The organism is Kitasatospora sp. NPDC054939 (genome assembly GCF_053610105.1).
This window is the reverse complement of the sequence record NZ_JBSGXP010000058.1, coordinates 1-46,894: the sequence shown is the minus strand read 5'-3', so window position 1 is coordinate 46,894 and position 46,894 is coordinate 1. Positions and strand designations below refer to the sequence as shown.

The 46,894-nt window shown below is 72.0% G+C and carries 42 protein-coding genes; 30 read left to right on the top strand and 12 right to left on the bottom strand.

All coding sequences use genetic code 11. The features are described 5' to 3' along the window. Positions 1-105 precede the first annotated feature (105 nt). The 17 genes from ACWGB8_RS18565 (at position 106) to ACWGB8_RS18485 (ending at position 20,987) form a co-directional block, all read left to right on the top strand. Positions 106-552 carry a hypothetical protein gene (locus ACWGB8_RS18565; protein WP_452214568.1) on the top strand — a complete coding sequence of 149 codons (447 nt, stop codon included), beginning with the start codon at positions 106-108 and terminating at the stop codon, positions 550-552. 210 nt (positions 553-762) lie between these two features. After that, positions 763-2,667: a translational GTPase TypA gene (gene typA, locus ACWGB8_RS18560; protein WP_452214567.1), complete on the top strand. Its 1,905-nt coding sequence runs from the start codon at positions 763-765 to the stop codon at positions 2,665-2,667. Between the two features lie 433 nt (positions 2,668-3,100). Then, positions 3,101-4,735, top strand: a complete 1,635-nt coding sequence (locus ACWGB8_RS18555; RefSeq protein WP_452214566.1) for a peptide ABC transporter substrate-binding protein — start codon at positions 3,101-3,103, stop codon at positions 4,733-4,735. 89 nt (positions 4,736-4,824) lie between these two features. Further along, a complete protein-coding gene (locus ACWGB8_RS18550; protein WP_452214565.1) occupies positions 4,825-5,769 on the top strand; it encodes an ABC transporter permease in 945 nt (314 codons plus the stop codon). Continuing rightward, complete coding sequence (locus tag ACWGB8_RS18545) at positions 5,762-6,700, top strand: ABC transporter permease (protein WP_452214564.1); 939 nt, start codon at positions 5,762-5,764, stop codon at positions 6,698-6,700. The genes ACWGB8_RS18550 and ACWGB8_RS18545 overlap by 8 nt, the downstream gene beginning before the upstream one ends. A 19-nt stretch (positions 6,701-6,719) precedes the next feature. Continuing rightward, complete coding sequence (locus ACWGB8_RS18540; RefSeq protein ID WP_452214563.1) at positions 6,720-7,769, top strand: ABC transporter ATP-binding protein; 1,050 nt, start codon at positions 6,720-6,722, stop codon at positions 7,767-7,769. Then, positions 7,762-8,784 carry an ABC transporter ATP-binding protein gene (locus tag ACWGB8_RS18535; protein WP_452214562.1) on the top strand — a complete coding sequence of 341 codons (1,023 nt, stop codon included), beginning with the start codon at positions 7,762-7,764 and terminating at the stop codon, positions 8,782-8,784. The genes ACWGB8_RS18540 and ACWGB8_RS18535 overlap by 8 nt, the downstream gene beginning before the upstream one ends. A 200-nt stretch (positions 8,785-8,984) precedes the next feature. Next, positions 8,985-10,607 (top strand): peptide ABC transporter substrate-binding protein, encoded by a 1,623-nt coding sequence (locus ACWGB8_RS18530; protein WP_452214561.1) that lies wholly within the window; start codon positions 8,985-8,987, stop codon positions 10,605-10,607. Between the two features lie 87 nt (positions 10,608-10,694). Then, positions 10,695-11,621, top strand: a complete 927-nt coding sequence (locus ACWGB8_RS18525; protein WP_452214560.1) for an ABC transporter permease — start codon at positions 10,695-10,697, stop codon at positions 11,619-11,621. A 76-nt stretch (positions 11,622-11,697) separates the two neighbouring features. Continuing rightward, positions 11,698-12,612 carry an ABC transporter permease gene (locus tag ACWGB8_RS18520; RefSeq protein ID WP_452214572.1) on the top strand — a complete coding sequence of 305 codons (915 nt, stop codon included), beginning with the start codon at positions 11,698-11,700 and terminating at the stop codon, positions 12,610-12,612. 16 nt (positions 12,613-12,628) lie between these two features. After that, positions 12,629-13,678 carry an ABC transporter ATP-binding protein gene (locus ACWGB8_RS18515; protein WP_452214559.1) on the top strand — a complete coding sequence of 350 codons (1,050 nt, stop codon included), beginning with the start codon at positions 12,629-12,631 and terminating at the stop codon, positions 13,676-13,678. Next, positions 13,671-14,792 carry an ABC transporter ATP-binding protein gene (locus tag ACWGB8_RS18510; RefSeq protein ID WP_452214558.1) on the top strand — a complete coding sequence of 374 codons (1,122 nt, stop codon included), beginning with the start codon at positions 13,671-13,673 and terminating at the stop codon, positions 14,790-14,792. The genes ACWGB8_RS18515 and ACWGB8_RS18510 overlap by 8 nt, the downstream gene beginning before the upstream one ends. A 453-nt stretch (positions 14,793-15,245) precedes the next feature. Then, positions 15,246-16,898, top strand: coding sequence for a peptide ABC transporter substrate-binding protein (locus ACWGB8_RS18505; RefSeq protein WP_452214557.1), 1,653 nt, complete (start codon positions 15,246-15,248; stop codon positions 16,896-16,898). Positions 16,899-16,988: 90 nt separating this feature from the next. Continuing rightward, positions 16,989-17,933 (top strand): ABC transporter permease, encoded by a 945-nt coding sequence (locus ACWGB8_RS18500; RefSeq protein WP_452214556.1) that lies wholly within the window; start codon positions 16,989-16,991, stop codon positions 17,931-17,933. Next, a complete protein-coding gene (locus ACWGB8_RS18495) occupies positions 17,926-18,891 on the top strand; it encodes an ABC transporter permease (protein WP_452214555.1) in 966 nt (321 codons plus the stop codon). Before ACWGB8_RS18500 ends, ACWGB8_RS18495 begins: the two co-directional genes overlap by 8 nt. Positions 18,892-18,904: 13 nt before the next feature. Beyond that, positions 18,905-19,975, top strand: coding sequence for an ABC transporter ATP-binding protein (locus ACWGB8_RS18490; RefSeq protein WP_452214554.1), 1,071 nt, complete (start codon positions 18,905-18,907; stop codon positions 19,973-19,975). Further along, entirely contained in the window at positions 19,968-20,987 is a 1,020-nt protein-coding gene (locus ACWGB8_RS18485; RefSeq protein WP_452214553.1) for an ABC transporter ATP-binding protein, read from the top strand. The genes ACWGB8_RS18490 and ACWGB8_RS18485 overlap by 8 nt, the downstream gene beginning before the upstream one ends. 60 nt (positions 20,988-21,047) lie before the next feature. On the opposite strand, the gene ACWGB8_RS18480 is transcribed toward ACWGB8_RS18485, so the two are convergent. The 5 genes from ACWGB8_RS18480 to ACWGB8_RS18460 form a co-directional block, all read right to left on the bottom strand. Next, positions 21,048-22,754 carry an ABC transporter family substrate-binding protein gene (locus tag ACWGB8_RS18480; protein WP_452214552.1) on the bottom strand — a complete coding sequence of 569 codons (1,707 nt, stop codon included), beginning with the start codon at positions 22,752-22,754 and terminating at the stop codon, positions 21,048-21,050. Between the two features lie 163 nt (positions 22,755-22,917). Continuing rightward, positions 22,918-25,110: a peptidoglycan binding domain-containing protein gene (locus ACWGB8_RS18475; protein WP_452214551.1), complete on the bottom strand. Its 2,193-nt coding sequence runs from the start codon at positions 25,108-25,110 to the stop codon at positions 22,918-22,920. 224 nt (positions 25,111-25,334) lie between these two features. Next, positions 25,335-25,799, bottom strand: a complete 465-nt coding sequence (locus ACWGB8_RS18470; protein WP_452214550.1) for a DUF6113 family protein — start codon at positions 25,797-25,799, stop codon at positions 25,335-25,337. Next, the gene (gene mshB, locus ACWGB8_RS18465) at positions 25,796-26,731 is read right to left on the bottom strand and encodes an N-acetyl-1-D-myo-inositol-2-amino-2-deoxy-alpha-D-glucopyranoside deacetylase (protein WP_452214549.1); all 936 of its coding nucleotides are present in this window, start codon (positions 26,729-26,731) and stop codon (positions 25,796-25,798) included. The genes ACWGB8_RS18470 and mshB overlap by 4 nt, the downstream gene beginning before the upstream one ends. Before the next feature lie 31 nt (positions 26,732-26,762). Beyond that, positions 26,763-26,957, bottom strand: coding sequence for a DUF2304 family protein (locus ACWGB8_RS18460; RefSeq protein ID WP_452214548.1), 195 nt, complete (start codon positions 26,955-26,957; stop codon positions 26,763-26,765). A gap of 310 nt (positions 26,958-27,267) precedes the next feature. Here ACWGB8_RS18460 and ACWGB8_RS18455 point away from each other — a divergent pair, with 310 nt between their 5' ends. Further along, on the top strand, positions 27,268-29,424 hold the full coding sequence (locus tag ACWGB8_RS18455) for a prolyl oligopeptidase family serine peptidase (protein WP_452214547.1): 2,157 nt from the start codon (positions 27,268-27,270) through the stop codon (positions 29,422-29,424). A 154-nt stretch (positions 29,425-29,578) separates the two neighbouring features. Continuing rightward, complete coding sequence (gene murJ / locus ACWGB8_RS18450; protein WP_452214546.1) at positions 29,579-31,153, top strand: murein biosynthesis integral membrane protein MurJ; 1,575 nt, start codon at positions 29,579-29,581, stop codon at positions 31,151-31,153. Here murJ and ACWGB8_RS18445 read toward each other — a convergent pair. Together ACWGB8_RS18445 and ACWGB8_RS18440 are read right to left on the bottom strand one after the other, a co-directional pair. Next, positions 31,146-32,009 (bottom strand): transglutaminase family protein, encoded by an 864-nt coding sequence (locus ACWGB8_RS18445; protein WP_452214545.1) that lies wholly within the window; start codon positions 32,007-32,009, stop codon positions 31,146-31,148. The two genes, murJ and ACWGB8_RS18445, sit on opposite strands and share 8 nt — an antisense overlap. A 141-nt stretch (positions 32,010-32,150) precedes the next feature. Then, the gene (locus tag ACWGB8_RS18440; RefSeq protein WP_452214544.1) at positions 32,151-33,161 is read right to left on the bottom strand and encodes a GNAT family N-acetyltransferase; all 1,011 of its coding nucleotides are present in this window, start codon (positions 33,159-33,161) and stop codon (positions 32,151-32,153) included. Positions 33,162-33,291: 130 nt separating this feature from the next. Between ACWGB8_RS18440 and fdxA the strand changes: the two genes are divergently transcribed. Both fdxA and dapC read left to right on the top strand, forming a co-directional pair. Further along, positions 33,292-33,618, top strand: coding sequence for a ferredoxin (gene fdxA / locus ACWGB8_RS18435; protein WP_452214543.1), 327 nt, complete (start codon positions 33,292-33,294; stop codon positions 33,616-33,618). A gap of 22 nt (positions 33,619-33,640) precedes the next feature. Then, on the top strand, positions 33,641-34,795 hold the full coding sequence (gene dapC, locus ACWGB8_RS18430) for a succinyldiaminopimelate transaminase (RefSeq protein WP_452214542.1): 1,155 nt from the start codon (positions 33,641-33,643) through the stop codon (positions 34,793-34,795). Positions 34,796-34,896: 101 nt separating this feature from the next. Here the strand turns inward: dapC and ACWGB8_RS18425 are convergent, their stop codons facing one another. Both ACWGB8_RS18425 and ACWGB8_RS18420 read right to left on the bottom strand, forming a co-directional pair. Then, complete coding sequence (locus ACWGB8_RS18425) at positions 34,897-35,739, bottom strand: hypothetical protein (RefSeq protein WP_452214541.1); 843 nt, start codon at positions 35,737-35,739, stop codon at positions 34,897-34,899. Positions 35,740-36,101: 362 nt separating this feature from the next. Continuing rightward, positions 36,102-37,109: a hypothetical protein gene (locus ACWGB8_RS18420; protein WP_452214540.1), complete on the bottom strand. Its 1,008-nt coding sequence runs from the start codon at positions 37,107-37,109 to the stop codon at positions 36,102-36,104. A gap of 117 nt (positions 37,110-37,226) precedes the next feature. On the opposite strand from ACWGB8_RS18420, the gene dapE reads away from it, so the two are divergent. Beyond that, positions 37,227-38,303: a succinyl-diaminopimelate desuccinylase gene (gene dapE / locus ACWGB8_RS18415; protein ID WP_452214539.1), complete on the top strand. Its 1,077-nt coding sequence runs from the start codon at positions 37,227-37,229 to the stop codon at positions 38,301-38,303. Positions 38,304-38,424: 121 nt separating this feature from the next. After that, entirely contained in the window at positions 38,425-39,234 is an 810-nt protein-coding gene (locus tag ACWGB8_RS18410) for an LOG family protein (RefSeq protein WP_452214538.1), read from the top strand. 33 nt (positions 39,235-39,267) lie between these two features. Here ACWGB8_RS18410 and folP read toward each other — a convergent pair whose 3' ends face one another. After that, the gene (gene folP / locus ACWGB8_RS18405) at positions 39,268-40,080 is read right to left on the bottom strand and encodes a dihydropteroate synthase (protein WP_452214571.1); all 813 of its coding nucleotides are present in this window, start codon (positions 40,078-40,080) and stop codon (positions 39,268-39,270) included. 110 nt (positions 40,081-40,190) lie between these two features. Between folP and ACWGB8_RS18400 the strand changes: the two genes are divergently transcribed. After that, positions 40,191-40,700 (top strand): DivIVA domain-containing protein, encoded by a 510-nt coding sequence (locus ACWGB8_RS18400; protein ID WP_452214537.1) that lies wholly within the window; start codon positions 40,191-40,193, stop codon positions 40,698-40,700. Beyond that, a complete protein-coding gene (locus ACWGB8_RS18395; RefSeq protein ID WP_452214536.1) occupies positions 40,697-41,296 on the top strand; it encodes a DNA-3-methyladenine glycosylase I in 600 nt (199 codons plus the stop codon). Before ACWGB8_RS18400 ends, ACWGB8_RS18395 begins: the two co-directional genes overlap by 4 nt. Positions 41,297-41,319: 23 nt before the next feature. On the opposite strand, the gene ACWGB8_RS18390 is transcribed toward ACWGB8_RS18395, so the two are convergent. Beyond that, positions 41,320-42,120: an enoyl-CoA hydratase-related protein gene (locus ACWGB8_RS18390; RefSeq protein ID WP_452214535.1), complete on the bottom strand. Its 801-nt coding sequence runs from the start codon at positions 42,118-42,120 to the stop codon at positions 41,320-41,322. Between the two features lie 296 nt (positions 42,121-42,416). Between ACWGB8_RS18390 and ACWGB8_RS18385 the strand changes: the two genes are divergently transcribed. Beyond that, positions 42,417-42,584 (top strand): DUF3117 domain-containing protein, encoded by a 168-nt coding sequence (locus ACWGB8_RS18385; RefSeq protein WP_014137929.1) that lies wholly within the window; start codon positions 42,417-42,419, stop codon positions 42,582-42,584. Between the two features lie 137 nt (positions 42,585-42,721). Here ACWGB8_RS18385 and ACWGB8_RS18380 read toward each other — a convergent pair whose 3' ends face one another. Continuing rightward, positions 42,722-43,357 (bottom strand): O-methyltransferase, encoded by a 636-nt coding sequence (locus ACWGB8_RS18380; protein ID WP_452214570.1) that lies wholly within the window; start codon positions 43,355-43,357, stop codon positions 42,722-42,724. A 292-nt stretch (positions 43,358-43,649) separates the two neighbouring features. Between ACWGB8_RS18380 and sigE the strand changes: the two genes are divergently transcribed. From sigE to ACWGB8_RS18360, 4 genes are all read left to right on the top strand, one after another. Further along, positions 43,650-44,375, top strand: coding sequence for an RNA polymerase sigma factor SigE (gene sigE / locus ACWGB8_RS18375; RefSeq protein WP_452214569.1), 726 nt, complete (start codon positions 43,650-43,652; stop codon positions 44,373-44,375). Next, the gene (locus ACWGB8_RS18370) at positions 44,372-45,355 is read left to right on the top strand and encodes an anti-sigma factor family protein (RefSeq protein WP_452214534.1); all 984 of its coding nucleotides are present in this window, start codon (positions 44,372-44,374) and stop codon (positions 45,353-45,355) included. Before sigE ends, ACWGB8_RS18370 begins: the two co-directional genes overlap by 4 nt. A 97-nt stretch (positions 45,356-45,452) precedes the next feature. Then, positions 45,453-45,905, top strand: a complete 453-nt coding sequence (locus ACWGB8_RS18365; RefSeq protein ID WP_452214533.1) for a sec-independent translocase — start codon at positions 45,453-45,455, stop codon at positions 45,903-45,905. 206 nt (positions 45,906-46,111) lie between these two features. Then, the gene (locus tag ACWGB8_RS18360) at positions 46,112-46,807 is read left to right on the top strand and encodes a hypothetical protein (protein WP_452214532.1); all 696 of its coding nucleotides are present in this window, start codon (positions 46,112-46,114) and stop codon (positions 46,805-46,807) included. The last annotated feature ends 87 nt before the right edge of the window (positions 46,808-46,894 follow it).

The window sequence follows — 46,894 nt, the reverse complement described above, 5'->3', positions numbered from 1 at the left end:
GCACCTGCTGTCCGGGGCCGCGCCGCCCCGCCGGGGGGGGGCCGCGGGGGCGCGGCGGCCCCCGCCGCCGGGGGGGCGGGGGGGGCAACCCCGGGCGGGCCGGGGGTGGGCCCCGCCGCGGTTTCGGGCGGCGCCCACCCCCCCCGCGGCGACTGGGACCTCGCGCTGTTCTCCTGGCCGACCGGCCCCGATCCCGTCGCGGCGTTGCGCGCCGTCTACGCCAAGCCCGTCCCCGGGCCCGACGGCACCCCGCAGACCGGCTCCAACTTCGGCCGCAGCGGCACCGACGAGATCGACCGCCTCTTCGACCGGGCCGCCGCCGAGCTCGACCCGGCCGCCCGCGGCCGCCTCCTCGACCTGGCCGACGCCCGGCTCTGGCAGCTCGCCCACTCCGTCCCGCTGCACCAGCACCCCGAACTGGTCGCCGTGCGCGACGGCGTCGCGGCCGACGGCCTCTGGGGCCTCGCCCACCCCCGCTACCAGGACCTCGGCTTCCTCGGCGCCCCGCCGGGCGCCCCGCCGGGGGCCGCGCCGACGGGGCCCGCGGCGTGACCCAGCTGTGATCTTGGTCCCGCTCGACCTGGGCGTTTCGGCCCACCTGGGCGCTTCCCCGTACGATAGGAGGAAGCCGCGGCATGTCCTGCCCCGGCGGGTGGACCGGTAGTAGCAGGCGGAACGGGCGGCGGCGATCGACAGGGATCGCCGGTCGGCGTCACGCAAGCCGGGCGCCGAAACCCACGATTCCGGGAGAATCTGCTAGGCATGCCCACGCGCAACGACATCCGTAACGTCGCCATCGTCGCCCACGTCGACCACGGCAAGACCACCCTGGTCGACGCCATGCTGAAGCAGGCCGGCGCCTTCGCCGCCCACCAGCAGCTCGACGACCGCATGATGGACTCGAACGACCTGGAGCGCGAGAAGGGCATCACCATTCTCGCGAAGAACACCGCGGTCAAGTACCACCCCAAGGACGGTGGCGCACCGATCACCATCAACATCATCGACACCCCGGGCCACGCCGACTTCGGTGGCGAGGTCGAGCGCGGTCTGTCGATGGTGGACGCGGTCGTGCTGCTCGTCGACGCCTCCGAGGGTCCGCTGCCGCAGACCCGCTTCGTGCTGCGCAAGGCGCTGACCGCCCGCCTCCCCGTCATCCTCTGCATCAACAAGACGGACCGCCCGGACGCCCGGATCGACGAGGTCATCAACGAGACCTACGACCTGTTCCTGGACCTGGACGCGGACGAGGACCAGATCGAGTTCCCGATCGTCTACGCCTGTGCCCGCGACGGCGTCGCCTCGCTGACCAAGCCGGAGAACGGCACCGTCCCGGCCGACAGCACCAGCCTGGAGCCGTTCTTCTCCACCATCCTGGAGCACGTCCCGGCCCCGACCTTCGACGAGGACGCGCCGCTCCAGGCCCACGTCACCAACCTGGACGCCGACAACTTCCTCGGCCGCATCGCGCTGCTCCGCGTCGAGCAGGGTGAGCTGCGCAAGGGCCAGACGGTGGCCTGGATCAAGCGCGACGGCACCATCTCCAACGTCCGCATCAGCGAGCTGCTGATGACCGAGGCGCTGACCCGCAAGCCGGCCGAGGTGGCGGGCCCGGGTGACATCTGCGCCGTCGCCGGAATCTCCGACATCATGATCGGCGAGACCCTGGCCGACACCGAGAACCCGATCGCGCTGCCGCTCATCACGGTGGACGAGCCGGCCATCTCGATGACCATCGGCACCAACACCTCGCCGCTGGTCGGCCGGGGCGGCAGCGGCAAGGGCGCGGACGCCAAGTCCAGCGGCAAGGTCGACCGCAAGGTCACCGCCCGCCAGGTGAAGGACCGCCTGGACCGCGAGCTGATCGGTAACGTCTCGCTGCGCGTCCTGGACACCGAGCGCCCGGACGCCTGGGAGGTGCAGGGCCGCGGTGAGCTGGCGCTGGCCATCCTGATCGAGACCATGCGCCGCGAGGGCTTCGAGCTGACCGTCGGCAAGCCGCAGGTGGTCACCAAGGAGGTCAACGGCAAGACCCACGAGCCGGTCGAGCGCCTCACGGTGGACGTGCCCGAGGAGCACATGGGTGCCGTCACCCAGCTCATGGGCATCCGCAAGGGCCGGATGGACAACATGTCCAACCACGGCTCGGGCTGGGTCCGGATGGAGTTCGTGGTGCCGTCCCGCGGCCTGATCGGCTTCCGTACCGAGTTCCTCACCAACACCCGCGGCACCGGTATCGCGCACTCGATCCACGAGGGCCACGAGCCGTGGTTCGGCGCCCTGACCACCCGCAACAACGGCTCGCTGGTGGCCGACCGGGCCGGCGTGGTCACCGCCTTCGCGATGACCAACCTGCAGGAGCGCGGCGTGCTCTTCTGCGAGCCGGGCACCGAGGTGTACGAGGGCATGATCGTCGGCGAGAACTCGCGCTCCGACGACATGGACGTGAACATCACCAAGGAGAAGAAGCTCACCAACATGCGGTCCTCGACCGCCGACGTGGCCGAGTCGATCGTCCCGCCGCGCAAGCTCTCGCTGGAGCAGTCGCTGGAGTTCTGCCGCGAGGACGAGTGCATCGAGGTGACCCCGGAGACTGTTCGCATCCGTAAGGTCGTCCTGGACCAGAAGGACCGTGGTCGTACGGCCTCGCGCGCGAAGAAGGCCTGACACAAGGCTTGAGGCCCACTGGCCGAAAACGTTCGCCCCCCTTTCCGATGGAGAGGGGGGCGAACTTTTTCAACTACTCAACGCGTTTGGCGCGGGTATAAACGGAATAGCGCTTACCACGCCCGGGTGTCCGCTGAGCGAACGTGACAGTCCGTCATTCATGACGACTGTCCGTTTAATGCCTGTCTGAGTATGTCTCATATGTCCGATTTTCGAAACTTACCGACCGTTCATGTGACCTAATTGAGATCGGCATTGGTCACTTTCGTGTCCGTGCGTGACACATAGTGGGTCCAGTCAGGCTCGGGTCAAGGGTGAACGCGCAGGGGTGCGCGCCGAAACCACGAGCGCGGACGGCACAACGGTCGCGGCGGCCCCCCGCCGGCCCGGTGTGCTCTCCTCGTCGAAAAGTCGAATTCAGGAGGCATCCCCCATGCGTGGTGCAACCCAGACCAAGTGGATCGTCGCGGCGACCGCGATCGCCCTTGCGGCGACCGCCTGCAGCACCAGCTCCAAGAGCAGCGACAACAAGGCCGCTTCGGGTGGTGGCACGATCGCCGTTCAGCTCGGTGAGCCGCAGCACGGTCTGGTCCCGCAGAACACGGCGGAGTCGGAGGGCACCGAGGTCCTCAACGCCGTCTTCGCCGGCCTGGTCGACTACGACCGCAAGACCAACGCTCCGGTCCTGCGCGTGGCCGAGTCCATCGAGTCTGCCGACAGCAAGCTCTGGACGATCAAGCTGAAGGACGGCTACACCTTCCACAACGGTGAGAAGGTCACCGCCCAGTCCTTCGTGGACGCCTGGAACTGGGGCGCCAACCAGGACAACGCCGCCGAGGGCCTGCCCTTCTTCGACAAGATCGAGGGCTCCGAGGAGCTGGCTCCGGGCAAGGACAAGAAGCCCACCGTCAAGGAGCTCAAGGGCCTGAAGGTCGTCGACGAGAAGACCTTCACCGTCAGCCTCAAGGCGCCGTTCTCGCAGTTCAAGACCATGCTCGGGTACAACCCGTTCTACCCGCTGCCGAAGGCGTTCTTCACCGACCCGAAGGCGTTCGGCGAGAAGCCGATCGGCAACGGCCCGTTCGAGATGGACGGCGCCTGGGAGCACAACAAGCAGATCAAGGTCAAGCGCTACGAGAACTTCCCGGCCTCGGACGGCAAGGCGAAGCTCCAGGGCGTGACCTTCAAGGTCTACGACAACCTGGACACCGCGTACAACGACCTGCGCGCCGACAACATCCAGGCCACCGACAAGCTCCCGATCTCGGCCATGGGCACCGTCAAGGGCGAGTTCGGCGACCGCTACATCTACAAGGCGGAGTCGGGCGTCGGCTACATCGGCTTCCCGATCTCGACCAACCCGGCCGCCTACGGCAAGGCCGAGATCCGCAAGGCCATCTCGATGGCGATCGACCGCGAGGCGATCACCAAGACCATCTTCTCGGGCACCCGCGTCCCGGCCGACGACTTCATCAACCCGCTCATCCCGGGTTACCGCAAGGGCGCCATGGGCGACGCGGCGAAGTACGACCCGGCGAAGGCCAAGGAGCTCTTCACCACCGCCGGCGGTGTCCCGAACAACACCATCGAGCTCGGCTACAACGCCGACGGTGGCCACAAGGACTGGATCGAGGCGGTCGGCAACCAGCTGAAGAAGAACCTCGGCGTCGAGGTCACCTTCAAGCCGTTCGAGAAGTTCGGCAAGATCCTGGACGCGCTGGGCGACAAGCAGTACTCCGGCGCCTTCCGCATGGCGTGGTCGATGGACTACCCGTCCGCCGAGAACTACCTGCGCCCGATCTTCTCCAAGGTCGCCATCGAGAACGGCTCGAACTACGGCGGCTACGTCAACGAGGAGTTCGAGTCCCTGCTGAACCAGGCCGACCAGGCGAAGACGGTCGAGGAGGGCACCAAGCTCTACCAGCAGGCCGACGACATCCTGATCAAGGAACTGCCGTACATCCCGGTCTACACCTACATGTCGTCCGCGGCGTACAGCAAGAAGATCAAGAACTTCGACACCGACGCCCAGGGCCGCATGAACCTGGCCGAGGTCGAGCTGGCCTGATCTGGTAATCAGACGATCGGGGGCGGGCGGACCGGACCACAGTCCGAGTCCTCCCGCCTCCCTTCCTTGTCCGAAAGTATGGAGGTCTGATGGGCCGCTATGTCATCCGCCGACTGATACAGGCGATCCCTGTGCTGATCGGTGCGACGTTCCTGATCTACGCCGTGGTCTTCGCGCTGCCCGGTGACCCGGTGCAGGCGCTCGCCGGCGAGAAGCGCGCCGATCCCGTCGTCGCGGCGATGCTCCGCGAGAAGTACCACCTGGACGACCCGTTCCTCGTCCAGTACTGGAACTACATCACCGGGGTCTTCCAGGGCGACCTGGGCGAGAGCCTGACCGGTCGCGCCGTCAGCGACATGATCGGGGAAGCCTTCCCCTACACCGTGAACCTCGCCCTGGTGGCCTTCGTCTTCGAGGCGGTCATCGGTGTCCTGGCGGGCGTCATGGCGGCCCTGCGCAAGGGCAAGTTCCTGGACCAGCTGGTCCTCATCAGCACCCTGCTGGTCATCTCGATCCCGGTCTTCGTCACCGGTTTCGTGCTCCAGCTCGTGCTGGGCGTCAAGCTGAAGAACGACTACGGCATCGAAATCTTCACGGTCTCCTTCAACGAGGAGGACGGGATCCGGGCGTACCTGCTGCCGGCCTTCGTGCTGGCCTCGATGTCGCTCGCGTACGTCGCCCGCCTGACCCGCACCAGCCTGATGGAGACCATGCGCGCGGACTACGTCCGCACCGCGGTCGCCAAGGGCCTGAAGCGCCGTCGGGTGATCGGCCGCCACGCGCTGCGCAACGCGCTGATCCCGATCGTCACCTTCCTCGGCGCCGACCTCGGCGGCCTGATGGGCGGCGCGGTCATCACCGAGAGGATCTTCAACATCCACGGAATCGGCGGTCTGCTCGCCCAGTCCGTGTACCAGAAGCAGGGCACGATCATCGTCGGCGTCGTCACGCTGCTGGTGTTGATCTACCTGGTCACCACCCTGCTCGTGGACCTGCTGTACGCCGTGCTCGACCCGAGGATTCGCTATGAGTGACACCATCACCAAGGACGCCCCGGCCCCCTCCGAGGACAACAAGCCGAAGGCGGAGCCTGCCAAGAAGCAGGAGCGCGTCGCCAGCCTCTGGTCGGACGCGGTGCGCGACCTGCGCCGCAACCCGGTCTTCATCATCGGCGCGGTCCTGGTGTCCTGCCTGCTGGTGATCTCCGCGGTCCCGCAGTGGTTCACCGACGGCAGCCCGTTCGCGGGCGGTGCCTGCGACCTGGCCAACTCGCTGCAGCGGCCGAGCGCCGAGCACTGGTTCGGCTACGACGTCCAGGGCTGCGACATCTACACCCGGGCCGTCTGGGGTGCGCGCAACTCGATCATCGTCGGTGTGCTGACCACCCTGGTGGTCACCGTGACGGGCTCCCTCCTCGGCCTGCTGGCCGGCTGGAAGGGCGGCCTCCTGGACAGCGTCCTGTCGCGCTTCACCGAGATCTTCTTCGCCATCCCGCTGCTGCTCGGCGGCATGCTGATCATGTCGATGCTGCCGTGGGCGGGCAACGCCTACAGCGTCTCGCTCGTGATGGCCGTCCTCGGCTGGCCGCAGATCTTCCGCATCATGCGCGCCTCGGTGCTGGCGAACAAGAACAACGACTACGTGATGGCCGCCCGCGCCCTCGGCGCCGGCTCCGGCCGGATCACCTTCCGGCACATCCTGCCGAACGCCGTCGCGCCGGTCATCGTCGTCGCGGCGATCAGCCTGGGTGTCTACATCGGTGCCGAGGCCGCGCTGTCCTACCTGGGCATCGGCGTCCAGTCGCCGGAGATCTCCTGGGGTCTGATGATCTCGGACGCCCAGCCCCGCTTCCTGACCGCCCCGCACGTCCTGCTCTTCCCCGCCGCGGTTCTGAGCGTCACCGTGCTGGCCTTCATCATGCTCGGCGACGCGGTGCGCGACGCCCTCGACCCGAAGCTCCGCTGAGAGAAGAGGTGACGACCCGATGACCACCGTGATCGAGAAGAACAGCAAGAGCGGACGCCTCGAAGTGGGCACCCCGCTGCTGGAGGTCCGTGACCTCCACGTGGAGTTCCACACCCGGGACGGCGTGGCCAAGGCCGTCAACGGCGTCAACTACTCCGTTGCCGCCGGTGAGACCCTGGCCGTGCTGGGTGAGTCCGGCTCCGGCAAGTCGGTGACCGCCCAGACCATCATGGGCATCCTCGACATGCCGCCCGGCAAGATCTCCCAGGGCCAGATCCTCTTCCGCGGCGAGGACATGCTCGCCATGAAGGAGGAGCAGCGCCGGCAGATCCGCGGCCAGAAGATCGCCATGATCTTCCAGGACGCGCTCTCCTCGCTGAACCCCGTGATGACCGTCGGCGCCCAGCTCGGCGAGATGTTCCGGGTGCACCGCGGCCTGTCCAAGAAGGAAGCCCGCGAGAAGTCCATCGAGCTGATGGAGCGGGTGCGCATCCCCGCCGCCCGGCAGCGGGTGAACGACTACCCGCACCAGTTCTCCGGCGGTATGCGCCAGCGCATCATGATCGCCATGGCGATCTCGATGGAGCCGGACCTCATCATCGCCGACGAGCCCACCACCGCCCTGGACGTCACCGTCCAGGCCCAGGTGATGGACCTGCTCGCGGAGCTGCAGGCCGAGTACAACATGGGCCTGATCCTGATCACCCACGACCTCGGCGTGGTCGCCGACGTCGCGGACAAGATCGCCGTGATGTACGCCGGCCGGATCGTCGAGACCGCGCCGGTGCGCGAGCTGTACGCCAACCCGGCGCACCCGTACACCAAGGGCCTGCTCCGCTCCATCCCGCGCCTGGACCAGAAGGGCCAGGAGCTGTACGCGATCAAGGGCCTGCCCCCGAACCTGCTCAAGGTCCCGGCCGGCTGCGCGTTCAACCCCCGCTGTGACGTCGCCACCGACCTGTGCCGCACGGAGATCCCGACGCTGCACCAGGTGACCGACAAGGACGGCAAGGAGCTCACCGGCCGCCGCAGCGCGTGCCACCTCTGGAAGGAGACCCTCCATGGCTGAGCCCATCCTGGAGGTCAAGGACCTGGTCAAGCACTACCCGCTGACCCAGGGCATCCTCTTCAAGAAGCAGGTCGGCGCGGTCAAGGCGGTCGACGGCATCTCGTTCGACCTGATGAAGGGCGAGACGCTCGGCATCGTCGGCGAGTCCGGCTGTGGCAAGTCCACGCTGGCCAAGGTGCTGATGAACCTGGAGCGGGCCACCTCCGGCCAGGTGCTGTTCAAGGGCGAGGACATCTCGAAGCTGTCCGGCGCGGCCCTCAAGGCCGTCCGCCGGAACATCCAGATGGTGTTCCAGGACCCGTACACCTCGCTCAACCCGCGCATGACCGTCGGTGACATCATCGGCGAGCCGTTCGAGATCCACCCCGAGGTGGCCCCGAAGGGCGACCGGCGCAAGGCCGTCCAGGACCTCCTGGACGTCGTCGGCCTGAACCCGGAGTACATCAACCGGTACCCGCACCAGTTCTCCGGCGGCCAGCGCCAGCGCATCGGCATCGCCCGCGGTCTCGCGCTCAAGCCCGAGATCATCATCTGCGACGAGCCGGTCTCCGCCCTGGACGTCTCCGTCCAGGCGCAGGTCATCAACCTGCTGGAGCAGCTGCAGAGCGAGTTCGAGCTGTCGTACATGTTCATCGCGCACGACCTCTCGATCGTCCGGCACATCTCCGACCGCGTCGGCGTGATGTACCTGGGCAAGATGGTCGAGATCGGCACCGACGAGGCGATCTACGACAACGCGACGCACCCGTACACCCAGGCGCTGCTCTCCGCGGTGCCGGTGCCGGACCCGACGGCGCGCGAGTCCCGCGACCGCATCATCCTGACCGGCGACATCCCCTCGCCGGCCAACCCGCCGTCCGGCTGCCGCTTCCGCACCCGCTGCTGGAAGGCGGAGGAGCGCTGCTCCACCGAGCAGCCGCTGCTGGCGGTTCCGACGACGCTGAAGGGCGCGGCGGCGCACGAGTCCGCCTGCCACTTCCCGAGCGTCCGCGAGACGGCCGCCGCGGCGGTCTGATCCCGCAGCAGTCCCCGGAAGGGCCCGCAGCCTTGGCGCTACGGGCCCTTCCGCGTCCCCGAACGCCCGCGCGGAGCCCGACGGCCCGTCAACCCGGACCGTACGGGACGGCACCCGTCCGGGGGTATCCGGCTCGCGCCGCCACCGGGCCGCGCTTCTCATGGGGTGTGATGCGACACACACCTTGAGGAGGGACTTCCATGCCCGCAGCCCCCCGCGCCCGCTGGCTCCTCGCCGCTGCGACATCCGTGGTCCTGGTGGCCAGCGGGTGCGGCGACGACGGCGGAGGAAGCAGCGGTTCGTCGGACACCGCCGCGACGTTCAGCTACCAGAGCAGCGAACCGCAGAACCCCCTCCAGCCCGCCAACGCCAACGAGACGGGCGGCGGTCGCATTCTGCAGAACCTGTTCAAGGGGCTGGTCGACTACAACCCGAGCGACGCCACGCTGCGGATGCAGGTCGCGGACACCATCGAGACCAGCGACGCGCAGAACTTCACCATCACCCTCAAGGGCGGCTGGACCTTCCACGACGGCACCCCGGTGAAGGCGAAGAACTTCGTCGACGCCTGGAACTGGGGCGCGACCAGCACCAACAACCAGCTGAACAGCAGCTGGTTCGCCGACATCGAGGGCTACCAGGACGTCCACCCGGCGAGCGGCCAGCCGACGGCCACCACGATGTCCGGCCTCGTGGTGGTCGACGACACGCACTTCACCGTCAAGCTGCGGACCAAGGTCTCGTACTTCGAGTACAAGCTCGGCTACATCGCCTTCTCCCCGCTGCCGGACGCCTTCTTCTCCGACCCGACGGGCTACGGCCAGAAGCCGGTGGGCAACGGCCCCTACCAGTTCGTCAGCTGGGACCACAACAAGGAGGTGGTGACCAAGAGCTACCCGAACTACCAGGGCGTGGACAAGCCGAAGAACGGCGGCATCGTCTTCAAGATCTACACCACCGCCGAGGCCGCCTACGCCGACCTGCAGTCCAACAACCTGGACGTGATCGACCAGGTCCCGCCGTCCGCGCTCGCGACGTACAAGAGCGACCTGGGTGACCGGGCGATCGACGCCCCGCAGGGCGCCATCCAGAACATCGGCTTCACGCTCTACCAGCCGGACTGGCAGGGGGCCGACAAGGCGAAGGTCCGGCAGGGCCTGTCGATGGCGATCGACCGGGACACCATCACCAAGACGGTGCTGCAGAACTCCCGCAAGCCGGCCAGCGCCTGGGTCGCCGAGGGCGTCGAGGGCTACAAGCAGGGCACCTGCGGCAACAACTGCACCTTCAACCCGGACCAGGCGAAGCAGCTGATCACCGAGGGCGGCGGGGTGCCGGGCAACCGGGTGTCGATCACCTACAACGCGGACGGCGGCCACAAGGAGTGGGTCGACGCGGTCTGCAACAGCATCCGCCAGAACACCGGCGTGGAGTGCGTGGGCGACCCCAAGCCGGACTTCCGCGGCGCCCGCGAGGCGATCACCAAGCGCCAGCTCAACGGCGCCTTCCGCACCGGCTGGGTGCAGGACTACCCGCTGAACGCCAACTTCCTCGCCGACGTCTACCGCACCGGCGCGGCCTCCAACGACACCGGCTACAGCAGCCCGCAGTTCGACCAGCTGGCCACCCAGGCGGACCAGGCGCCCAGCCTCAACGACACCATCACCGGCTACCAGCAGGCCGAGGCGGTGCTGGCGCAGGACATGCCGGCCATCCCGCTCTGGTACTACCGGACCAACTCGGGCTACTCCACCAGGGTCCAGAACGTCACGTTCGACTCCTTCGGCAACCCGGCCTGGACCCAGGTCGAGGTCAAGGGCTGATCGTCCCGGTGATCCGGCCCCGCCCTCCCCGCACGGGGGGCGGGGCCCGGGCACTCAGCCAATCGGTCCCCTAGGAAGGAGGCGCGGATGGGCAGTTACGTGCTGCGGCGGGTGCTGCAGATGATCCCGGTGTTCTTCGGCACCACCCTGCTGATCTTTCTGATGGTCTACTCGCTGCCGGGCGATCCGGTCGCGGCCCTGTTCGGGGACAAGGCCGCCGACCCGGCGGTGGTGGCCAGCCTGAAGCAGAAGTACTACCTCGACCAGCCGCTCTGGAAGCAGTACCTGCACTACATGGGGAACCTCTTCCAGGGCGACTTCGGCACCACCTTCACCGGCCGCTCGGTCTCCGACATCATGGCGGACGCCTTCCCGGTGACCATCCGGCTGGCGCTGCTGGCCTTCGCCTTCGAGCTGATCTTCGGTCTGGCCTTCGGCCTCGTCTCGGGCCTGAAGCGGGGCAGCTTCCAGGACACCCTGGTGCTGCTGCTGACCCTGCTGGTGATCTCCGTCCCGGTCTTCGTGCTCGCGTACGTCGCGCAGACGATCTTCGCCACGGAACTCGGCTGGGTCACCCCGACCGTCCAGGACTCCACCGACCTCTCCCAGCTGATCCTGCCCGCGATCGTGCTGGGCTCGCTCTCCCTCGCGTACGTGGCCCGGCTGACCCGCACCTCGATCGGCGAGAACCTGCGCGCGGACTACATGCGCACGGCGGTCGCCAAGGGCCTGCCGCGGCGGAGCATCGTCTCCCGCCACCTGCTGCGCAACTCGCTGATCCCGGTGGTCACCTTCCTGGGGACGGACCTGGGCGCGCTGATGGGCGGCGCGATCGTGACCGAGGGGATCTTCAACGTGCAGGGCATCGGCAACGTCCTGTACCGGGCCATCAACCAGAAGGACGGCCCCACCGTGGTCGGCATCGTGACCGTCCTGGTGATCGTCTACCTGGTCGCCTCCCTGATCGTCGACCTGCTCTACGCGGTCCTGGACCCGAGGATCCGCTATGCCTGACCTGCACGACGAGGAATCGTACGAGCCGCACCCCAAGCCGGCGGTCAACCACCTGGACTACGCCGGCGAGCAGGGCATGGCGGTCGAGCAGGAGACCCTGGTCGAGCCGGACGTCGTCAAGCGGGAGGAGGCCCGCAGCCTCTGGGGCGACGCCTGGCGGGACCTCCGGCGCCGGCCGATCTTCTGGATCTCGGCCCTGCTGATCCTGCTGCTGGTCCTGATGTCGATCTTCCCCTGGGCCTTCACCGACGCCAATCCGCGCCAGGCCGACCTGGTCAACAACTTCCTGCGGCGCCCCGACTGGACGGACTTCTTCGGGGCCGGCTGGTTCGGCTACGACGGCCAGGGTCGCTCCATCTACGCCCGGGTGATCTACGGCGCCCGCGCCTCGATCACCGTCGGCATCTGCGTGACCGCGGCGGTGACCCTGCTCGGCGGGATCTGCGGGATGTTCGCCGGGTACTACGGCGGCGCCGTGGACGCGGTGCTCTCCCGGATCATCGACATCTTCTTCGGCATCCCGCTGCTGCTCGGCGCGCTGGTGCTGCTGAACGCCTTCTCCACCCGCACGGTCTGGAGCGTGGTCATCGCGCTGGCCTTCCTGGGCTGGACGCAGATCGCCCGGGTCATGCGCGGCGCCGTGCTGACGGTCAAGCAGGCCGACTTCGTGGTGGCCGGGCGGGCCCTCGGCGCGGGCACCGGGCGGCTGATGCTCCGGCACATCCTGCCGAACGCCGTCGCCCCGGTGATCGTCGTCGCCACCATCGCGCTCGGCGGCTACATCGCCACCGAGGCCACGCTGAGCTTCCTCGGCATCGGCCTGCAGGACCCGACGATCTCCTGGGGCATCGACATCTCCTCCGCCCAGAAGGTGATCCGGACCGCGCCGTACGTGATGTTCTTCCCGGCCGCGGCGCTCTCGATCACCGTGCTGGCCTTCATCATGCTGGGCGACGCGGTGCGCGACGCCCTCGACCCGAAGCTGCGCTGAGCGAGGGGAACGCGTCGTGACCACAGCAGTCGACACCAGCAAGTCCGGGCGGGAGGCGCCCTACCAGGGGCCGCTGCTCGACGTCCGGGACCTCCACGTGGAGTTCGTGACCCGGGACGGCGTGGCCAGGGCCGTGAACGGCGTCAGCTACGCCGTCTCGGCCGGGGAGACCCTGGCGGTGCTGGGGGAGTCCGGGTCGGGCAAGTCGGTGACCGCGCAGGCGGTGATGGGCATCCTGGACATGCCGCCGGCCCGGATCCCCAAGGGGGAGATCCTCTTCCGCGGCCAGGACATGCTGAAGATGGGCAAGGAGGAGCGGCGGCGGATCCGCGGGCAGAAGATCGCGATGATCTTCCAGGACGCGCTCTCCTCGCTCAACCCGGTGCTGAGCGTGGGCTACCAGCTCGGCGAGATGTTCCGCGCCCACCAGGGCTCCTCCCGCAAGGAGGCCAAGGAGAAGGCCGTCGAGCTGATGGACCGGGTCCGCATCCCGGCCGCCAAGCAGCGGGTGAACGACTACCCGCACCAGTTCTCCGGCGGCATGCGCCAGCGCATCATGATCGCGATGGCGCTGGCCCTGGAGCCGGACCTCATCATCGCCGACGAGCCCACCACCGCCCTGGACGTCACCGTGCAGGCCCAGGTGATGGACCTGCTCGCCGAGCTCCAGGCCGAGTACCACATGGGCCTGATCCTGATCACCCACGACCTCGGCGTGGTCGCCGACGTCGCGGACAAGATCGCCGTGATGTACGCCGGCCGGATCGTCGAGACCGCCCCCGTCCACGAGCTGTACGCCCGACCGGCCCACCCGTACACCCGCGGGCTGCTGGACTCCATCCCGCGCCTGGACCAGAAGGGCCAGGAGCTGTACGCGATCAAGGGCCTGCCCCCGAACTTGCTGCGGATCCCGCCGGGGTGCGCCTTCAACCCGCGCTGCCCGCGCGCCCAGGCGATCTGCCGGGCCGAGGTGCCCGCGCTGTTCGACGTCACCGAGGACGACGGCACCCCGGTGCCGGGCCGGGGCAGCGCCTGCTTCTTCTGGAAGGAGACCCTCCATGGCTGACGGGGCCACTGCACACGGGGCCACCGCGCTGGGGGCGGCGGTCCCGGAGGAGGCGGCCTTCGCCCACGAGGTGCCGCGCGGCGAACCGATCCTCGAAGTCCGGGACCTCGTCAAGCACTTCCCGCTCACCAAGGGCGTGCTGTTCAAGAAGCAGGTCGGCGCCGTGAAGGCGGTGGACGGGGTCTCCTTCGACCTGATGCAGGGCGAGACGCTCGGCATCGTGGGGGAGTCCGGCTGCGGCAAGTCCACCCTGGCCAAGGTGCTGATGAACCTGGAGCCGGCCACCGCCGGCTCGGTGCGCTACAAGGGCGAGGAGATCTCCCACCTCTCCGGGGCGGCGCTGAAGGCCGTCCGGCGCAACATCCAGATGGTGTTCCAGGACCCGTACACCTCGCTCAACCCCCGGATGACGGTGGGCGACATCATCGGTGAACCCTTCGAGATCCACGCGGAGGTGGCCCCGAAGGGGGACCGGCGCAAGGCCGTCCAGGACCTGCTGGACGTCGTGGGGCTGAACCCGGAGTACATCAACCGGTACCCGCACCAGTTCTCCGGCGGCCAGCGCCAGCGCATCGGCATCGCCCGGGGGCTGGCGCTCAAGCCCGAAGTGATCATCTGCGACGAGCCGGTCTCCGCCCTGGACGTCTCGGTGCAGGCCCAGGTGATCAACCTGCTGGAGCAGCTCCAGGGGGAGTTCAACCTCTCGTACATGTTCATCGCGCACGACCTCTCGATCGTCCGGCACATCTCCGACCGGGTCGGCGTGATGTACCTGGGCAGGATGGTGGAGATCGGCACCGACGCGGAGATCTACGACCACGCCACCCATCCGTACACCCAGGCGCTGCTGTCGGCCGTGCCGGTGCCCGACCCGACGGCGCGCGAGTCCCGCGACCGGATCGTGCTCACCGGCGACGTGCCCTCGCCGGCCAACCCGCCGTCCGGCTGCCGCTTCCGCACCCGCTGCTGGAAGGCCCAGCCCAAGTGCGCGGTCGAGGTGCCGCTGCTGGACCCGCCGGTCTGGCTGCAGGGCCAGGGGGCGGCGTTCCACCCGTCGGCCTGCCACTTCGCGGCGGAGCGGGGCCCGGACGAACGGGCCGCGGAATCCGGTTGACACCCCGGTCACGAACCGCACGCAGGGCGCGCTCTCCGCACGGAGGGCGCGCCCTTCGGCTGTCCGGGGGCCGGTCGGGGCTGAACTGCGAAAACTCCCGGAATTGACCGCCGGAGATCACCGGCAACTCCTCCCGGATGATCATTACGCTCCGTAATGCATCGAATACCGGCCCATTGCGTCCGCTATTCGGAAAGTGGAATCAGAGCCTCCGGGCGCGTTATGCCGGAATTTGGCGAGCATTGTCACGACTTGGTCTGAGCATGTAATTGAAAAGAGATGTGACGGCGATTCCAAGGAAGGGGTCGGGTGATCGATAGTTGCTCTGCGCGTATCAGTGGTCACCTCGCCAACTGTGCGGTACGGCCCTGAGATGTCGACCTTCGCCATGCCCGGCACACCGAGTGGCGGGGCGCCGTTCGTTCGTAAGCCCCTAAATCGAGGAGCAGTTGAATGAGGCTCACCAGGACCATGCGTTGGACCGCACTGGCGGCGTGCACGGCGCTCGCGATCACCGCCTGCAGCACCGGCGGCGACAGCAAGAAGAGCGGCGACGGGGCGAGCTCGGGCGGGTCCGGGAAGAAGGGCGGCTCGATCAGCGTCGAGCTGGGTGAGCCGCAGCACGGTCTGGTCCCGCAGAACACCGCGGAGTCCGAGGGCGCCGAGGTCATGAACGCGATCTTCGCCGGGCTGATCGACTACGACATCAAGACCAACCAGCCCACCCTCCGGGTCGCCGAGTCCATCGAGAGCCCGGACGCCACCGTGTGGACCATCAAGCTCAAGGACGGCTACACCTTCCACAACGGCGAGAAGGTCACCGCCAAGAGCTTCGTGAACGCCTGGAACTTCGGCGCCAACCAGGACAACGCGCAGGAGGCGCTGCCGTTCTTCGACAAGATCCTGGGCGCCGACGAGCTGGCTCCCGGCAAGGACAAGAAGCCGGCCGGCAAGGAGCTCAAGGGCCTCAAGGTCGTTGACGACAAGACCTTCACGGTCACCCTCAAGGCGCCGTTCTCGCAGTTCAAGACCATGCTCGGGTACAACGCCTTCTTCCCGCTGCCGGACGCGTTCTTCGCCGACCCGAAGGCGTACGAGGAGGCCCCGATCGGCAACGGGGCGTTCCAGATGGACGGGAAGTGGGAGCACAACAAGCAGATCAAGGTGAAGCGGTACGAGAACTTCCCGGACTTCGACGGAAAGGCGAAGCTGGATTCCGTCACCTTCAAGATTTACGAGAAGCTGGAAACCGCGTACAACGACCTGCGTGCGGACACCATTCAGATCACCGACAAGCTGCCGATCTCGGCGATGTCGTCGGTCGCCCAGGAGTTCGGTGACCGCTACATCTACAAGCCGGAATCCGGGGTCGGTTACATCGGATTCCCGATCGCGACGAACCCGGCGTACGGCAAGGCGGACATCCGCAAGGCGATCTCGATGGCGATCGACCGCGAGGCGATCACCAAGACCATCTTCTCCGGCACCCGCAAGCCGGCCGACGACTTCATCAACCCGATCATTCCGGGATACCGCCAGGGCGCGCTCGGCGACGTCGCCAAGTACAACCCGGCGAAGGCGAAGGAGTTGTTCCAGCAGGCCGGCGGGCTGCCCGGGAACACCCTGGAGATCGGCTACAACGCCGACGGCGGCCACAAGGAGTGGATCGAGGCCGTCGGCAACCAGCTGAAGGCCAACCTCGGCATCGAGGTGACCTTCAAGCCGTTCGAGAAGTTCGGCGCGATCCTCACCGCGCTGGGCGACAAGAAGTACAGCGGCGCCTTCCGCATGGCCTGGTCGATGGACTACCCGTCCGCCGAGAACTACCTGCGCCCGATCTTCTCCAAGGTCGCCATCGAGAACGGCTCCAACTACGGCGGCTACGTCAACGAGGAGTTCGAGGCGCTGCTCGCCAAGGCCGACTCCGCGAAGACGGAGGAGGAGAGCATCAAGCTCTACCAGCAGGCCGACGACATCCTGATCAAGGACCTGCCGTACATCCCCGTCTACACCTACATGTCCTCCTCGGCCTACACCAAGTCCGTGAAGAACGTGCAGGTCAACGCCCAGGGGCAGATGGACCTCGCCAAGGTCGAGCTGGCCTGACCCCACCCGACGACCGGTACGCCGTGAGGGCGGTGCGGGCAACCCCCGCGCCGCCCGGCACGGACGTGCCCCGAACCACGAGGAGGCGGCATGGGCCGCTATGTGGTCCGCCGGGTCATCCAGGCCATACCTGTGATCCTCGGTGCGACGTTCCTTATCTACGCACTGGTCTTCCTGCTGCCTGGCGATCCCATTACGGCACTGGCCGGTGAGAAGCGACAGGACCCGGCCGTGGTGGCGACCCTCAGGGAGCGCTACCACCTCGACGACCCGTTCTTCCTGCAGTACTGGAACTACCTGTCCAACCTGTTCACCGGCGACTTCGGCGAGGACTACCGGGGCAACGCCGTCGTGGACGTGATGAAGTCCGCGTTCCCGTACACCATCAACCTGGCGCTGACGGCGCTGGTGATCGAGATGGCGGTCGGCGTCACGGCCGGCATCGTGGCGGCCCTGCGGCGCGGCCGGTTCATCGACAACGTGGTGCTCATCTCGACCCTGATGGTCATCTCCATCCCGGTCTTCGTCATCGGCTTCGTCCTCCAGCTGCTGCTCGGGGTGAAGCTCAAGACCGACTTCGGCATCGACTTCTTCCCGGTCTCCTTCAACGAGGAGGCGGGCTTCCGGTCCTACCTGCTGCCCGGGTACGTCCTCGCCTCCACCTCGCTCGCGTACGTCGCCCGGCTCACCCGGACCAGCCTGATCGAGATCATGCGGGCCGACTACGTCCGGACGGCGGTCGCCAAGGGGCTCAGCCCGCTGCGGGTGGTGGTCCGGCACGGCCTGCGCAACGCGCTGATCCCGATCGTCACCTTCCTGGGCATGGACCTCGGCGGCCTGATGGGCGGGGCGGTCATCACCGAGGGCATCTTCAACATCCCCGGCGTCGGCCACCAGCTCTTCCAGTCCGTCTACCTGCGCGAACGCACCATCGTGGTGGGCATCGTGAGCGCGCTGGTGATGGTGTACCTGCTCGCCAACCTGGTGGTCGACCTGCTGTACGCCGTCCTGGACCCGAGGATCCGCTATGAGTGAGCCGACGAAGAGCGAGACCGCCGAGGCCACCGTCCCCGCGCAGAGCACGGGCGGGGACGCCGGGGGAGCCGCCGCCGCACCCGCGAAGCCGGCCGGCCAGGAGCGGGTCGCCAGCCTCTGGACGGACGCCTGGTACGACCTGCGCCGCAACCCGCTGTTCCTGATCGGCGGGGTGCTGGTGCTGTTCATGGTGGCGCTGGCCGTCGCCCCGGGCCTGTTCACCGGCAAGGACCCGCAGTCCGCGGGCTTCTGCAACCTGAGCGACTCGCTGCAGCGGCCCAGCGCCGAGCACTGGTTCGGCTTCGACGTGCAGGGCTGCGACATCTACACCCGAGCCGTCTGGGGCGCCCGCAACTCCATCATCGTCGGCATCGTCACCACCACCCTGGTGGTGCTGCTCGGCGGCACCCTGGGCCTGCTGGCGGGCTGGATCGGCGGCTTCTGGGACAGCCTGCTCTCCCGGGTCACCGAGATCTTCTTCGCCGTGCCGCTGCTGCTCGGCGGCATGCTGATCATGTCGACCTGGCAGAAGGGCAACGCCTGGACGGTCTCGGCGGTGATGGCCGTGCTCGGCTGGCCGCAGATCTTCCGGCTGATGCGCTCGGCGGTGCTCTCCAACAAGCACAACGACTACGTGGTCGCGGCCAGGGCGCTGGGCGCCGGCACCCAGCGGATCGTCACCCGGCACATCCTGCCCAACGCGGTGGCCCCGGTCATCGTGGTGTCGACGATCAACCTGGGCGTCTACATCGGGGCCGAGGCCGCGCTGTCCTACCTGGGCATCGGCATCCAGTCGCCGGAGATCTCCTGGGGCCTGATGATCGCCGACGCGCAGGCGCGGTTCCTGACCGCCCCGCACGTCCTGCTCTTCCCGGCCGCGGTGCTGAGCGTCACCGTGCTGGCCTTCATCATGCTCGGCGACGCGGTCCGCGACGCCCTCGACCCCAAGCTGCGCTGAGGAGGCGGGGACCATGACCGAAGCGTCGAAGCCCGTGAAGCAGCAGGTGGAGGTGGTCGGTGGGCGGGAGAGCCTGGCCGCCGGCACCCCGCTGCTGGAGGTCGACGACCTCCACATCGAGTTCCACACCCGGGACGGCGTGGCGAAGGCCGTGAACGGCGTCAGCTACTCCGTCTCGGCCGGGGAGACCCTGGCGGTGCTGGGGGAGTCCGGCTCGGGCAAGTCGGTGACCGCTCAGGCGATCATGGGCATCCTGGACATGCCGCCCGGGCGGATCACGGCCGGCTCGATCCGCTTCCGCGGCGAGGACCTGCTGACGATGAGCTCCAAGGCCCGCCGGGCGGTGCGCGGGCGGAAGATCGCAATGATCTTCCAGGATGCGCTCTCCTCGCTCAACCCGGTGCTGAGCGTGGGCTACCAGCTCGGCGAGATGTTCCGGGTGCACCAGGGCGCCTCCCGCAAGGAGGCGAAGGAGAGGTCCGTCGAGCTGATGGAGCGGGTGCGCATCCCGGCGGCCCGGCAGCGGGTGAACGACTACCCGCACCAGTTCTCCGGCGGTATGCGCCAGCGCATCATGATCGCGATGGCGCTGGCCCTGGAGCCCGATCTGATCATCGCGGACGAGCCCACCACCGCGCTGGACGTCACCGTGCAGGCCCAGGTGATGGACCTGCTCGCGGAGCTGCAGGCCGAGTTCAACATGGGCCTGATCCTGATCACCCACGACCTGGGCGTGGTCGCCGACGTCGCGGACAAGATCGCGGTGATGTACGCCGGCCGGATCGTCGAGACCGCGCCGGTGGGCGAGTTGTACGCGCGCCCGGCGCACCCGTACACCAAGGGCCTGCTCCGCTCCATCCCGCGGCTGGACCAGAAGGGGCAGAACCTCTACGCCATCCAGGGGCTGCCGCCGAGCCTGCTGCGGATCCCGGACGGCTGCGCGTTCAACCCGCGCTGCGACCGGGTGGCGGACCGCTGCCGCACCGAACCGCCGCGCCTGGTGGCGGTGCTGGACGCCGACGGGAGCGACCTGCCGGGCCGCCGCAGCGCCTGCCACTTCTGGAAGGAGACCCTCCATGGCTGAGCCGATCCTGGAGGTGAAGGACCTGGTCAAGCACTACCCGCTGACCCAGGGCATCCTCCTCAAGAAGCAGGTCGGCGCGGTCAAGGCGGTGGACGGGGTCTCCTTCCAGCTGCAGCGGGGCGAGACCCTGGGCATCGTCGGGGAGTCGGGCTGCGGCAAGTCCACGCTGGCCAAGGTGCTGATGAACCTCGAACGCGCCACCGCCGGACAGGTGCTGTTCAAGGGCGAGGACATCACCCGGCTCTCCGGGGCGGCCCTGAAGGCCGTCCGGCGCAACATCCAGATGGTGTTCCAGGACCCGTACACCTCGCTCAACCCCCGGATGACGGTGGGCGACATCATCGGCGAACCGTTCGAGATCCACCCCGAGGTGGCCCCGAAGGGGGACCGGCGCAAGGCCGTCCAGGACCTGCTGGACGTGGTCGGCCTCAACCCGGAGTACATCAACCGGTATCCGCACCAGTTCTCCGGCGGCCAGCGCCAGCGCATCGGCATCGCCCGGGGGCTGGCGCTCAAGCCCGAAGTGATCATCTGCGACGAGCCGGTCTCCGCCCTGGACGTCTCGGTGCAGGCGCAGGTGATCAACCTGCTGGAGCAATTGCAGAGCGAGTTCGAGCTCTCCTACATGTTCATCGCGCACGACCTCTCGATCGTCCGGCACATCTCCGACCGGGTCGGCGTGATGTACCTGGGCAAGCTGGTGGAGATCGGGACCGAGGACCAGATCTACGCCTTCCCGACCCACCCGTACACCCAGGCGCTGCTGTCGGCCGTGCCGGTGCCCGACCCGACCGGGCGGGAGCAGCGCGAGCGGATCCTGCTCAGCGGGGACCTGCCGTCGCCGGCCAACCCGCCGTCCGGCTGCCGCTTCCGCACCCGCTGCTGGAAGGCGGAGGAGCGCTGCTCCGCCGAACTCCCGCTGCTGGCGGTGCCGTCGACGCTGAAGGGGCAGGCGGCGCACGCCTCGGCCTGCCACTTCGCGGAGGTGCGGGACGTGATCGGCGCGGGCTGAGCGCGGACGGACGGGGCGGGCCACGGCACGGAGCCGTGGCCCGCCCCGCTGCTTCCCGCGCTACTTCTCGAAGCCGACGTTCTCCCAGACGATGTCCGAGAGGCCCTGCGCGCCGATGTTGGCGAGGTTCGCGCGGGCGCCGTACAACTGCGGGCGCTGGTAGAGCGGCAGGACGCCGGCGACCTTCCACAGCTCGCCGTCGGCCTGGTTGATGGCGGCGAAGGCGGTGGCCGCGTCGGTCGCGGCGGCGGCCCGGTCGAGGGCGGCGTCGACGGCGGGGCTGCCGGCCTGGGCGTGGTTGGCGCCGCCGCCGAGGGCGAAGTTGGCGCGGTTGCCGGAGGCCGGGAACGGCGTGCCGATCAGCGAGTACGCGGTGAGGTCGAAGTCCCGCCGGTTGACGTACTTGTCGAAGAACTCGTTGGCCGCCGCGGTCTCGACGGTGAGCTTGACCCCGACCTCCTTGAGCATCTGGGTGGCGAGTTCGGCCTCGTTCTTGGCCTGGGTGACGCCGGACGGGATCACCATCCGCAGCGACAGCTCCGCACCGTCCTTGCGGCGGACGTCGCCGGACAGCTTCCATCCGGCGGCGTCGAGCTTGCGGCGGGCGTTCTCCGGGTCGTAGCGGCTGAGGCCGAGCGAGTTGTCCCGGTAGCCGTTCTGGTTGGCGACCAGCAGATGGTTGTTGAGGGTGACGGTCGGCCAGTCCAGCCCGGTGAGGTCGGTCCGGGTGATGGCGTCCCGGTTGATCGCCTGGAACACCGCCTGGCGGACCTCCGGGTCGCTCAGCGCGGGGCTGCGGCTGTTCAGCGTGAACTGCCGGAAGTCCGGACCGCCGGCCCGGCGGACGGCGGCGCCCGGGGTGCTCCGGACGGTCTGGTAACCGGCCACGTCCGGACCGTTGTTGAAGAAGTCGATCTCGCCCTTGGCGAAGGCGCCCGGCATGGTGTTGGGCACCATGGCGTGGAAGACCACCTTGTCCAGCAGCGGCTTGTCGCCCCACCAGCCGGGGTCGGCGGCCAGGGTGATCGTCTGGGTGGCGCGGTCCAGCTTCTCGACCCTGAACGGCCCCGCGGTGACCGGGATCGCCTCCTGGTAGGAGGTGTTGAACAGCTCGGCGGTGGCCACCTTCGAGGCGGGCAGCAGCGGCGCGTTGGCGGCGCCGTTGAACATCGACTGCCACTCGGAGAACGGCCGCTCGAAGGTCATCACCGCCTGGAAGTCGTCCGCGCCGCGCTCGACGGCCGAGACCAGCTCGAAGCCGGTGCTGCTGGACGCCTTGAAGGCCGGGTCCCGGCCGTTCAGGGCCTGCCAGTTGGCCTGCAGGTCGCGCCAGGTGATCGGGGTGCCGTCGGACCACTTCGCCTTGGGGTTGAGGGTCCAGGTGACCACCTGCCGGCCGCCCCGCTGCTCGGCGACGGCGTCCAGCAGGTAGGCCGGGTTGGGGGTCTGGGTGCCGGCGGCGTCCGAGCGGAAGAAGGTCGGCAGCAGCGGCTTGGTGACGCTGATGGTGGAGGACTCGCCGCCGTCGGTGTGGATCGGCGACCACTGGGAGGAGTACTGGGACACCGCGATGTGCAGGGTGCCGCCCTGGCGCAGGTCGGTGCGCGGGTGCGGGTTGATGTCCATGGCGGTGAGCTTGGGCGCCTCGGCGGGCGCCGGCGGGTGCGCGGACGGCGCGCTGCCGTCGGCCGAGCAGCCGGTGAGCGCGAGCGCGACGGCGAGTGCGACGGCGGCCAGGGCCTGCGCGGGTGGCGTGGTGCGGCCCAAGACGGTGTCTCCTCGTGCGGCCGTGCGGGGGTACCGTGCCACATCTTGCTGATCGGGGGGAGGAGTTGTCGAACGATTCCCGATCAAGTCTTGGTAACGCCCCCGGCGAAAGGCCGGAGGGCGGGCCCGGGGCATCCGGACCCGCCCTCCGGCGAAGCGTGCGTCAGACCGGGAACTTGTGGACCCGCTCCTTGTCGGACTTCTCCAGCACCGAGGTGATGGCGTCCGCGACGTCCTGGACGGTGATCGGCACCAGCTGGCCGTTCTTGCGCGTCTTGGCCTTGTCGAAGATGCCCTTGAGCTGGGCGTTCAGCTGGTCGAGGTCCCACTTGGGGACGATCTTGCCGTTGGCGTCCGGGGTGAGCGTGAGCGCCTTGGCGGCGGTCAGCCGGCCGAACTCCCAGCGCTTGCCGCCGCCCTCGATGCGGATGTTGCCGTTGAGCACCGACTTGCCGAGGGTGTCCGCGGCGGCCTGCAGGGCCTGGGTGGAGACCTTGGGCTGGGCCGCGGCGACGGCCAGCGCGACGGGCTGCTCCGGCCGGCCGGCCGCGCGGTCCCGGTACGCCTTCTCGACGGCCTCCATGGCCGGGCCCGGGTCGACCGCCTGGCCGGCGGTGCCCGGCACCACGACGGCCTCGCCGGCGTCGGTGAACTTGACGTGGCCCTCCTTCAGCCCCTGGCCGGAACCGGCGGCCAGCGATTCGAGGGTGGCCCGGAGCTTGTCGCGGTCGACCTTGACCTCGGGGGCCACGGCCTTCTCGCCGCCCTTGAGGGAGGTGATCACCTCGACCGGGTCGTAGCTGTGCTGGGCCAGCCGGTCGACCGTGGCGGTGGTGTCGAAGCTGAGGCCGGCGGTGGTCGGGTCGAGGTCGACCGCCTGCTCGCCGATCTTCAGCTTGAGCGGTTGCTGGCCGGCCTTGGCGACGCTCTCCTCCAGCTGGTGGATCGCCTGGTCGCGGCTGCTGCCGCCGATGTCGGTGCCCAGGACGACGGTGCCCTCGGGCACGTCGGACTGGTTCAGCATCAGCCCGGTGCCGTACGCGGCGGCGCCGAGGAACAGCACCCCGCCGAGGCCGTAGACGGCGAGCTTGACGACCTTCTTGCCGCCGCCGCGTTTGGCCGGGGCCGCGGGGGCGGCCGGCTTGGGGGCCGGGCGGTCGGCGGCGGGCTTCGGCGTGGGGGCCGGGGCCGGCGCCTCGGCGGTGGCGAACGGGGCCCCGGGGGCACCGGCGCCCGGCGCGCTGCCGAAGGGGTCGCCGCCGAAGGGGTCGCCGCCGCTGCGGCCGGGGGTGCCCGGGAAGAGGCTGCCCGGGGCGGCCTGGCCGGTCGCACCGGCCGGGGCGAAGGGGTCCGCGCCGGCGGCCGGGCGCCGGTCCGCGAACGGGTCGGCGCCGGCCGGGGCGGAGGCGTACAGCCCGCCCTGGGCGGCTGCGGCGTTCGGTGTCAGGCCGGGTATGGCGGCGGACGGCGGGACGTCCTCGCGGATCGGCGCGAAGCCGTCGACCGAGGTGTCCTCCGGGTTCGCCGGGCGGCCCGCGGGGCCGGGTGCGGGGGCGCCGGGGCCCTGCGGCGCGCGGTTGCGGGCCTGCGGGCGGGGCGGCAGCGACGGTGCGGGCCCTCCGGTCTCGAACGGGTCGGCGCCGGCGTAGTCGGCGGGCACGGCCGGGGTCTCCGACGGCAGGCCGTCGTCGTAGGCGGCGCCGGCGACCGGGGCGTTCGGGCCCTCGGCGGTGCCGAACGGGGAGGCGGGCGCGCCCGCGGGCCGGGCCGAGGGGGCCGGGGCCGGAACGGACCGGCCGCCCTGCGGGGCGGGCCGGGCGCCGCCCGGGCGGGCCTCGGCCGGGGCGCCGGCCGGGACGGCGGCGGGGGCGGGCTCGCCGGGCGTCTTGCGCTGGCGCGGACGGAACCACTCGCCGGTGGACTCGCCGTCGCCGGAGTCGGGCTTGCCGGGCTGCTGCTGCCACTCCGGCGGCAGGTTCGGCGGGGTGGCCGTTCGCGCGGCCCCGTCCATCACCCCGTGCACGGGGGAGGCGGGCGCGGCGGAGCGGTGCCGCGGCTTGGCCGGGCCGTCCGCGGCCGGGGCGTCCTCGCCGCCGTCCTCGCTCTTGACGGTGCTGCGGACCACCACCGGCGGGATCGGGCGCGAGCCGGGGATGTTGATCCGGACCCGGGTGGTCAGCGTGGTCTCGGTCTTCGGGGCGTCGTCCTCGCCGCCGGGGGCCTGGGCCGCTCCGGCACCCGCGCGGTCGCCGCCGGGGAAGCCCGGCACGCCGTACGGGGGGGTGCCCGACGGGTAGGCGTCCGGACCCGTGCGCCGGGGCGCCGGGTTGGGCTTGTCAGATTCGCGGCTGCTCAATGCTGCTCTGCTCCGGGTTCGCGGGCGTGGCCGTGGGGCACGACTGCGCGGGTCTGTGGGCGCCGGCCTGACGGCGGTCGGGTGCGGCGTACTGCGGCACCACCATACTGGGAAGAACTGAGCGGTGGACCGGTTCGGACAGATCCTGATACGTCCGGTTCTTCCGGTATGAGACTACGGGTGACCGGCCCTGACTGCTCGTCGTGGGCCCCCGTGAACCGGTCTCAGCGCGGCTGGTTCGGGACCCCGGGGAACCAGCTGGTGCGGGTCGGCAGGGTGGCGCAGATCACGCCGAGGATCGACCCGGCGAACAGGTACGCGTAGGACGTGGCGTTGGTCCACAGCACGTTGTCGCCCTCCGGGCGCGGCACCATCACCAGCAGCAGGGCCAGGAACCAGCCGCCCACCGGGATCCCGGCGCCCAGCCGGGTGCCGGTGATCCGCAGCCCCGCGTAGAAGGTCGCGGCGGTCGCGGCGAGCGCCAGCAGCACCCCCACCGGCGGCCACAGGGCCTGCACAAAGGCTCCGCAGACCGACACCGCGATGCCCAGCAGGAAGAACACCGCGTAGACGGCGATCCGGACGCCGCGCGGCGGCTGCGACTCGGCCAGCCGCTCCCGGCGGGTGCCGAGCACGGCCGCCGGGATCGAGCGCAGCGTTCGGCGGGCGGGCGTGGCGGTCTCGGTCATCGGACGGTCCCCTCGGAGGCGTGGTCGGCGGAGGTGCGCGCGGCCGCGCCGCCGCCGGCCGGCAGCCCCGCGAAGAGGTCGGTCTCCGGCAGCGGCGAGCCGGCCCGGCCGTGCACCAACTCGTAGTACTCGGTGGCGACCAGCGGCTGTCCGAGGTCGTTGGAGAGCGCGAAGAAGGCGCCGTCCACGGTGATCTGGGTGGCGTGCGCGGCCATCGCGGCGGCCTTGCGCGCGGCGTGCGCGGAGCCGTCCAGCACCGCGGTGACCACGGCGTCGTCCACCACGCCCGGCACGTCCGAGACGTCGGCCACGCCCGGGAACGGCGCGGCGGCGGCCGTCTCCCGCAGGCCCCGCTCGATCACCGAGCGCGGCATCCGGTTCCAGTACACCTTGGCGATCCGCCAGGCCGGGCCCAGTTCGGGCCGGAAGGCCGGATCGGCGGCGAGCTCGTACGCGCGCATCGCGACCCGGTGCGCCTGGATGTGGTCCGGGTGCCCGTAGCCGCCGTCCGGGTCGTAGGTGACCAGCACCTGCGGGCGCACCTCGCGGACCACCTCGACCAGGTGGCCGGCGGCCTCGTCGAGGTCGGCCCGCCAGAAGCAGCCGGGCACGTCGTTGTCCGGCACGCCCATCATCCCGGAGTCGCGGTAGCGCCCCGGGCCGCCCAGGAAGCGGACGTCGGTGACGCCCAGCGCGGCCGCGGCGGCGGTCAGCTCGCCGATCCGGTACGGGCCGAGGGCGTCGTCGCGGTCCTGGGCCAGGTGCGCCAGGGCGGGCGGGATCACCTCGCCGCCCTCGCCGAGGGTGCAGGTCACCAGCGTGACGCCGGCGCCCTCGGCGGCGTACCTGGCCATCGTCGCGCCGTTGCCGATCGACTCGTCGTCGGGGTGGGCGTGCACGAGGAGCAGGCGGCGGCCGGGAGTCGCGGTCATGGGGAGCAGCCTAACGACCGCGGCCCGGGGCTCAGAGCTTCAGACCGTTGATCATTCCGGCGAGGTTGCTGGTGACCTGGCTGATGGAGGGGGCGACGGAACTGGACGCCAGGTAGAAGCCCAGCAGGGCGCAGACGACGGCGTGCGAGAGCTTCAGGCCGGATCGGCGGATCAGCAGCACCACGATGACGAGCATCAGGACGGCTGCGGAGATGGACAGAGCCATGTCGGCTCACATCCCTTCGCGGGTGCGCCGCTCGGGAGGGCGGCGGTGGGGACCGGGTGGGACCGACGGGCGGCCGCCGGGGCCCGGGACGGAGCCCCGACGATCACTCGTCGGACCAGTCATACCCGATGGGTGAGCGCGGCATCACGCATGGTGAGCCCGCACGCGTCGGGGCACGGTGGCACCCGTGGGGCGCACGGGCCGGTGGGAGGGGGTGTGGCGCCCCGGAAGGAGCCGTTCGCGCCGATGCTCCGAACGAGTGATCACGAACGGCCCTGGGTGCGCCCGCGAAGTCGTAGGGTCTGGTGCCATGACCACCCAGCACCCTGCGGACACCTTCCCGAGGCAATACGCGCGCACCCTGCGGTACACCGTCGGTGCGCCCCGGTCGTTCTCCGTCGCACCCGACGGCTCCCGGGTCGTCTTCCTGCGCTCGCGGTCCGGCAGCAACCGGGCCAACCTGCTCTGGACCCTCGACACCGTCACCGGCGAGGAGCGGATCGCCGCCGACCCGGTGGCCCTGCTCGGCGGCGGCGAGGAGGACGTCTCGCCGGCCGAGAAGGCCCGCCGCGAGCGCAGCCGCGAGGGCTCGGCCGGCATCGTCGGCTACGCCCTGGACGGCTCCGGCACGCTGGCCGCCTTCGCCCTCTCCGGCCGCCTGTTCACCGCCGACCTGGTGGCCGGCACCACCACCGAGCTGCCCGCCGAGGGCCCGCTGCTCGACCCGCGCCCCTCCCCGGACGGCACCTACGTCGCGTACGCCACCACCTCCGGTGAACTGCGCCTCACCCGCACCGACGGGACCGCCGACTGGGCCTTCGCCCAGCCCGACGGGCCGAACGTGACCTGGGGCCAGGCCGAGTTCATCGCCCAGGAGGAGATGGACCGCGACCGGGGCCACTGGTGGTCCCCGGACAGCGACCGGCTGCTGGTCGAGCGCGCGGACGACGGCCCGGTGCGCCGCTGGTGGATCGCCGACCCGGCCAACCCCGGCAGCGCGCCCGCCGAGGTCGCCTACCCGGCGGCCGGCACCCCCGACGCCGAGGTCGGGCTCTGGTCCTTCGGCCTGGACGGCACCCGGGTCGAGATCGCCTGGGACCGCGAGACCTTCCCCTACCTGGCCCGGGTGCACTGGTCGAAGGGCGGCGTCCCGCTGCTGCTCGTCCAGACCCGCGACCAGCGCCGCGCGCAGGTCCTGGGCGTGGATGTGGAGTCGGGCGCCACCGAGGTGCTGCACGAGGACCGCGACGACGCCTGGCTGGAGCTGTTCCCCGGCGTGCCGGCCTGGACCCCGGACGGCCGGCTGGTGCGGATCTCCGACGAGGGCGGGGTGCGGTCCCTGGTCGTCGGCGACCACGCCGTCACCGGAGCGGACCTCCAGGTGCGCTCGGTGGTCGCGGTCACCGCGGAGGAGGTGTTCTTCTCGGCCTCCGGCGGCGAGGCGGAGACCGACCCCGAGCCCGGCTGGATCGCCGTCGGCCGGATCACCCACGACGGCAAGCGGCTGTCCTGGGAGAGCGCCAACGGCCGCCCGTTCACCTCCGTCACCAGCGCGGTGCACGCGGCCGGCATCACCGTCCGGGCGACGGCCGAGCCGGACCTGCCCGGCGCGCTGGTCAAGGTGGCCCGCGACCTGTCGGAAGGCGTGGCCGTCGACGACCTCGCCACCGTCGAGTCGTACGCCGAGACGCCGGTCATCACCGCCCGGCCGGTGTTCCGCTACGCCGGGGAGCGGCGCATCCCGGCCGCGGTCTTCCTGCCGACCGGCTACGACCGCGAGCGCGACGGCCTGCTGCCCGTCCTGATGGACCCGTACGGCGGCCCGCACGGCCAGCGGGTCGTCCAGGCGCACAACGCGCACCTCAACTCGCAGTGGTTCGCCGACCAGGGCTTCGCCGTGGTGGTCGCGGACGGGCGCGGCACCCCCGGCCGCAGCCCCGGCTGGGAGAAGTCCATCGCCTTCGACCTGGCCGGCACCACCCTGGACGACCAGGTCGAGGCGCTGCGGTCGCTGGCCGGGGAGTTCCCGCTGGACCTCGACCGGGTCTCGATCCGCGGCTGGTCGTACGGCGGCTACCTGGCCGCGCTCGCGGTGCTGCGCCGTCCGGACGTCTTCCACGCGGCCGTCGCCGGTGCGCCGGTGACGGAGTGGGAGCTGTACGACACCCACTACACCGAGCGCTACCTCGGGCACCCGGCCGAGCGCCCCGAGGTGTACGCCGCCCACGCGCTGACCGGGTCGGCCGCCGCGCTGGAGCGCCCGCTGATGATCATTCACGGGCTGGCGGACGACAACGTGGTGGCCGCGCACACCCTGCGGCTCTCCTCGGCGCTGCTCGCCGCCGGCCGGCCGCACACCGTGCTGCCGCTTTCGGGCGTCACCCACATGACCCCGCAGGAGGAGGTCGCCGAGAACCTGCTGCTGCTCCAGGTCGACTTCCTGAAGCGCTCGCTCGGCCTCGGCTAGCCAGGCGCTGCCCGCGCGCACCGGCGGCCGTCCCTCGGGAGCGGTCGCCGGTGCGCGCAACCCGCCGGGGGCGGTGGGCCGTTCGGGCGCCGCCCGGACCGGGAACACCCTGGACATGGGGGTGCGGCCCGGGGTTCGCGGGGCGGGACGCCGGGTGCCGGCGAGCCTGGTGATGGCGGCCGGGACGATCGTGTCGCGGGCCACCGGGTTCGTCCGGGCCGCGCTGGTGGTCGCGGTGCTGGGCTCCGGACTGCTGGCCGACGGCTACCACGTCGCCAACACCGTCCCCAACCTGGTCTTCGTGCTGCTGATCGGCGGCGCGCTGAACACCGTGCTGGTCCCCCACCTGGTGCGCGCCGCACGGGAGTCGGCGGACGGCGGCGCCGCGCACACCGACCGCCTGGTGACCCTGCTGACGGCGGCCCTGCTCGCCGTCACGGCCCTGGTGGTGCCCGCCGCCCCGCTCATTGTGCGCCTCTACACGCCGTACAGCGGCGAGCAGTTGGCGCGCACCGTGCTGCTGGCGTACCTGTGCCTGCCGCAGGTGCTCTGCTACGGGCTGTTCACCGTGCTCGGCCAGGTGCTCAACGCCCGCGGCCGGTTCGCACCGATGGCCTGGGCGCCGGTGCTCAACAACCTGGTCGTGATCGGGGTGTTCGGCTGGGTCCTCGGCTCCGGCGCCGAACCGGCCGACCACCTCGTGCTGCTGGGCCTCGGGACCACCCTCGGCGTCGTCGTGCAGGCCGTCGCCCTGCTGCCGCCGCTGCGCGCGTCCGGGGTCCGGCTGCGCCCGCGCCGCGGCCTGCGGGAGGCCGGGCTGGGCGCCCCGCTGCGGGCCGCCGGGTGGACGCTGCTGCTCGTCTTCACCGACCAGGTCGGCCAGTGGGCGGTCACCCGGCTCACCACCCTCGCCGGTGAGCGCGCCCAGGCGGCCGGGGTGGCCGGGGGCGTCGGCTACACCGCGTACGGCAGCGCCTACCTGCTCTGGATCGTGCCGCACGGGGTGGTGACGGTCTCCCTGGTGACGGCGGCATTGCCCGCGCTGAGCACGGCGGCGGCCGACGGCGACCGGGACGCCGTCCGGCGGCTGGCCTCGCGGGCCCTGCGCACGGTGGCGGTGGCGACCGTGCCCGCCTCGCTCGGGCTCGCGGTGCTGGCGCTGCCGCTGAGCCGACTCGCCTTCGGCCACGGCCGGGCCGGGGAGGCCGACGTGCAGGCCATCGCCGGCATGCTGACCGCCTTCGCCCCGGGCCTGGTGCTCTACTCCGCCGCGTACACCCTCACCCGGGTGCTGTACGCGATGGGCGACAGCCGCAGCCCCTTCCTGCTCAACCTGCTGCCGGTGGGGGCCACCTCGGCGGGCGCACTGGCCTGCGCGGAACTGCTCCCGCCGCGCTGGGCCGCCACCGGGACGGCCGCCTGCTACGGCGGATCGTTTCTGCTGACCGCGCTCGGGGCGGCCCTGCTGCTGCGCCGGCGCCTCGGCGGCCTGGACGGCGCCCGGATCCTGGCCGCCCATGCCCGGCTGCTGGCCGCGGCCGTCCCCGCGGCACTCTGCGCCGCCGCCGTCACCCGGCTGCCGGCCGCCGACTGGCTGGTGCTGCCCGCGGCCGCCGCCGCCCTCGGGGCCGTCCACCTGCTGCTCGCCCGGTCGCTGCGCGGCCTGCGCGGGTCGCACGGGTCACACGGGCCGCGCGGGCCGGGGCGGGACGGCGGCGGGCTCAGTTGAGCCGGTGGCGGGCGGCCCTGGCCTCCAGCCGCACCCGGGCCGCGGCATCGGGGTCGAAGGCGTCCAGGATCTGCGCATAGGACTCCATCTCGGTCGAGCCGCCGAGGAAGTCGCCCGTCCGGACGAGGAGTTCGGCGCGCTCCAGGCGCAGCTGGGCGGGGTGGCGGGGGAGCAGCAGGGCGAGTTCGGTGGCCCAGAGCTGGGTGCGGGCGTGCTCGGGGCGGTCGGCCGCCCAGCCGCGGATGTTGCCGAGTACGCGCAGGACGGTCTCCAGCGGCTGGGCGGGGGTGAGGAGTTCGGGGGTGAACTCGTGGCCGGCGGCGCGGACCAGATCGGCGGCGTCCTCCAGGTCGAGCAGCCGCCCGCCGTGGAAGGGGTCGGCGAGCACGTACTCCTCGCCGCCGGCCGGCCCGCCCACGGCGACGATGAAGTGGCCGGGCAGGGCGATGCCGTGGACGGTCAGCCCGGCCCGCCGGGCGACCGCGCCCCACACCAGCGCGAGCATGATCGGCAGCCCGCGCCGGCGCCGCAGCACCTCGGGCAGCAGCGAGGACTCCAGCCGCCGGTAGTCGGACTGCCGGCCGTGGAAGCGCTCGCGCCCGCCGAGGACGGCGGCGAGCAGGGCGGCGGTCTCCTCGGGCCCGGCGGGCCGGCGCTCCGCCACGGCGGCCCGGACGGCGGCGGCGTGCCGGTCCAGGGCGGCCTGGCAGGCGGCGAGCAGCGCGTCCAGGGCGGGCGGTGGCTCCGCGGGGTCGGCGACGGGCTGCTCGGCGGCCATGAGCAGGCAGAGCAGGACGGGGTCGGGGTGCTCGGACCGGGCCTCGGCCCGGAAGCGTGCTCGGCTCTGCTCGGTCACGGTGGCTGCGGCGGCTTTCCTACGGGCGGACAGCGGACGGACGGCGGACAAACAGGACGGCGGTGGGCGGGCGGCGGTCGGGCAGGACGGCGTACGGGACGGCGGTCGCCGAGGGGCCGTCCCGCCCGCCCGGCGTCAGCCCTACGGTAGGCGGGCGTAGTGGTAAGTGTGACTGGTGGCGAAGCCCAGTCGGTCGTAGAGTGCGATCGCCCCGGCGTTCTCCGCCTCCACCTGGAGGTACCCGCCCACGGCGCCCTCCTCGGCGGCCCGCGCCGCCAGGACGGCCATCACCGAAGTCGCGAGCCCGGCCCGCCGGGCGCGCGGGGCGGTCTCGACGGCGCTGAAGCACGCCCAGTCGCCGTCGATGACGCAGCGTCCGATGGCCAGCGGGGTGCCGTCCGCGCCGCCGGGCACGCTCGCGAACCAGACCGAGGGGCCGCCGTGGATCACCTCGGCCGCCGCCGCCTCGACCGCCGGGTCGCCGCTCACCCGCCGGTAGAGCGACATCCAGCGGGCGTCGGCGGTCCGCGACAGCCGCACCCGCGCGGCGTTCGGCCCGCCGGCCCGGGCCAGCGGTCCCAGCGGGGCGGTGCGGACCAGGGTGGGCGAGTACACGGCGCCGAGCCGGTCCAGCTCGGCGGCCAGCGGCTCCGGCGAGCCGGGCGAGCAGACCTCGATCCAGGCGGGCAGGCCGCGCGCCGCGTACCAGGCGCGGACCGCGTCCAGCGCGGCGGGCAGCGGCAGGCCGGGTTCGCCGAGGGTCTGGACGGAGTTGGCGCGCCGGGTGAATCCGGCCGAGGCGCGCAGCGTCCACTCCCCGAGTGGTTCCTGCTCGACGGCGGGCCAGCCGCGAGCGGCGATCAGCTGCAGCTCCAGCGGCGCGACGGAGGGTGGGGCGGTGCGGCGGGCCGGGAAGAGCGGCACGACCTTGCCCGCGACCAGCAGCTTCTCGGGGAACGCGACCGGCTCGCCGTTCCTCGGGACGACCGTCAGCCCGTGATCGTCCCAGGATGTGAGCACGCCGATCGCATCCCGGAACACCGGACGGTCGTCGACGAACTCCGCGAGCCGTCGAACGGAGACGCGTAGCCCCACGTCAGAGCGATCTATCCGCACCTCGGGACGGTCCTGGGCCGGTCCTCCGGACACCATCGGGGCACCTCCTGTGCATTTGCGGTCTCTGACCCGCGATACTAGGGGCGGGCATCGACGACGCCGCGCTCACCCGCGCACGCGAGCAAACAGAATGGGCCGCCGAGCCCTTCCGAGGAGGAACGACAGCGTGACCTACGTCATCGCGCAGCCTTGTGTCGACGTCAAGGACAAGGCTTGCATCGAAGAGTGCCCGGTTGACTGCATCTACGAGGGCCAGCGGTCCCTCTACATCCACCCGGATGAGTGTGTCGACTGTGGCGCATGCGAGCCGGTCTGCCCGGTCGAGGCGATCTTCTACGAGGACGACACTCCCGAGGAGTGGAAGGACTACTACAAGGCGAACGTCGAGTTCTTCGACGACCTCGGCTCGCCCGGCGGTGCCTCGAAGCTCGGCCTCATCGAGCGCGACCACCCGTTCATCGCCGCTCTGCCGCCGCAGAACGAAGACCACTGAACGATCGGTGGCAACTGAAGCTGTGAGCACCAACGACAGCACGCGCGCGCCGTTCCCGGGCCACCCGGGGGCGGCGCGCCGCGTTTCCGACCGGCTCCCCGTCTTCCCCTGGGACAAGCTGGAGCCGTACAAGCGGACCGCGCTCGACCACCCGGGGGGCCTGTGCGACTTCTCCGTCGGCACCCCGGTCGACCCGGTCCCCGAGCTCGTCCAGAAGGCGCTGGCCGCGTCCACCGACACGCCCGGCTACCCGACCGTCTGGGGCCCGCTGGAGCTGCGCGAGGCGATCGCGGGCTGGCTGCACCGCCGGCTCGGCGCGGAGATCGGCCCGCAGGCCGTCCTGCCGACCGTCGGCTCCAAGGAGCTGGTGGCCTGGCTGCCGACCCAGCTCGGCCTCGGCCCCGGCGACCAGGTCGCCTACCCGCGGCTGGCGTACCCGACCTACGAGGTGGGGGCGCGGCTGTGCGGCGCCGAACCGGTCGAGTACGACGACGTCGAGGAGCTGGACGGCTCCCGGGTGCGCCTGCTCTGGGTGAACTCGCCGTCCAACCCGACCGGCCGGGTGCTGGACCGCGACGAGCTGCGCCGCGCGGTCGCCTGGGCCCGGGAGCACCGGGTGCTGCTGGTCAGCGACGAGTGCTACCTGGAGCTGGGCTGGGAGGCGGACCCGTCGTCCGTCCTGCACCCGGAGGTCTGCGGCGGCGACCACGAGGGCCTGCTGGTCGTGCACTCGCTCTCCAAGCGCTCCAACCTGGCCGGCTACCGCGCCTCCTTCGTGGCGGGCGACCCGGTGGTGGTCAGGGAGCTGCTGGAGATCCGCAAGCACGGCGGCATGATCGTGCCGGCGCCGGTGCAGGCCGCGACGATCGCGGCGCTGGGCGACGACGTGCACGTGGCCGAGCAGCGCGAGCGGTACGCGGCCCGGCGCTCGGCGCTGCGGGCGGCGCTGGAGGCGTACGGCTTCCGGATCGAGCACTCCGAGGCGAGCCTCTACCTGTGGGCGACCCAGGACCGGCCGTGCTGGGAGACCGTGGCCGAACTGGCCGGGCTGGGCATCCTGGTGGCGCCCGGTGACTTCTACGGCCCGGCCGGGGACCGCTTCGTGCGGGTCGCGTTCACCGCGACCGACGAGCGGGTCGCGGCGGCGGTCGAGCGGCTGCACGCGGCGCGCGCGTAGGCGGGTCCGCGGACACGACGGAGGGGGCCGGTGATCCGGCCCCCTCCGTCGCGCGCGGGGGGTTCGGGCCGAGCCGCCGGGGAGCCGGCTCGGCCGCGGGGTCAGCCGATCGGCAGGCCGCTGAGGCTGCCGCCGTTGACGCCGCCGAGCAGGCCCTGCACCGGGCCGAGCGCGCTGGTCAGGCCGCCCAGGCCGTTCAGCGGGGAGTTCGGGCCGAGGTCGGCGCCGCCGAGGCGGTGGCCGGAGCCGTGCTCGGCGAGGCCCAGCAGGTCGGCGCCGGGGACGTCGGCGGGCAGGGCGCGGGTGAGGGCACCGGTGGGCAGCGCGGCGGTGAGCGCATCGGTGCCGGGAATGGCGCCGGACAGCGCCTGGGCGCCGGGCACGCCCTGGGTGAGCGCGGCGGTCTGGGAGAGCCCGCCGACCGGGTTGGCGGCGGCGCCGGCGCTGCGGCCGGTCGCGCCGTGGCCCAGCGCGCCGTGGCCCAGGGCGCCCTGGCCGAGGGCGGTCTGGCCGGCCGCACCCTGGCCGGTGACGGCCTCGCCGAGCTTGCCGGCCAGGCCGGAGGCGACCTTCGGGGTGACGCCGCCGAGCTGGCCGGTGGTCGCGGCGGTGGCGTCCACCGGGGCGGTCAGCGAGCTGGCGTCCTTGTTGGCCTGCGGCAGCTGCTGGGCGACGATGTTGCCGCCCGCGTCGGCGGCGGCGGGCACGCCCGCGGCGACGGTGGCGGCGGTGGTGGCCCCGGCGGCCTTGCCCAGCTCGTGGGTGGTGTGCTGGAGGGTGGAACCCGTGTCCGTGTTGGTGAGCTGGCCCAGCGGGGCGGCCAGGTCGGACTTCGGCAGCAGCGCGTCGGCGGCGGACGCCGTCCCGGCCGCGACCAGCGGGGTCGCTCCGGCCGCGACGAGCAGTGCGGCCTGGGCGATCCGGCGCGTGAGGGGGTGAGACATGGGGCTCCTCGGAAGGGTCAGGGTCCGTCCTGTCCGCCGGGCGGACGACGGTATTACCGCTTCAGAAGCCAGAAGGTTTCGGCCGGTGCAAGGAAAGCATCGAGCCGCTGATCGGATCGTATGACCGCAATCGGGTGCCCCGGCCCGGGGTGGTCGCACCACCGGACGGGCGGCGGCCCAAGGGAAGTGACGGTTCTGCGCACCGGCGGCCCGCAGACCCCTCCCGTCCACCGGGGTTGACCCGAATCACCCGGACGGCGGCAACCCGGACACCAGTGCGTAAGCCCCGGCCGTCACTTTCGGCGGGCTCGTCCACCACCGTCCGACCGGGCCCCGCCCCCCCCGCCCGTGCGGAGCCGTCGTCAGCGCTTGCCCGGGGCCGCGAGGGCGACCAGCACCAGCTGGGTGGAGGTCCCCGTCGGCTGCGGTTTCCAGCCGTCCGCCGACCTGGACTTGCGCCAGATCCGGCCGTCGTACGCGACCGTCTCGATACCGAGCTGCTGGGCCTGCGTCACCGCCCAGTGCGCCACCGCCCAGCCGTTCTCCCGGGCCGCCTCCGGACCGGCGTCGGTGCTGGCGTTCGGCTCGGGCGTGAGCGCGACGCCGACCTCGGCGCCCTTGATGCCGGAGCGGTGGTCGGTCGTCGGGGTGACCGTCCGGCCGAACTCGCGGCGCACCTTCTCGGTCAGCACCTGGGTCCGGTCGGCCGGCGCCCCGGGCGTGGCCGCGGCGCCCGGGGTGCCGGAGGGCGCCTCGGCGGGTTCGGGCTCGTCGAAGTCGTTCACCACGCAGGTGAGCGAGGCCGGCTCGCGCCCGGTGAGCGCCGAGGCGAGCAGCGTCGCCTTGGTCTCGTGCTTGGCGTACGCCTGCGGGTAGCCGCTCTTCTGCACCTGCTGGGCGGCGTCGGTGAGCGGCAGCCGGGTGTAGCCGGGCACCTTCACCAGGCCGTCGAGGAACTTGTTGGTGGCGTACACCGGGTCCATGATCTGCTGCACCGTGCCCCAGCCCTGCGAGGGGCGCTGCTGGAACAGGCCGACCGAGTCGCGGTCGCCGCCGGTCAGGTTGATGATCTTCGACTCCTGCATCGCCGTCGCCAGCGAGATGGTCACCGCCCGGTCGGGCAGGCCGCGGGAGTGCGCCACGGCGGAGATGGTCGAGGCGTTGGCCGCCTGCGAGATCCGCAGCGTCCCCTCGCCGGCCGCCGTCCTTACCTCGCAGCCCTCGGAGGTCAGCTTGTCGCCGCGCAGCCAGTACAGGCCGCCCGCCACCGCGGCGAGCGCGACCAGCACGACCAGCACCACGCGCAGCGGCCTGCGGCGGCGTCCGGCGGACGCACCGCCGTTCCGCCCGCCCTTCCTCTTCCCGGCCACCCTCGCCCCTCTCGCCCGTGCTCCTGATCCGACACCGTACCCACTCGGACGGATGTGCGGCGCCGCCGGTTCTGCCCGCCGACCGCCCCCGGACCGCCGGGGATAGGCTGGGCGACCATGAGCAGCTCCGACACGCCCCTGGACCTCAGCCTCGACGGCGGCGCGCTGACCGCCCTGCTGGTCGACTTCCCGTCCGTCAGCGGCGACGAGAAGGCCCTCGCCGACGCCGTGGAGAGCGCCCTGCGCGCCCTCCCGCACCTCACCGTCGACCGGTACGGGAACAACGTCGTCGCCCGCACCGCCCTCGGCCGCGCCGAACGGGTGCTGCTCGCCGGCCACCTGGACACCGTGCCGATCGCCGACAACGTGCCGTCCCGGGTCGAGGGCGACCTGCTCTACGGCTGCGGCACCTCCGACATGAAGTCCGGGGTGGCCGTCCAGCTGCGCCTCGCCGCCACCCTCCCGGAGCCCAACCGCGACCTCACCTTCGTCTTCTACGACTGCGAGGAGGTCGAGGCCAGCCGCAACGGCCTGGGCCACCTCGCCGCCGCCCACCCGGACTGGCTGGCCGCCGACTTCGCGGTGCTGATGGAGCCCAGCAGCGCGGTCGTCGAGGGCGGCTGCCAGGGCACCCTGAAGGTGCGGATCGAGCTCGCCGGGGTGCGCGCCCACGCCGCCCGCAGCTGGCTCGGCGACAACGCCATCCACCGGGCCGCCGACGTGCTGGGCCGGCTCGCCGCGTACCGGCCGCGCCGGGTGGAGATCGACGGCCTGGAGTACCGCGAGGGCCTCAACGCCGTCCACATCGAGGGCGGCGTGGCCGGCAACGTCATTCCCGACGCGTGCGCGGTGACCGTCAACTTCCGCTACGCGCCCGACCGCGACGAGGCCGGCGCCGAGGCGCACGTGCGCGAGGTCTTCGCCGGCTACGACCTCACCGTCACCGACTCCGCGCCCGGCGCGATGCCCGGCCTGGACCGGCCCGCGGCACGGGCGTTCGTCGCGGCCACCGGCGGCACCCCGCGCGCCAAGTTCGGCTGGACGGACGTGGCCCGCTTCAGCGCGCTCGGCGTCCCCGCGGTCAACTACGGCCCCGGCGACCCGAACCTCGCGCACAAGCGGGAGGAGCACTGCTCGCTCACCGCGATCGCCGAGGTCGAGGAGCGGCTGCGGGCCTGGCTGACCCACGGCTGACCGCCCCGCCGGGGAACGTCCGGACAGGTGTCGCACGGGAGCCCGAACGACACCTTCCGGTCTCCGGATCGACCTTTCGCCGTTGCCTGAAAACCGGGATCTTCGGGCGTAGGGTTTCGTCATGACAGGCACTGGAGACGAAAAGCACTACGGACACGGTCCCGAGCAGGTCGGCGAGCCGCGCCCCAAGAAGGCCTGGCCCGAGAAGCAGAAGGGCCCGGTGCTGGTGCGCCGGGACCAGGTCGGCACCAGCACGACGGACCAGCGGCTGCTGGACACCACCGGGCCGACGGACTGGCTGCACACCGACCCCTGGCGGGTGCTGCGGATCACCTCCGAGTTCGTCGAGGGCTTCGGCGCGCTGGCCGAACTCCCGCCCGCGATCAGCGTCTTCGGCTCCGCCCGGACCCCGGTCGACTCCCCCGAGTACGCGGCGGGCGTGGCGATCGGCCGGGCCCTGGCCGAGGCCGGCTACGCGGTGATCACCGGTGGCGGCCCCGGCGCGATGGAGGCGGCCAACCGCGGCGCCTCCGACGCGGGCGGCCTGAGCGTGGGCCTCGGCATCGAGCTGCCCTTCGAGCAGGGGCTCAACGAGTTCGTCGACCTCGGGCTGAACTTCCGGTACTTCTTCGTCCGCAAGACGATGTTCGTGAAGTACTCCCAGGGCTTCGTGGTGCTGCCCGGCGGGCTCGGCACCCTGGACGAGCTGTTCGAGGCGCTCACCCTGGTGCAGACGAAGAAGGTCACCCGCTTCCCGGTCATCCTCTACGGCTCGGAGTACTGGGGCGGGCTGGTCGACTGGCTGAAGAACACCCTGGTCGCGCAGGGCAAGGCGGCCCCGCACGACCTGGAGCTGTTCCACATCACCGACGACATCGACGAGGTCCTGAAGATCCTCGCCGACGCCCGCCGGCCCGCCCACGAGATCTAGCCCCCGGCCCCGGGCCCGCTGACCGGCGGGTGCTCAGGCCAGCCCCCGGCGGGCCACCGCCGGGGGCCGGGTGCCGCGGATCGACGCGACCATGTCCAGCACCTGCCGGGTCTCCGCGACCTGGTGCGCCCGGTACACCCGGGCGCCCAGCCAGGCCGAGACCGCGGTGGTGGCGAGGGTGCCGAGCAGCCGCTCGTCCACCGGCCGGTCGAGGGTCTCGCCGACGAAGTCCTTGTTGGAGAGCGAGACCAGCACCGGGAAGCCGGTCGCGGTCATCTCCGGCAGCCGCCGGGTGGCCTCCAGCGAGTGCCGGGTGTTCTTCCCGAAGTCGTGCCCGGGGTCGATGACCACCGCGTCCCGGCGCACCCCCAGCTCCACCGCGCGCTCCGCCAGCCCGACGGTCACCCGCAGGATGTCGGCCATCACGTCCTCGTAGCCGACCCGGTGCGGGCGGGTGCGCGGCTCGGCGCCGCCCGCGTGGGTGCAGACCAGCCCGGCGCCGTACCGGGCGGCGACCTCGGCGAGCTTCGGGTCCACCCCGCCCCAGGCGTCGTTCAGCAGGTCCGCGCCGACCTCGCAGACCGCCTCGCCGACCTCGTGCCGCCAGGTGTCCACGCTGATCACGGCCTCCGGGTGGCGCTTGCGCAGCTCGGCCACGAACGGCACCGTACGGCGCAGCTCCTCCTCGACGGTCACCTCGTCGCCCGGACCGGCCTTGACCCCGCCGATGTCCAGGATCGCCGCGCCCTCGGCCATCGCGCGGTCGGCGGCGGCGAACGCGGCCTCGTCGGCGAAGGTGGCGCCCTTGTCGAAGAAGGAGTCCGGCGTGCGGTTGACGATCGCCATGATCACCAGCTCGTCGTCGCCGAACTCCCGCGGTCCCAGGCGCAGTGCCACCGTTGTCTCCTCCACAGCTGCTGCGGGTGCGATGATGGCCCCCGGCCTACTCAGGGACCATGATCCCACCACTGTCGGGGCCGGCCGGGAAGTCGGGAGGACAGCTCGTGTTCTGGGTGATCGTGGTGGCGATGGCCGTGGTCGTCGGCGGCGCCGCGCTGGTGGCGCTGGGCGGGGGCGGGTCACTGCCGGAGGCGGTGCACGACCGGATCGCCGCCCGGCTGCCGCAGGACCGTCCGCTCAGCCGGGCCGACGTGGACGGCATAAGGCTGCCGATGGCCGTCCGCGGCTATCGGATGGACGAGGTGGACGACGTCCTCGACCGGCTGGGCGCCGAACTCGCCTACCGGGACTCCCGGATCGCCGAGCTGGAGGCCGCCGCGGCGGTGCGCGGCGGCGTCGAGGCGGGGCCGCAGGCGGGGCCCGACGCCGAGCCGCTGCCCGGCCTGGAGGCCTTCGCCGAGCTGGTGGAGCCGGCCGCCGTGCCGTCGACCGAGCGGGAGGCCGGGCCGCTGCCCGCCTCGCTCACCAAGAAGCCGCAGGACGCGGCGCCCGGGAACGAGCGGTGACCGAGCCGGCCGGGGGCGCCGTCCTGGGCGCGGACGGGCTGCGCCGCTGCGGCTGGGGCGAGTCCGCCGACGACTACCGGGCCTACCACGACGGCGAGTGGGGCCGCGCGGTGCACGGGGACGACGCGCTGTTCGAACGGGTCAGCCTGGAGGCGTTCCAGTCCGGGCTCTCCTGGATCACCATCCTGCGCCGCCGGGAGGGCTTCCGGGCCGCCTTCGCGGGCTTCGAGATCAAGAAGGTCGCCGAGTTCGGCCCGGCCGACGTGGAGCGGCTGCTGCTCGACGAGGGCATCATCCGCAACCGCGCCAAGATCGAGGCGACCGTCGCCAACGCCCGGGCCGCCCTCGCGCTCGACGGCGGCCTGGACGCGCTGATCTGGCAGCACGCCGGCGACCCGGACCGGCCGGCCCCCCGCACCCTGGCGGAGGTACCGGCCGTGACGCCCGGGTCGACGGCGCTGGCGAAGGCGCTCAAGAAGGCCGGCTTCCGCTTCGTCGGGCCGACCACGGCGTACGCGCTGATGCAGGCCTGCGGGCTGGTCGACGACCACCTCGCGGACTGCCACGTCCGCACCGCGGGCGGCCCGACGTCCTAGGCCCTGCCCTACTAGGCCCTGTCCTAGCGGCCCAGGTAGACCGGCTTCTCCTTGGCGACGAAGGCGCGCACCGCGATCCGGTGGTCCTCGCTCTCCCCGGCCAGGGTCTGCAGCTCGTCCTCCTTGTCCAGCAGCTCGCTCAGCGAGTGCGACGCGCCGTACGCGAGCGCCTCCTTGATCGCGCCGAACGCGACGGTCGGGCCCTCGGCCAGCTCGCGGGCGAACACCCGGGCGGTCGCGGCCAGCTCGGCCGCCGGGACGACCTTGGTGGCCAGGCCCAGCTCCAGCGACTCGGCCGCCTTCACCGTGCGCGGAAGCATCAGCAGCTCGGTCGCCCGGGCGTGCCCGACCAGCCGGGGCAGCGTCCAGGAGGCCCCCGAGTCGGCGGTCAGCGCGACCCCGGCGAAGGAGGTGTTGAAGCCGGCCGTGTCCGCGACGATCCGGAAGTCGCAGGCGAAGGCCAGCGAGGCCCCGGCGCCGGCCGCCACGCCGCCGACCGCCGCCACCGTCGGCTTGCGCATCCCGGCCAGCGCCCGCACCAGCGGGTTGTAGTGCTCCGCGACGGTCTTCAGCGCGCCCTCGCCGGTCTCCTGGGCCCGCTTGAGCAGGCCCAGGTGCTCCTTGAGGTCCTGGCCGACGCAGAACGCCCGGTCGCCGGCGCCGGTCAGCAGCACGGCCCGCACGGCGCTGTCCTCGGCGGCCGCGATCACGGTGTCGCGCAGCGCCACCTTGGTCGGGGTGTCGAGCGCGTTCATCGCCTCGGGGCGGTTGATGGTGATGACGGCCAGCGGGCCGTCCAGCTCGTACAGCACGGAATCGGACATCGGGTGAGGGCTCCCTGGTGATCGTCGTGGGGTCGTTCGAGAGTCAGGATGCCGGAGTGCGCGCCGCTGCGGGGAGTGTGAGGTGCGGCACCCTCCGGTGGCCTGCGGGCCGCCGCCGACGGGGCTTCCCGCCGGGTGCCCGCCGCCCGCGGAGGACCCCGGCGGGGGTGCACCGAGGGTGATGTTGGTCATCATGGCGTGGCATGCGGGATAATGGCTTCCGATCAATGCGTTCGATACCGGCGGTGGACGGACTGCCGGTGCGTAGCTGAGCGGTTGCAGGAAGGGGAACGAGCATGGCGGCCATGAAGCCGCGGACGGGTGACGGCCCGCTCGAGGTCACCAAAGAGGGGCGGGGCATCATCATGCGCGTTCCGCTCGAAGGCGGCGGACGCCTTGTGGTGGAGCTCACGCCCGACGAGGCCGATGCCCTGGGTGAGGCCCTGAAGAAGGCCTGCGGCTGACCGCAGCGGGTGCTCCCCATCTCCTGGAGATGTGCACCGGGCCCGGGTCCGACGACAAGTCGGCCCGGGCTCTGTGGTTCCCGGGCTCCGTGGATCCCGGGGTCCACGGAGCTCCGGGAGTGCCCGTCAGGCACGTCCTAGCCGCGCTTGACCGCGCAGAGCAGACCGTCGCTCACCGGCAGCAGGGCCGGCAGCAGCACCCGGCTCTCCCGCACCGCCTGGACCAGTTCGCGCACCGCGTGGGTCTGCGGGTCGTCCAGCTCCGGTTCGGCCAGCCGGCCCTCCTGGAAGACGCCCTCGAAGCAGACCATCCCGCCCGGCCGCAGCAGCCGCAGCGCCTCCGCCAGGTACTCCCGGGACTCCGCCGGGTCCCCGTCGCAGAACACCAGGTCGTACTGGCCGTCGGCGAGGCGCGGCAGCACCTCCAGTGCCCGGCCCGGTATGAACCTCGACCGGTTCGCGGCGAAACCGGCCGCCTGGTACGCCTCCCTGGCCAACTGCTGGCGCACCGGCTCGGTGTCCACCGTGGTCAGCACGCCGTCCGGCCGCATCCCGCGCAGCAGGTAGACGCCGGACACGCCGGTGCCGGTGCCGATCTCGGCGACCGCCTTGGCGTCCAGGGCCGCGGCGAGCAGGCGCAGACAGGCCCCGCCGCTCGGTCCGATCGCGCGCACGCCGGTGCGGGCCGACTGCGCCCGGGCGTAGGTCAGCACCGCGTCCTCGCCGACGAAGGTGTCGGCGAGGGCCGCGCGCGCGGGCCCGAACTCGCTGATGGCTGCCTCGTTCCGCGGCGCCGGGCCGGCCCGGCGCCATGGGATGTCGATATTTCCTGCCACAGATTACTGGCCGACCGGGAACCGCGTACGGCGGCGGGGCGTTGGTGGAGTTGGGACCGGGCGGACGGGATGCAGCCCCGGCCGCTTTTATCCGGGCTTGACGGGTGAGGTGGATATGGTGGTGGCCCTGCTGGGCAGAAGAGCCGACCGAGGAGGTGTGGCCGAGGGCGACGTCCCTGTGCGGCGGCACATCCGCGGCACCGCGTCGGCCCGTACGCCGAAGCCCGTGATGAACCAGCCTGCGCACTCCACCCTGGACCAGCCGGCCGCCGACAAGGCCGCCGGTCCCGCCGAGGCTCCCGCCCTCGCGAGCTTCGCCGAGGGCCCCGACGCGCAGACCTGGACCCCTCCCACGTGGGAGGAGATCGTCGAGGCCCACAGTGCCCGCGTCTACCGTCTCGCCTACCGCCTGACGGGCAACCAGCACGACGCCGAGGACCTCACCCAGGAGGTGTTCGTCCGGGTGTTCCGCTCGCTGTCGACGTACACCCCGGGGACGTTCGAGGGCTGGCTGCACCGCATCACCACCAACCTGTTCCTGGACATGGTCCGCCGCCGCCAGCGCATCCGCTTCGACGCGCTGGGCGAGGACGCCGCCGAGCGGCTCGCCAGCCGCGAGCCCAGCCCGGCGCAGCACTTCAGCGACACCCACTTCGACGCCGACGTGCAGCAGGCCCTGGACACCCTGGCCCCCGAGTTCCGGGCCGCCGTGGTGCTCTGCGACATCGAGGGCCTGTCGTACGAGGAGATCGCCGCGACGCTGGGCGTGAAGCTCGGCACCGTCCGCAGCCGCATCCACCGCGGGCGCTCCCATCTGCGCGCCGCGCTCAAGCACCGGGCGCCCGGCGCGGCCCCCGGCCGCGAGCGCCGGGGCGGCTCCGAGGAGCCGGTGCCGGTGGGCGCCGTCGCCGAACCGGCCGCGGCCCCGGGCGGGCGCGGACGGAGGCGGTCGTGAGTGCTGTCGGCTCCGGGCCGGGCCGTCCGGAGTCCTCCGGGAAGGCCACGGCCAGGCGCGGCGGCTGGCCGCAGCTGGGCCGCCGAACCCCGGCCGGACCGGACGTCCCGCCGCCGCCCGCGGCGCCGCCGACGGTCCCCGGCGAGGGCGGGCTGCGCGCGGTCGCCGTCCGGGCCGCGGAGCCCGCGCCCGAGGAGCACCACCTCGGCGAGCGCCTCTCCTCCTTCGTCGACGGCGAGCTGGGCCACGACTCCCGCGACCGCGTCCAGTCCCACCTGGCGACCTGTCCGCAGTGCCTCGCCGAGGCCGACGAGGGCCGCGCCGTCAAGCACCTGCTGACCAACTCCGGCACCCCCGGCCCCTCCTCCTCCCTGATGGCCCGGCTGATGGCCGTCGGCGCCCTGCCGGACGAGCACGACCCCCACGACGACGACCTGCCCGGCGGCGGCGTGGCCGCGACCGGGACGCTGGGCGGCAGCCGGCTGACCGGCGGCTCCTTCGGCCGGGGCGCGGGCGCCTCGTTCGGCGGCGGCGCGCTCGGCGCGGACACCCCGCTGCCCGGGGTCGACCCGCGGGCGTTCGGGCGCGGCTCGGTGCTGCGTCCGCTGATGGGCCGCCGCAGCGAGCGGGCGGAGGCGCCGCTGCGCCCGCAGCCCGCCGCCGCGGCCCCCGCGGCCCGCCCCGTCCCGCCGCGCGGACGCCGCCTGGTGTTCGCCGCCGCCGGGGCGTTCTCGGTGGCCGCGGTGACCCTCGGCGGGGTCGGCAGCGCCGGCGTCGGCCCGCAGTCGGGCGACGGCCAGCGCGGCACCTCGGTCCGCCCGGCCGGCGGCACCGGCGGCTACGTGCCGATGAACGCGCAGGTCCCGGTGGACTTCCCGGTCCGCCCGGTGTCGGCGACCCGCTCCGCGGCCACGCCCTCCCCGCAGCAGGACGGCAACCCCCGGACGGGCCTGGCCGGCCTGCACCACGAGGAGCGCTGAACCGGCACTTCACCGCGGCTTCACCACGCGGTGGACCCGAACGGGCCGGTGGCCATTACGCTGTAGGCGACGTTGTCCGACGAGCTAGGGAGCTTAGGTGTTCACGGACATAGGCTCACTGGAAGTCCTGACCCTGGTCGTTCTGGCCATCGTGATCTTCGGTCCGGACAAGCTTCCCAAGCTGATCCAGGACACCATGGGCTTCATCCGCAAGATCCGCTCCTTCGCCGACAACGCGAAGGAGGACATCCGCAGCGAGCTCGGCGACGACTTCAAGGACTTCGAGTTCGAGGACCTCAACCCGAAGACCTTCGTCCGCAAGCAGCTGATGGGCGGCGACGACGACCCGCTGGGCCTCAAGGAGATCAAGGACCTCAAGGAGAGCCTGGACATCCGGTCGGTCCTGGACGACAAGCCGGTCGCCGCGGTCAACGGCCGGGCCGGCTCGGTCAGCATGGACAAGTCCTCGCTCGCCGCCCCCGCCACCGCCGTGGCGGGCGCACCGCTGCAGTCCGGCGAGCGGCCCCCGTTCGACCCCGACGCCACCTGACGGCGCCGCACCCGACGACGCGCCACCGCCCCGCCCGGCTGAGCGGGGCGGCGGCATGTGCGCCGCTATTGTGCTGATTGCTCCCGCTGTGCCGTCTGTCACTTTCCGGCCCCCTTCAGGGCGAAGACGCCCGGCGCGGGCACCGCGGTACGCCACCATGGGAGCGCGCTGCGGCAGGCACAGGTGCGCGACGAGGAGGCCCGGGGATGGACGCGACGAGACAAGCGGCACACGCGGCGGGGACGGCCACGGCCGGCGGACCGGTCGGCGGCCCCGTGGTCGGCGGGCAGGCCCGCCCCGCGGACCCGCTGGTGCCGTACCTGTCGGCGGACTTCCCCTGGTACGGGCTGGACGACGGCTGGACCGGCCGGCGACATCTGATGCAGGCCGGGGCGGGCGCCCCGCGCGCCGGGCAGACCGGCAGCGTCGACTACGGCAGCCTCGGCCACGGCGACGAGCCGGCCCGCCAGTACGAGCCGCGCGACATGCGCCGCTTCGCCGTGGTGGTCACGGTCGCCCGCCGGGACGTCCGCCGCAGTGCCGACAACACCGGCATGCTGGAGGCCACCTCGGCCTCCTCCGCCGCCTGGCTGGCCGGCTCCGGCCTGCTCGCGGCCACCTGGCCCGGCCAGCTCGACCGGGCGCTGCGCCAGGACTGGCTGGACCAGCAGTCCGCGCTCGCCTGGGACCTCGCCGACGACCTCGACGGCCCCGGCTGGTCCACCCTCAGCCTGCCGGTCAACGGCCTCCCGCAGCCCTTCCGCTACCGCGAGTCGGAGTACGGCTGGGTACTGGCGGGGGAGGCCCCCGGCGTCCTGCTGGGCGCCTACGGACGCGGCGTCAGCGCCTACGGCGCGGGCTTCGCCACCGTCCCCGACCTCACCGCCTACACCCGCCCGTAGCGGCCCGCGGACACGCGGCCCCGCGACCCGGCGCCACGCGGCCCCGCGGACACGCGCAGGGGGCCGGACGCACCGTGCGTCCGGCCC

Coding starts and splice junctions, on each gene's coding strand:
- ACWGB8_RS18545 (WP_452214564.1), top strand. CDS start 5,762: ATGAGTGACACCATCACCAAGGACGCCCCGGCCCCCTCCGAGGACAAC.
- typA (WP_452214567.1), top strand. CDS start 763: ATGCCCACGCGCAACGACATCCGTAACGTCGCCATCGTCGCCCACGTC.
- folP (WP_452214571.1), bottom strand. CDS start 40,080: ATGGCGATCGTCAACCGCACGCCGGACTCCTTCTTCGACAAGGGCGCC.
- ACWGB8_RS18400 (WP_452214537.1), top strand. CDS start 40,191: ATGATCCCACCACTGTCGGGGCCGGCCGGGAAGTCGGGAGGACAGCTC.
- ACWGB8_RS18485 (WP_452214553.1), top strand. CDS start 19,968: ATGGCTGAGCCGATCCTGGAGGTGAAGGACCTGGTCAAGCACTACCCG.
- ACWGB8_RS18520 (WP_452214572.1), top strand. CDS start 11,698: ATGGCGGTCGAGCAGGAGACCCTGGTCGAGCCGGACGTCGTCAAGCGG.
- dapE (WP_452214539.1), top strand. CDS start 37,227: ATGAGCAGCTCCGACACGCCCCTGGACCTCAGCCTCGACGGCGGCGCG.
- ACWGB8_RS18540 (WP_452214563.1), top strand. CDS start 6,720: ATGACCACCGTGATCGAGAAGAACAGCAAGAGCGGACGCCTCGAAGTG.
- mshB (WP_452214549.1), bottom strand. CDS start 26,731: ATGACCGCGACTCCCGGCCGCCGCCTGCTCCTCGTGCACGCCCACCCC.
- ACWGB8_RS18460 (WP_452214548.1), bottom strand. CDS start 26,957: ATGGCTCTGTCCATCTCCGCAGCCGTCCTGATGCTCGTCATCGTGGTG.
- ACWGB8_RS18555 (WP_452214566.1), top strand. CDS start 3,101: ATGCGTGGTGCAACCCAGACCAAGTGGATCGTCGCGGCGACCGCGATC.
- ACWGB8_RS18410 (WP_452214538.1), top strand. CDS start 38,425: ATGACAGGCACTGGAGACGAAAAGCACTACGGACACGGTCCCGAGCAG.
- ACWGB8_RS18510 (WP_452214558.1), top strand. CDS start 13,671: ATGGCTGACGGGGCCACTGCACACGGGGCCACCGCGCTGGGGGCGGCG.
- ACWGB8_RS18390 (WP_452214535.1), bottom strand. CDS start 42,120: ATGTCCGATTCCGTGCTGTACGAGCTGGACGGCCCGCTGGCCGTCATC.
- ACWGB8_RS18505 (WP_452214557.1), top strand. CDS start 15,246: ATGAGGCTCACCAGGACCATGCGTTGGACCGCACTGGCGGCGTGCACG.
- ACWGB8_RS18530 (WP_452214561.1), top strand. CDS start 8,985: ATGCCCGCAGCCCCCCGCGCCCGCTGGCTCCTCGCCGCTGCGACATCC.
- ACWGB8_RS18385 (WP_014137929.1), top strand. CDS start 42,417: ATGGCGGCCATGAAGCCGCGGACGGGTGACGGCCCGCTCGAGGTCACC.
- ACWGB8_RS18500 (WP_452214556.1), top strand. CDS start 16,989: ATGGGCCGCTATGTGGTCCGCCGGGTCATCCAGGCCATACCTGTGATC.
- ACWGB8_RS18535 (WP_452214562.1), top strand. CDS start 7,762: ATGGCTGAGCCCATCCTGGAGGTCAAGGACCTGGTCAAGCACTACCCG.
- sigE (WP_452214569.1), top strand. CDS start 43,650: ATGAACCAGCCTGCGCACTCCACCCTGGACCAGCCGGCCGCCGACAAG.
- ACWGB8_RS18490 (WP_452214554.1), top strand. CDS start 18,905: ATGACCGAAGCGTCGAAGCCCGTGAAGCAGCAGGTGGAGGTGGTCGGT.
- ACWGB8_RS18360 (WP_452214532.1), top strand. CDS start 46,112: ATGGACGCGACGAGACAAGCGGCACACGCGGCGGGGACGGCCACGGCC.
- ACWGB8_RS18525 (WP_452214560.1), top strand. CDS start 10,695: ATGGGCAGTTACGTGCTGCGGCGGGTGCTGCAGATGATCCCGGTGTTC.
- ACWGB8_RS18495 (WP_452214555.1), top strand. CDS start 17,926: ATGAGTGAGCCGACGAAGAGCGAGACCGCCGAGGCCACCGTCCCCGCG.
- ACWGB8_RS18455 (WP_452214547.1), top strand. CDS start 27,268: ATGACCACCCAGCACCCTGCGGACACCTTCCCGAGGCAATACGCGCGC.
- ACWGB8_RS18425 (WP_452214541.1), bottom strand. CDS start 35,739: ATGTCTCACCCCCTCACGCGCCGGATCGCCCAGGCCGCACTGCTCGTC.
- ACWGB8_RS18440 (WP_452214544.1), bottom strand. CDS start 33,161: ATGGTGTCCGGAGGACCGGCCCAGGACCGTCCCGAGGTGCGGATAGAT.
- ACWGB8_RS18550 (WP_452214565.1), top strand. CDS start 4,825: ATGGGCCGCTATGTCATCCGCCGACTGATACAGGCGATCCCTGTGCTG.
- ACWGB8_RS18470 (WP_452214550.1), bottom strand. CDS start 25,799: ATGACCGAGACCGCCACGCCCGCCCGCCGAACGCTGCGCTCGATCCCG.